Origin of the sequence: Mesorhizobium sp. M4B.F.Ca.ET.143.01.1.1, from assembly GCF_004792275.1 — a bacterium.
GTDB lineage: Bacteria > Pseudomonadota > Alphaproteobacteria > Rhizobiales > Rhizobiaceae > Mesorhizobium > Mesorhizobium abyssinicae.
Map to the genome: position 1 here is coordinate 439644 of NZ_SRSR01000002.1, position 56507 is coordinate 496150.

The 56507-nt window shown below is 65.2% G+C and carries 51 protein-coding genes and 2 pseudogenes (2 of these 53 cut by a window edge); 21 read left to right on the forward strand and 32 right to left on the reverse strand.

Annotated features, from left to right (window positions below; translation table 11 throughout):
• From EN786_RS06405 to EN786_RS06415, 3 genes are all read left to right on the forward strand, one after another.
• Positions 1 to 641, forward strand: the 3' portion of a protein-coding gene (locus EN786_RS06405) for a hypothetical protein (RefSeq protein ID WP_128274051.1). Its footprint begins 4 nt before the window's first position; the window shows 641 of its 645 coding nt (coding positions 5–645); its start codon lies beyond the left edge, outside the window; its stop codon occupies positions 639 to 641.
• A 47-nt stretch (positions 642 to 688) separates the two neighbouring features.
• The gene (locus tag EN786_RS06410; protein ID WP_135908079.1) at positions 689 to 1606 is read left to right on the forward strand and encodes a uracil-DNA glycosylase; all 918 of its coding nucleotides are present in this window, start codon (positions 689 to 691) and stop codon (positions 1604 to 1606) included.
• A 96-nt stretch (positions 1607 to 1702) separates the two neighbouring features.
• Positions 1703 to 2515: a helix-turn-helix transcriptional regulator gene (locus EN786_RS06415; RefSeq protein ID WP_127311879.1), complete on the forward strand. Its 813-nt coding sequence runs from the start codon at positions 1703 to 1705 to the stop codon at positions 2513 to 2515.
• On the opposite strand, the gene EN786_RS06420 is transcribed toward EN786_RS06415, so the two are convergent.
• The gene (locus tag EN786_RS06420) at positions 2516 to 3493 is read right to left on the reverse strand and encodes a DMT family transporter (RefSeq protein ID WP_127311880.1); all 978 of its coding nucleotides are present in this window, start codon (positions 3491 to 3493) and stop codon (positions 2516 to 2518) included.
• Entirely contained in the window at positions 3490 to 5796 is a 2307-nt protein-coding gene (locus EN786_RS06425) for a xanthine dehydrogenase family protein molybdopterin-binding subunit (RefSeq protein WP_135908081.1), read from the reverse strand. The genes EN786_RS06420 and EN786_RS06425 overlap by 4 nt, the downstream gene beginning before the upstream one ends.
• Before the next feature lie 156 nt (positions 5797 to 5952).
• Between EN786_RS06425 and pepN the strand changes: the two genes are divergently transcribed.
• Positions 5953 to 8598, forward strand: coding sequence for an aminopeptidase N (gene pepN, locus EN786_RS06430; protein ID WP_127310079.1), 2646 nt, complete (start codon positions 5953 to 5955; stop codon positions 8596 to 8598).
• A 78-nt stretch (positions 8599 to 8676) separates the two neighbouring features.
• Here the strand turns inward: pepN and EN786_RS06435 are convergent, their stop codons facing one another.
• Positions 8677 to 9048, reverse strand: coding sequence for a hypothetical protein (locus EN786_RS06435; RefSeq protein WP_127310080.1), 372 nt, complete (start codon positions 9046 to 9048; stop codon positions 8677 to 8679).
• A 229-nt stretch (positions 9049 to 9277) separates the two neighbouring features.
• Between EN786_RS06435 and EN786_RS06440 the strand changes: the two genes are divergently transcribed.
• The 3 genes from EN786_RS06440 (at position 9278) to EN786_RS06450 (ending at position 12404) form a co-directional block, all read left to right on the forward strand.
• Positions 9278 to 11599, forward strand: coding sequence for a PAS domain-containing sensor histidine kinase (locus EN786_RS06440; protein ID WP_127310081.1), 2322 nt, complete (start codon positions 9278 to 9280; stop codon positions 11597 to 11599).
• 110 nt (positions 11600 to 11709) lie between these two features.
• The gene (locus EN786_RS06445) at positions 11710 to 11970 is read left to right on the forward strand and encodes a type II toxin-antitoxin system Phd/YefM family antitoxin (RefSeq protein ID WP_127310082.1); all 261 of its coding nucleotides are present in this window, start codon (positions 11710 to 11712) and stop codon (positions 11968 to 11970) included.
• Positions 11967 to 12404, forward strand: coding sequence for a type II toxin-antitoxin system PemK/MazF family toxin (locus tag EN786_RS06450; RefSeq protein ID WP_127310083.1), 438 nt, complete (start codon positions 11967 to 11969; stop codon positions 12402 to 12404). The genes EN786_RS06445 and EN786_RS06450 overlap by 4 nt, the downstream gene beginning before the upstream one ends.
• Before the next feature lie 51 nt (positions 12405 to 12455).
• Here the strand turns inward: EN786_RS06450 and EN786_RS06455 are convergent, their stop codons facing one another.
• The 13 genes from EN786_RS06455 to EN786_RS06515 form a co-directional block, all read right to left on the reverse strand.
• Positions 12456 to 12935 (reverse strand): hypothetical protein, encoded by a 480-nt coding sequence (locus EN786_RS06455; protein WP_127310084.1) that lies wholly within the window; start codon positions 12933 to 12935, stop codon positions 12456 to 12458.
• Between the two features lie 143 nt (positions 12936 to 13078).
• Positions 13079 to 16048 carry a bifunctional [glutamine synthetase] adenylyltransferase/[glutamine synthetase]-adenylyl-L-tyrosine phosphorylase gene (locus EN786_RS06460; RefSeq protein ID WP_189340461.1) on the reverse strand — a complete coding sequence of 990 codons (2970 nt, stop codon included), beginning with the start codon at positions 16046 to 16048 and terminating at the stop codon, positions 13079 to 13081.
• Positions 16048 to 17523 carry a HAMP domain-containing sensor histidine kinase gene (locus EN786_RS06465; protein ID WP_127310086.1) on the reverse strand — a complete coding sequence of 492 codons (1476 nt, stop codon included), beginning with the start codon at positions 17521 to 17523 and terminating at the stop codon, positions 16048 to 16050. The genes EN786_RS06460 and EN786_RS06465 overlap by 1 nt, the downstream gene beginning before the upstream one ends.
• 8 nt (positions 17524 to 17531) lie before the next feature.
• Positions 17532 to 18206, reverse strand: a complete 675-nt coding sequence (locus tag EN786_RS06470) for a response regulator transcription factor (protein WP_187331196.1) — start codon at positions 18204 to 18206, stop codon at positions 17532 to 17534.
• 209 nt (positions 18207 to 18415) lie between these two features.
• Complete coding sequence (locus tag EN786_RS06475) at positions 18416 to 19966, reverse strand: Do family serine endopeptidase (RefSeq protein ID WP_127310087.1); 1551 nt, start codon at positions 19964 to 19966, stop codon at positions 18416 to 18418.
• Positions 19967 to 20085: 119 nt separating this feature from the next.
• A complete protein-coding gene (locus EN786_RS06480; RefSeq protein WP_135908083.1) occupies positions 20086 to 20550 on the reverse strand; it encodes a cytochrome c-type biogenesis protein in 465 nt (154 codons plus the stop codon).
• Positions 20547 to 22538: a heme lyase CcmF/NrfE family subunit gene (locus EN786_RS06485; RefSeq protein WP_127311861.1), complete on the reverse strand. Its 1992-nt coding sequence runs from the start codon at positions 22536 to 22538 to the stop codon at positions 20547 to 20549. Before EN786_RS06485 ends, EN786_RS06480 begins: the two co-directional genes overlap by 4 nt.
• Positions 22538 to 22981, reverse strand: a complete 444-nt coding sequence (gene ccmE, locus EN786_RS06490; protein WP_127311860.1) for a cytochrome c maturation protein CcmE — start codon at positions 22979 to 22981, stop codon at positions 22538 to 22540. Before ccmE ends, EN786_RS06485 begins: the two co-directional genes overlap by 1 nt.
• 3 nt (positions 22982 to 22984) lie before the next feature.
• Positions 22985 to 24121 (reverse strand): c-type cytochrome biogenesis protein CcmI, encoded by a 1137-nt coding sequence (ccmI, locus tag EN786_RS06495; RefSeq protein WP_127311859.1) that lies wholly within the window; start codon positions 24119 to 24121, stop codon positions 22985 to 22987.
• Positions 24122 to 24298: 177 nt separating this feature from the next.
• Positions 24299 to 24736 carry an RT0821/Lpp0805 family surface protein gene (locus EN786_RS06500; protein WP_127284047.1) on the reverse strand — a complete coding sequence of 146 codons (438 nt, stop codon included), beginning with the start codon at positions 24734 to 24736 and terminating at the stop codon, positions 24299 to 24301.
• Positions 24737 to 24911: 175 nt separating this feature from the next.
• Positions 24912 to 26333, reverse strand: a complete 1422-nt coding sequence (locus EN786_RS06505; RefSeq protein ID WP_127284048.1) for an ATP-binding protein — start codon at positions 26331 to 26333, stop codon at positions 24912 to 24914.
• A complete protein-coding gene (locus EN786_RS06510; protein ID WP_127284049.1) occupies positions 26317 to 26982 on the reverse strand; it encodes a response regulator transcription factor in 666 nt (221 codons plus the stop codon). The genes EN786_RS06505 and EN786_RS06510 overlap by 17 nt, the downstream gene beginning before the upstream one ends.
• A gap of 70 nt (positions 26983 to 27052) precedes the next feature.
• Positions 27053 to 27352, reverse strand: coding sequence for a hypothetical protein (locus EN786_RS06515; protein ID WP_127284050.1), 300 nt, complete (start codon positions 27350 to 27352; stop codon positions 27053 to 27055).
• A 225-nt stretch (positions 27353 to 27577) separates the two neighbouring features.
• Here EN786_RS06515 and EN786_RS06520 point away from each other — a divergent pair.
• Positions 27578 to 27964 (forward strand): annotated as a pseudogene (locus tag EN786_RS06520) (ester cyclase).
• 9 nt (positions 27965 to 27973) lie between these two features.
• On the opposite strand, the gene EN786_RS06525 reads toward EN786_RS06520, so the two are convergent.
• The 3 genes and pseudogenes from EN786_RS06525 to EN786_RS06535 all read right to left on the reverse strand — a co-directional run.
• Positions 27974 to 28381 carry a DUF3168 domain-containing protein gene (locus EN786_RS06525; RefSeq protein ID WP_127284052.1) on the reverse strand — a complete coding sequence of 136 codons (408 nt, stop codon included), beginning with the start codon at positions 28379 to 28381 and terminating at the stop codon, positions 27974 to 27976.
• A gap of 187 nt (positions 28382 to 28568) precedes the next feature.
• Positions 28569 to 30122: a trimethylamine methyltransferase family protein gene (locus tag EN786_RS06530; RefSeq protein WP_127284053.1), complete on the reverse strand. Its 1554-nt coding sequence runs from the start codon at positions 30120 to 30122 to the stop codon at positions 28569 to 28571.
• A gap of 118 nt (positions 30123 to 30240) precedes the next feature.
• A pseudogene (locus EN786_RS06535) lies at positions 30241 to 30603 on the reverse strand (glycine cleavage T C-terminal barrel domain-containing protein); the annotation flags it as partial.
• A gap of 124 nt (positions 30604 to 30727) precedes the next feature.
• On the opposite strand from EN786_RS06535, the gene EN786_RS06540 reads away from it, so the two are divergent.
• The 4 genes from EN786_RS06540 to EN786_RS06555 all read left to right on the forward strand — a co-directional run bounded on the left by EN786_RS06540 (position 30728) and on the right by EN786_RS06555 (position 34972).
• On the forward strand, positions 30728 to 31366 hold the full coding sequence (locus EN786_RS06540; RefSeq protein WP_127284054.1) for a TetR/AcrR family transcriptional regulator: 639 nt from the start codon (positions 30728 to 30730) through the stop codon (positions 31364 to 31366).
• A 161-nt stretch (positions 31367 to 31527) separates the two neighbouring features.
• A complete protein-coding gene (locus EN786_RS06545) occupies positions 31528 to 33684 on the forward strand; it encodes a penicillin-binding protein 1A (protein ID WP_127284055.1) in 2157 nt (718 codons plus the stop codon).
• Positions 33685 to 33846: 162 nt separating this feature from the next.
• Positions 33847 to 34431, forward strand: a complete 585-nt coding sequence (locus EN786_RS06550) for a DUF1214 domain-containing protein (protein WP_127311006.1) — start codon at positions 33847 to 33849, stop codon at positions 34429 to 34431.
• Positions 34424 to 34972 carry a DUF1254 domain-containing protein gene (locus EN786_RS06555; RefSeq protein ID WP_127283109.1) on the forward strand — a complete coding sequence of 183 codons (549 nt, stop codon included), beginning with the start codon at positions 34424 to 34426 and terminating at the stop codon, positions 34970 to 34972. The genes EN786_RS06550 and EN786_RS06555 overlap by 8 nt, the downstream gene beginning before the upstream one ends.
• Positions 34973 to 35026: 54 nt before the next feature.
• On the opposite strand, the gene EN786_RS06560 is transcribed toward EN786_RS06555, so the two are convergent.
• Positions 35027 to 35206, reverse strand: coding sequence for a hypothetical protein (locus EN786_RS06560; protein ID WP_187331197.1), 180 nt, complete (start codon positions 35204 to 35206; stop codon positions 35027 to 35029).
• A gap of 188 nt (positions 35207 to 35394) precedes the next feature.
• On the opposite strand from EN786_RS06560, the gene EN786_RS06565 reads away from it, so the two are divergent.
• Entirely contained in the window at positions 35395 to 36450 is a 1056-nt protein-coding gene (locus tag EN786_RS06565; RefSeq protein WP_127283107.1) for a DUF2336 domain-containing protein, read from the forward strand.
• Here EN786_RS06565 and EN786_RS06570 read toward each other — a convergent pair.
• From EN786_RS06570 to EN786_RS06580, 3 genes are all read right to left on the reverse strand, one after another.
• On the reverse strand, positions 36445 to 36795 hold the full coding sequence (locus EN786_RS06570) for a DUF1491 family protein (RefSeq protein ID WP_127283106.1): 351 nt from the start codon (positions 36793 to 36795) through the stop codon (positions 36445 to 36447). The genes EN786_RS06565 and EN786_RS06570 overlap by 6 nt on opposite strands.
• Positions 36796 to 36878: 83 nt before the next feature.
• A complete protein-coding gene (locus EN786_RS06575) occupies positions 36879 to 37649 on the reverse strand; it encodes a peptidoglycan-binding protein (protein WP_127283105.1) in 771 nt (256 codons plus the stop codon).
• On the reverse strand, positions 37624 to 39366 hold the full coding sequence (locus EN786_RS06580) for a HAMP domain-containing sensor histidine kinase (protein WP_127283104.1): 1743 nt from the start codon (positions 39364 to 39366) through the stop codon (positions 37624 to 37626). The genes EN786_RS06575 and EN786_RS06580 overlap by 26 nt, the downstream gene beginning before the upstream one ends.
• A 532-nt stretch (positions 39367 to 39898) precedes the next feature.
• Here EN786_RS06580 and EN786_RS06585 point away from each other — a divergent pair.
• Positions 39899 to 40267, forward strand: coding sequence for a DUF5330 domain-containing protein (locus tag EN786_RS06585; RefSeq protein WP_127283103.1), 369 nt, complete (start codon positions 39899 to 39901; stop codon positions 40265 to 40267).
• Positions 40268 to 40377: 110 nt separating this feature from the next.
• On the forward strand, positions 40378 to 40806 hold the full coding sequence (locus EN786_RS06590; RefSeq protein WP_127283112.1) for a SufE family protein: 429 nt from the start codon (positions 40378 to 40380) through the stop codon (positions 40804 to 40806).
• A 118-nt stretch (positions 40807 to 40924) separates the two neighbouring features.
• Here the strand turns inward: EN786_RS06590 and EN786_RS06595 are convergent, their stop codons facing one another.
• Entirely contained in the window at positions 40925 to 41350 is a 426-nt protein-coding gene (locus tag EN786_RS06595; protein WP_127283102.1) for a MucR family transcriptional regulator, read from the reverse strand.
• 419 nt (positions 41351 to 41769) lie between these two features.
• Entirely contained in the window at positions 41770 to 42138 is a 369-nt protein-coding gene (locus tag EN786_RS06600; RefSeq protein WP_127311007.1) for an SH3 domain-containing protein, read from the reverse strand.
• Positions 42139 to 42254: 116 nt separating this feature from the next.
• On the opposite strand from EN786_RS06600, the gene EN786_RS06605 reads away from it, so the two are divergent.
• From EN786_RS06605 to EN786_RS06615, 3 genes are all read left to right on the forward strand, one after another.
• A complete protein-coding gene (locus EN786_RS06605) occupies positions 42255 to 44381 on the forward strand; it encodes a S9 family peptidase (RefSeq protein WP_135908085.1) in 2127 nt (708 codons plus the stop codon).
• Positions 44382 to 44445: 64 nt separating this feature from the next.
• Positions 44446 to 45072 (forward strand): LysE family translocator, encoded by a 627-nt coding sequence (locus EN786_RS06610; protein WP_127283100.1) that lies wholly within the window; start codon positions 44446 to 44448, stop codon positions 45070 to 45072.
• Positions 45073 to 45321: 249 nt separating this feature from the next.
• Positions 45322 to 45711 (forward strand): SET domain-containing protein-lysine N-methyltransferase, encoded by a 390-nt coding sequence (locus EN786_RS06615; RefSeq protein WP_127283099.1) that lies wholly within the window; start codon positions 45322 to 45324, stop codon positions 45709 to 45711.
• A gap of 38 nt (positions 45712 to 45749) precedes the next feature.
• Here the strand turns inward: EN786_RS06615 and EN786_RS06620 are convergent, their stop codons facing one another.
• From EN786_RS06620 to EN786_RS06640, 5 genes are all read right to left on the reverse strand, one after another.
• On the reverse strand, positions 45750 to 48347 hold the full coding sequence (locus EN786_RS06620) for an AMP-binding protein (protein ID WP_127311542.1): 2598 nt from the start codon (positions 48345 to 48347) through the stop codon (positions 45750 to 45752).
• 123 nt (positions 48348 to 48470) lie between these two features.
• On the reverse strand, positions 48471 to 49421 hold the full coding sequence (locus EN786_RS06625) for a cytochrome c (protein WP_127392297.1): 951 nt from the start codon (positions 49419 to 49421) through the stop codon (positions 48471 to 48473).
• Between the two features lie 9 nt (positions 49422 to 49430).
• The gene (locus EN786_RS06630; RefSeq protein WP_127311596.1) at positions 49431 to 49868 is read right to left on the reverse strand and encodes a cytochrome c; all 438 of its coding nucleotides are present in this window, start codon (positions 49866 to 49868) and stop codon (positions 49431 to 49433) included.
• 148 nt (positions 49869 to 50016) lie between these two features.
• A complete protein-coding gene (locus tag EN786_RS06635; RefSeq protein ID WP_127311597.1) occupies positions 50017 to 50619 on the reverse strand; it encodes a superoxide dismutase in 603 nt (200 codons plus the stop codon).
• 171 nt (positions 50620 to 50790) lie between these two features.
• Positions 50791 to 51669: a branched-chain amino acid aminotransferase gene (locus EN786_RS06640; RefSeq protein ID WP_127283095.1), complete on the reverse strand. Its 879-nt coding sequence runs from the start codon at positions 51667 to 51669 to the stop codon at positions 50791 to 50793.
• Between the two features lie 190 nt (positions 51670 to 51859).
• Between EN786_RS06640 and EN786_RS06645 the strand changes: the two genes are divergently transcribed.
• Together EN786_RS06645 and EN786_RS06650 are read left to right on the forward strand one after the other, a co-directional pair.
• Complete coding sequence (locus EN786_RS06645; RefSeq protein WP_127311598.1) at positions 51860 to 52519, forward strand: haloacid dehalogenase type II; 660 nt, start codon at positions 51860 to 51862, stop codon at positions 52517 to 52519.
• Positions 52520 to 52765: 246 nt separating this feature from the next.
• Positions 52766 to 53590, forward strand: a complete 825-nt coding sequence (locus EN786_RS06650; protein ID WP_135908088.1) for a L,D-transpeptidase — start codon at positions 52766 to 52768, stop codon at positions 53588 to 53590.
• A gap of 12 nt (positions 53591 to 53602) precedes the next feature.
• On the opposite strand, the gene EN786_RS06655 is transcribed toward EN786_RS06650, so the two are convergent.
• Complete coding sequence (locus EN786_RS06655) at positions 53603 to 55108, reverse strand: PLP-dependent aminotransferase family protein (protein ID WP_246688719.1); 1506 nt, start codon at positions 55106 to 55108, stop codon at positions 53603 to 53605.
• Here EN786_RS06655 and EN786_RS06660 point away from each other — a divergent pair.
• Positions 55107 to 55730 (forward strand): FMN-binding negative transcriptional regulator, encoded by a 624-nt coding sequence (locus tag EN786_RS06660; protein ID WP_127312256.1) that lies wholly within the window; start codon positions 55107 to 55109, stop codon positions 55728 to 55730. The genes EN786_RS06655 and EN786_RS06660 overlap by 2 nt on opposite strands.
• A 163-nt stretch (positions 55731 to 55893) precedes the next feature.
• Here EN786_RS06660 and EN786_RS06665 read toward each other — a convergent pair whose 3' ends face one another.
• A protein-coding gene (locus EN786_RS06665; protein ID WP_127312050.1) for a helicase HerA-like C-terminal domain-containing protein crosses the window boundary here: on the reverse strand, positions 55894 to 56507 show its 3' end. The gene runs 931 nt beyond the window's last position; only the last 614 of its 1545 coding nucleotides appear in the window; the start codon falls outside the window, past its right edge; the stop codon is at positions 55894 to 55896.

Here is a 56507-nt window from a genome sequence, read left to right on the forward strand (position 1 = left end):
GCACGCCTGAGCCATCCGGCTTCTCATTGACGCGCTTCTTCTCCACGCCCGGCCAGCTTTGCCGCGCGGTTCTTCCGCTCCTCTCGCTGCTGGTCCCGACCGCGGCCGATGCCGATCCGCAAAAGGTGTGGGCGACCGGCGCCTATTCCTTTTCCGACGAGCTCGGCGGCTTCCACATCACCGGCGCTTCCGGCATCGGCACCAAGGAGGATCCGATCGTCATCACCGAAGAGCTGAATTCGGCAACGCCGGTGACGCTGACCATCCGCACCACCAAGCCGATCGAGGCGTTCGGCAAGGCCGGCGAGGTCGCCAACGGCATCATGTACATGCGCATCAAGGCCCTCAACAATAGCGGCCAGGCCTGGGTGGAATTCCAGTTCGAGCTGCAGGAGATCCTCGACCAGCCGAGCGTGTTCGGCGACGGCCTGTCCTTCGACCAGCGCAACAAGTCGCCCGACAACATCGTGTCGAGCAACTTCGCCGACTTCGACCGCGACTTCGAACCCTATGACCGGCTCCTGTTCAAGAACGGCAAGATCGACCCGCTGAAGACGGGCAGCTTCGAATTCCTGATCACCGACTACACGCCGCGCTGGACGTTCTACTTGGTGCAAGACCCGCGCATACCGACTGGCTGACGCAGCCCAACCTTGCAAATCGCCGCCGCCGGGACGATGGTGGCGCCATGATTGCCGCCTCCCCCAACACCCCCGCCGAGATCGCCGAGCTGCTCGCCTTCTATGCCAGCGCCGGCGTCGACGAGGCGCTGGAGGATGCGCCGATCAACCGCTTCGCGGAGGTTCGGCCGAAGCAAGCCGAGCGCGCGTCGGCACCGGCCGCGCGCGAAAGCACGGCTCCGGAACGGCCAGCATCGGAGCCAGGCCCCGACGCCAACAGAGCGCCGCAGCGGCCTGCGGCAGCGCCCGGGCTCGACGCAAGCAAGGTGCCGGACGCGCCGGCGCGCTCGATGCCGGCAACCGCAGCGGTGCCCGACGAAGCGCAGGCCCTGCTGGCGCGGCAGATGGCGGCGAGCGCCTCGACGCTTGACGAGCTTCGCCAGCACATGGCGGGTTTCGACGGCTGCAACCTCAAATTCACCGCCAAGAACCTGGTCTTCGCCGATGGCAACCCGAACGCGGAGCTGATGCTGGTCGGCGAGGCGCCGGGCCGCGACGAAGACCTCGAAGGCCTGCCCTTCGTCGGCCGCTCCGGCCGGCTGCTCGACCGCATGCTGGCGGCAATTGGCCTCGACAGGAATTCGGCCTACATCGCCAACGTCATCCCCTGGCGGCCGCCGGGCAACCGGACGCCGACGCCGCACGAAACCGAGATTTGCCGGCCGTTCATCGAAAGGCAGATCGAGCTGGTCAATCCGAAAGTGCTGGTCAATCTCGGCGGCCCCTCGGCCAAGACCCTGCTCAACACCACCGAGGGAATCTTGAGGCTGCGCGGCAACTGGCGCACGCATTCGACGGCGTCCGGCACCGTCATTCCGGCGATGCCGACGCTGCATCCGGCCTATCTCTTGCGGACGCCGGCGCACAAGAAGCTGGCCTGGCGGGATTTTCTCGAGGTGAAGGCGAAGCTGCGGGCGTTGGGGTGAAGCGCGCTCCCTTTTCCCACAGGGGAAGACGGGAAAGCAGCGCCATAACCTCCCAGGTAATTGAATTACTCCCCTCCCCGCCTTAGTCCTTCCCCTATGACCACATCCGAAATCTCTGCCGGCAGCCTCATCCGCGAGTGGCGCGCGCGCCGGCGCATGAGCCAGCTCGACCTTGCCATGGAGGCCGATATCTCGCAGCGGCATCTCTCCTTCGTCGAAAGCGGCCGCGCCCAGCCCTCGCGCGAGATGGTGCTGCATCTTGCCGAACAGCTTTCAATCCCGCTCCGGCAGCGCAACCAACTGCTCTTGGCGGCGGGCTTCGCGCCGAGCTTCAGCGAGAAGCAGCTCTCCGATGCCGCGCTCGCGCCGGCAATGGCGGCAGTGGAGACGGTGCTCCGGGGCCACGAGCCGTTCCCGGCGCTGGCCGTGGACCGCCACTGGAACCTCGTCTCGGCCAATGCGGCAATCGCCCCATTCCTCGCCGATGTTTCCGAGCCGTCGCTGCTTGCGCCGCCGGTCAATGTGTTGCGGCTCAGCCTGCATCCGGGCGGCGTTGCGCCGCGCATCGTCAACCTCGCCGAATGGCGGGCACATCTGCTCGAACGGCTGAAGCATCAGAACGACGCCATCGGCGACCCGGTGCTGATCGAGCTGGAACGGGAATTGCGGGCCTATCCGTCCGGGCTGAAGAGCGCACGGCCGGCCCCGGTCGAGCCGAGCGGTATCGTGCATCCGCTCCGGCTGGCGCATGGCGATCAGGTGCTGTCCTTCATCAGCACGATCACCGTCTTCGGCACGCCGCTCGATGTCACGCTGTCGGAATTGGCGATCGAATCCTTTTTCCCGGCGGACGAGCAGACGCGGTCGACGTTGGTGCGGCTGGCGAAGGAGCGGGCCGAGCGGTCTTGATCACCCCTGCGGCGGCGTCGCCCTTCTCGTTCGCGTGCGTTCAAGCCCAAGCTGGCGTTCGCGCCAGATGATGAAGATGCCGGCCGCCACGACGATCAGACCGCCGGCCAGCGTGTTGAGCGATGCCACATCGCCGAACACCAGATAGCCGACGACGACGCCGAGGATCATCGAGGTGTATTCGAAGGGCGCCACGACCGAGGCCTCGGCGTGACGGTAGGCCGAAGTCATCAGGATCTGGCCGAGCCCGCCGCAAAAGCCGGCGACAACCAGAAGGGCGGCCTGCGTCGGCGTCAACGCCTGCCAGCCGAAGGGCACCGAAAACAGCGCCATGACGCTCGCCGTCACCGAGAACCAAAGCACGATCGTCGCCGTCTTCTCGGTCTGGACGAGGTTGCGCACCAGAAGCATGGCGACGGCCGAGATCGCGGCGGCGGCGAAGGCGGCGATGACGCCCAGCAACTCCTGGTCATCGAGCGCCGCGCCCGAGCGCAGCAGCGTCAGCTCCGGCCAGGAGATGATCAGGACGCCGACCAGGCCGACAGCGACCGCGCTCCAGCGGTAGACGCGGATCGCCTCGCCGAGGAAGATCGAGGAGAACACCACCACCAGCAACGGCTGCGCGTAGTTCAGCGTGATCGCTTCGGGCAGCGGCAGCCTGGTCAGCGCGAAGAAGCCGAGCCCCATGGCGCCGACGCCGACAAGGCCGCGCGCGACGTGGTTGAACGGCCGTTTCGTGGCGAATGCCGTGGCCAGATGCCCCCTGGACGCCAGGAAGGCGATGATCGGGAAGATGGCGAAGAAGGAGCGGAAGAAAACGATCTGCCCGGCGGGCACATCGCCGGCCGCCTTGATGCAGGTCTGCATGCCGACAAAGACCGCCACCGAGACGATCTTCAGCGCGATGCCCCGCAGCGTGCTGTGGTGGCCGGCGTGTCCGCCGTCGCCTTCCGGCTCCGCTCCCGCCCCGGCGCTCACTTTGGCGATGCGTCCCGGATCGCCGCCCAGATGCGCGCCGGCGTGGCCGGCATCTCGATGTGGCGGATGCCATAGGCGCGCCAAAGCGCGTCGGTCACCGCATTGAGCGCGGCCGGCGTGGCGCCGATCGTGCCGGCCTCTCCTGCCCCCTTGATGCCCAGCGCATTGGTGGTCGAAGGCACGTTGCGGGTCTCGAAGTGGAAGAACGGGAAATTGTCGGCGCGCGGCATGGCATAATCCATGAAGCTTGCCGTCAGGAGTTGGCCGTCCTCGCTATAGACGGTGTTCTCGGTCAGGGCCTGGCCGATGCCCTGGACGACGCCGCCATGCACCTGGCCGGCAAGCAGGATCGGATTCACGGTGACGCCGAAATCGTCGACGATGGTGTAGCGCAGGATCTCGGTGGCGCCGGTGTCGGGATCGATCTCGACCTCGCAGATATGGGTGCCGTTGGGATAGGTGCACTCGTCCTGGACAAATTCGCCAAAGCCCTTGAGGTCGTCCGGGGTTTTCGCCGCCCTGGCGACGCCGGCGAAATCGATCGCGCGATCGGTGCCGACGATGCGGGCGACGCCGCCGGACAGTTCGATGTCACTGGCCGAGGCTTCGAGCTCGTCGGCTGCGATGCGCCTGATCTTGTTCGCCAGATCCTCGCCGGCGCGGGAGGCCGAAACACCGCCGAGCGGGATCGAGCGCGAGCCGCCGGTACCGCCGCCAGCCTTCAGATCGTCGGTGTCGCCCTGGCGGACATGGATCTTCTCGATCGGCAGGTCGAGCTTCTCCGACAGGAACTGCGCATAGGCCGTAGCATGGCCCTGGCCGTTGGTCTGCGTGCCGATCTTCAGCGTCACCGTTCCATCGCCGTTGAGCTCGACAAAAGCCGGCTCGGAGCCCGGGAAGGCGCAGGCCTCTATATAGGTCGCCATGCCGATGCCGCGGATCCTTCCCGCCACCTTCGACTGTTCGAGCCGCTGCGGAAACGCCTTCCACTCCGCCCGCTCGATGGCGCGGTCCATGTGGCCGGCGAACTCGCCGGTGTCGTAGAGGCGGCCGGTCTGGGTGCGATATGGGAACTGCTCGGGGCGGATGAAATTGCGGCGGCGGATCTCCTCGACCGGCAAGCCCAGATCGTGCGCGCAGGCATCGACCAGCTTCTCCAGCAGCAGCGCCGCTTCCGGGCGGCCGGCGCCGCGATAGGCATCGACCGGACAGGTGTTGGTGTAGAGCCCGGTCACCGAGACGTCGATCGCCCCTATGTCGTAGACACCTGTCGACATGGTGACTCCGACATAGGGGATGAACGGACCATATTGCGAAACATAAGCGCCGATATTGGCCAGCAGCTCGACCTTCATGCCGAGGAAGCGGCCGCCCTTGTCGAGCGCCATCTCGGCCTTGACGACATTGTCGCGCCCCTGGGCGTCGGTGAGGAAATGCTCGGTGCGATCGCCGGCCCATTTGACCGGCCGTCCGAGCCGTTTGGCGGCCTCCAGCACCAGCGGATACTCGCGATAGACGAAGGCCTTCGGGCCGAAGCCGCCGCCGACATCCGGCGTGATGATGCGCAGCTCGCTCTTCTTGATCTTGAACAGCTCGGCGATGATGTACTGCATCGAATGCACGCCCTGCGACCCAGTGGTCAGCACGAAGCGGCTTTCGGCCACGTTCCATTCGCCGATCGCCGAACGCGGCTCCATGTAGTTGCACACCAGCCGGTTGTTGATGAATTCGATGCGGGTGATGTGGGCGGCCCTGGCGAAGGCAGCCGCGGTCTTCTGCTTGTCGCCAATATGGTAGTTGAAGGCGCGGTTGGAGCCGAGTTCTGGCCAGACCAGCGGTGTGCCTTCATCCAGCGCCGTGGCGGTGCCGGAAGCGGCATCCTCGCTGTCATAGTCGACCTCGATCAGCTCGGCCGCGTCCTGCGCCAGCGCGCGGCTGTCGGCGACGACGAAAGCCACCGCATCGCCGACATAGTTGACCCTGTCGCCGCACAGGATCGGGATGTCGCGGGTCGGCGCCCTGGTGCCGTCGGGCTGGCGCTGCATGACGCCAGATTTGAGCTTGCCGAGATGGGCGATGTCCTTGCCGGTCAGCACAAGATGCACGCCCGGCGCCGCTGACGCCGCTTCGGTGGATGTGATGGTGAAGCCCGCCTTGGCGACAGGCGAGCGCAGCACATAGCCATGCAGCAGGCCGGCCGGCTTGATGTCATCGGTATAGCGGCCCTCGCCCTTGAGGAAGGCCTGGTCTTCGCGACGCAACACGGAGGCGCCCATGCCGAATTTCGGTGTGACGACGGTCATGGATGCCTCGCGATGACGGTGGGGGGATGGATGCCTGAAATAGGCATAGGCGCAGTTTTGTCGAGTGACCGTTTCGTGTAAAGAGCGCGAACCTCGAATTTTTTGGACCAGCGGGCCCGTTTGCCGCGCCGGGAACAGACAGGAAAACCCTTGGGAATGCGCACCGATACCGGCCATGTCTTCAAGCTCGAAGACTATCGCCCCAGCGACTATCTTATTTTGCAGACCAGCCTTGTTTTCCGCCTTTCCCCCGAGGCCACCTGCGTCATCGCCACGCTCACCATCGAGCGCCGCGAAGGCGTTGCCGCATCGGCGCCGCTGGTGCTCGACGGCGACGGGTTGACGCTGCTCGGTATTGCCATTGACGGCCGTGACCTCCAGCCGGGGGACTACGCGGCGACGCCGGACGAACTCGCCGTCCTGAAGCCGCCGGCCGCCTTCCGCTTCGAGCTGGTGCTGGAAACCGAAATCGCGCCGGCGCGCAACGAAGCGCTGATGGGACTCTATCGCTCCAGCAACGTCTATTGCACGCAATGCGAAGCCGAGGGTTTTCGGCGCATCACCTATTTCCTCGACCGGCCTGACATCCTCTCGGTCTACACGGTGCGCATCGAGGCCCCGCACAACGAAGCGCCGCTGCTGCTCTCCAACGGCAATCCTGTCGACAGCGGCGCGCTCGCCGATGGCTGGCACTATGCGGTCTGGCACGACCCCTTCCCCAAGCCCTCCTATCTGTTCGCGCTGGTGGCCGGCGCGCTCGGCAAGGTCGCCGACGGCTTCACCACGCTGTCCGGCCGCACGGTCGAGCTCGGCATCTATGTCGAGCCGGGCAAGGAACGGCTCGCCGGCTATGCGATGGACGCGCTGAAGCGCTCGATGAAATGGGACGAGGAAGCCTTCGGCCGCGAATACGACCTCGACGTCTTCAACATCGTCGCCGTCTCCGACTTCAACATGGGCGCGATGGAGAACAAGGGCCTCAACATCTTCAACGACAAGTATGTGCTGGCCGACGAGGAGACTGCGACCGATGCCGACTTCGCCAATATCGAGGCGATCATCGCGCATGAGTATTTCCACAATTGGACAGGCAACAGAATCACTTGCCGCGACTGGTTCCAGCTCTGCCTGAAGGAAGGGTTGACGGTTTACCGCGACCACGAATTCTCCGCCGACCAGCGCTCGCGGGCGGTCAAGCGCATCGCCGAGGTGCGCACGCTGCGCGCCCACCAGTTCCCCGAGGACCAGGGGCCGCTGGCGCATCCGGTCAGGCCGCGCCGCTACCGCGAGATCAACAACTTCTATACCGCGACCGTCTACGAGAAGGGTTCGGAAGTGGTGCGCATGATCCGCACGATCCTCGGCGCCGAAGCGTTCCGCGCCGGCATGGACCTCTATTTCGAGCGCCATGACGGAGAGGCGGCGACCATCGAGGATTTCCTGAAAGTGTTCGAGGACGCCTCGGGGCGCGACCTGTCGCAATTCGCGCTTTGGTACCATCAGGCGGGCACGCCGAACCTGACCGTCAGTTCCTCGCACAACGCACGGGCAAAGGAGTTCACGCTGGAGATCGAGCAGTCGGTGCCGCCGACGCCGTCGGAGAGCCGCAAGCGGCTGATGCACATTCCGCTCGGCTTCGGTCTGGTCGGTGCCGGCGGCAAGCCCGTCTCTTACGGTGACGTCGAGGGCGCCACCGTCGAGGACGGAGTCATTCACGTCCGCAAGCGCCGGCATGTCGTGCGCTTCACCGGCGTCGCCGAGCGCCCGGCGGTGTCGCTCAACCGCGGCTTCTCGGCACCGGTCACGCTGTCGGTCGAGCAGAAGACCGACGACCAGTTCTTCCTTGCCGGCCATGACAGCGACAGTTTCTCGCGCTGGCAGGCCTTCAACACGCTGCTCACTGATGCGCTGATCGCAGCCTTCCGCCAGGTGCTCGGCGGCAAGCCGCCGGCCTTTGCCCAGCGGCTCACCGAACTTGCCGGCAGGATCGCCGCCGACGAGACGCTGGAGCCGGCCTACCGGGCGCTGGCGCTTTCGCTTCCGGGCGAAGCCGACATCGCCCGCGACATCGGCAAGGGCATCGATCCCGACGCCATCTTGGCCGCCCGCGAGGCGCTGGCACTGGCCATTGCCAGGGCGAACCGGGAAAACTTCACCGGCCTCTACGAGCGGCTTGCCGACAAGGGGCCATTCAGCCCCGATGCGGCGAGTGCGGGCCGGCGGGCGCTGCGCAACATCCTGCTCGACTACCTGGCGCTGCTGCCGGAAGGCGCCGCGCTTGCGGCAACTCACTTCCGCTCCGCCAGCAACATGACCGACCGCGCGGCCGCGCTGACCGTGCTGGCGCACCGCCATGCCGGGTCGGCCGAAGCGCAACAGGCGCTGGCCGATTTCGAGGCCAAGTACCGCAACGATGCGCTGGTGATGGACAAATGGTTCCAGATCCAGGCCGGCGTGCCCGGCTCGAAGACCGTCGAGACGGTGCGCGCGCTGACCGGGCATCCGGCCTTCTCGATGGCCAACCCGAACCGTGTGCGCTCGCTCATCGGCACCTTCTCCAGCGCCAACCAGACCGGCTTCCACCGCGCCGACGGCGAAGGCTACCGCTTCTTCACCGAGACCGTGCTCGAGGTCGAGAAACGCAATCCGCAGGTGGCGGCCAGGCTGGCGACCGCGTTGCGCTCCTGGCGCTCGCTGGAGCCGGGGCGCCAAGCCAAGGCCAGGGAGGCGCTGCTTGCGATCGCCGCCGCTCAGAATCTGTCGGCCGACCTCAGAGACATCGTCGAGCGGACGCTGGCGTGAGGTTGTTCAAGTGACTGTGGACCGCAGTATGCTTGGCTGGCGGCTAATGCGTGCCAAGCCGCTGGGCAACTGGTATCCTTATTTTGGCTTACCGTTCCACCAAGGTGGTCCGTCGTCCCATTGCAGGCGCGGGAAATACCGTAAGATGCTAGACTCGTCCGTCTGGTTAAGTGCGTCTATCTCTTCCTGCGTCTGAACCGGTAGTAGCGTCGAATACATCTTATCGCCACCCCCACCCCAGCCGATCTCTTCATAAAATTCGTACAAATAACGCTGCCCGCACTCCCGGCATCTGAACAATGCTCGCATGAAGTGACTGCTGTCTTCATAGGTCTCGACCCTTTCGAACAGCTCCGATAAATTTCTCTGGAGATGCTCGGGATGCTCCCACAGCATACACTGGACTGGGCTGCTCAACCTGACGCTCTGCGTCGGTTCATGTTCGGTCATCACAATTCCTGCGGACATTGGACCGGCGCATCGCACGCCACGCCCCATGATGTCGCGAAAGTGGGCTCCACGAAAGCCCTGCCCCGCGAAACCCAACATTTCAATCAATTTTTAATCTTTTTTGGCCGCGCCTCTGGACAAGGCGAATCACCTTTGATTCTTTAATGACGATTCGGACGTGCGGCGTAACCGGATCATCAAGCAGAGGGAATTCGGGGAGTAGCCATTTATGGCCAAGGCGGACGCGTGGGGCGCGCCCGGAGGGAAGGCTTTTGAGCGTCGCAAGGCGCGGCGCGACGGTCTTGCCGGCAATACGCGGCTGATCGCCGAACCCGCCTATAGGCGGCTGCTGGCGGCCGAGCCTTGGCTGCGCCGCTCGATCCCTGCCCTCATCATCATCTTCCTGATCGTCATCGCCGCGCTGCGCGTCCTGTCGCTGATGAACGAGCGCGACGAGGTCGAGCGCGACGCCAAGGCAATCCTTGCGCTGGCGGTGGGCCAGATGGCGAGCGCGATCGCCGCCGACCCGAATGCGGCCACCGTCAGCGCGGCGGACCTGATGGAGAGCGCCGGCCGCCAGGGCGCCATGGGCCGCAGCCATGTGCTGGCGATCACCGACGGCAGCTTCAAGATCATCGCCGTGTCGCCGCTGTCGAGCGGCTGGCAGGGGCGTTCGCTGGACAGCCTCGTTCTCGGCGGCCAGCCGCTGTTCATGTTCGGCGAGCGCGCCGGCGTCATGGAGGTCAGCATCGGCGGGCAGGACTGGTACGCGGCGGTGAGCTTGACGGCCAGCCGCAAGAACGCCGCCGCCGCTCTGGTGCCGAAAGACGCAGTCTTCGACAGCTGGCGCAAGACGGTCTCGCTCAACGTCACCCTGTTCGTGCTGACGGCCGGCGTGCTGATTATCATCCTCTACGCCTATTTCGGCCAGGCGGCGCGCGCCCAGGCCGCCGACCGCATTTACCTCGAGGCGCATCAGCGCATCGACATGGCGCTGGTGCGCGGCCGCTGCGGCCTGTGGGACTGGGACATGGTGCGCGGCAAGATGTACTGGTCGCGCTCGATGTACGACATGCTGGGTTACGAGCCCTGCGACACGATGCTGTCCTTCGGCGAGGTCGACGAGATCATCCATCCCGAGGACGGCGACCTGTTCGAACTCGCCAACCGCATCGTCGAGCGCGAGATCGATCATATCGACCAGGTGTTCCGCATGCGGCACGCCGACGGCCAATGGGTATGGATGCGCGCGCGGGCCCAGGTGATCGACCCCGAGGCGCCGGAGATCCAATTGATCGGCATCGCCGTCGACGTCACCGAGCAGCGGCATCTCGCGCTGCGCTCGGAGGCGGCGGATCTGCGCTTGCGGACCGCCATCGAGAACATCAACGAATCCTTCGTGCTGTGGGATGCCGCCGAGCGGCTGATCATGTGCAATTCCAAATACCAGAAGGACAACGGCCTGTCGGACCGCGACGTGATGCCGGGTGCCGTGCGCGCCGTGCTGGAGGAGCGGATGCTGGCCTTCGCCTCGGAGCGCAGGCTGGCCAACGCCAACGGTCCGCAGGGCGGCTCGACATTCGAGCGCCAGCTTGCCGACGGCCGCTGGCTGCAGGTCAACGAATTGCGCACCAGGGACGGCGGCACCGTCTCGGTCGGCTCCGACATCACCCAGATCAAGCTGCACCAGGAAAAGCTGGTCGACAGCGAACGACGGCTGATGGCGACGATCCACGACCTCAGCCTCGCCCGCCGGGCGGAAGAGGAGCGCGCCAGGGAACTGGTCGAACTCAACCGCAAATACATGAAGGAAACCGAACGCGCCGAGGCGGCGAACCGGGCGAAGTCGGAATTCCTGGCCAACATGTCGCATGAGCTGCGCACGCCGCTCAACGCCATCATCGGCTTCTCCGAACTGATGGAACAAGGCCTGTTCGGGCCGCTCGGCTCGCCGCGCTACGAGGAATATGCCACCGACATCAACGGCAGCGGCAAGTACCTGCTCGGCGTCATCAACGACATACTCGACATGTCGAAGATCGAGGCCGGCCAGTTCTCGATGGACCGCGAGGAGATCGACCTCTGCCCGCTGATCAAGGAGACGGTGCGCGTCATCTCGCTGCAGGCGGCGGAGAAGTCGATCACGGTGGAGACCCGCATCGCCGATGCGATGCGGCTGTTCGCCGACCGCCGCGCGATCAAGCAGATCGCCATAAATCTGCTTTCCAACGCCGTGAAGTTCACCGGTCAGGGCGGGCACATCTCGGTGCGGGCGCGCAGCGCTTCAGGAGCGCTGGTTCTGACGATCGAGGACAATGGATGCGGCATCCCCAAGGCGGCGCTGAGCAAGCTCGGCCGGCCGTTCGAGCAGGTGCAGAACCAGTTCTCCAAGAACCATGCCGGGTCGGGCCTTGGGCTCGCCATCTCGCGCTCGCTGGCCGAGCTGCAGGGGGGCGCGTTGAAGATCCGCTCGACCGAAGGCGTCGGCACGATCGTGTCGGTGCGCATCCCGCTGAAGAAGGCGACGCCTTCGGTAAAAGCTGCGGCCTGAAGACTGCACAACCCAGCCAGACAATCCATAGGCCTGCAAACCGGCGAGCCGCCACCGTCCTTGAAAAAGTTATCTACTTTATCTATTATGGATAAAGATAGGATTTTGACATGCGAGTGACCTCAACAGAATTCCAACAGAATGTCGGGCGTTTCCAGGACGCCGCCCAGCACGCGCCGGTCGCCATAACCAAGAATGGCCGGACCCACACGGTGCTCCTCTCGGCAACAATGTTCGAAATCCTGCTCAAGGGACGCGTCGCGCGCCCGATCGAGGAGTTGGACGACGAGACACTCGAGGCCATCGCCAAAAGCGCCGTCCCTTCCCAATATGATGAGCTCGATGCGGTGCTCAAAGATTGGGCGCCGTGAGTCTACCCAAGCCTGTTCCAGGCCTGGTCGTTTCCTACTCCTACCTCTGGGCTCATGAAGACAGAAAGGGTGCTGAGGAAGGCCGCAAGAACCGGCCCTGCGCAATTGTCGCCGCCCGCCAGATGGTGGAAGGTCGCGAAGTGGTGACCGTTGTTCCCGTCACGCACTCGGCTCCGGCCGACCCTGCCGATGCGATAGAGATACCTGCCCCACTGAAAGCCCATCTCGGTCTCGATGACATGCCTTCATGGATCGTTGTGAGCGAAACCAACGATTTCCTGTGGCCCGGCCCCGATCTCAGGCCCATCGCAGCAGGCCATCCCTCCCGTTTCGACTATGGCATGCTGCCGCCTCGCTTCTACGCCTATCTGCGCGAGCGGATCTTAGAGGCCCATGCGAGGCGAAAGCTTCGCAGGATTCAGCGCACCGAATAGCTGGACCATGCGGCTCCGGCGGCTTGCGTCGCCAAAGCCGCCGGGCGCGCCTCACTGCACGCCGTCGTCGCCGTCCCCGCCGTCCCACTGCCGATGACGTCCGAAGCGGCCGCCCTTCGGCAGTTCGCCCTTTTCGATCTTGCCGTCATTGTTCCTGTCCAGCATGGCGAACAGCTTCTTCTGGCGGCTCGTGATGTCGTCTGCGGTCAGCGTGCCGTCGCCCCTGGTGTCGAAGCGCGCGATGATGCGCCTTGCCATGCGCTCGAAGCGCGCCTTCTCCAGCGCGTCGGCGAGCTCGCCGACAGTCAGCTTGCCGCCATTCTCGGCGACGAGCTTCTTCAGCCGCGAGTCCATGGCGTCGGAGAACTGGTCGAAGGTGATGGCGCCGTTGGGGCCCTTCAGCGCCTCGTCGAGGCGCTGCATCATGTCGTCACGCATTTTGGCGCTGGCATTGTTTTCGGCATAGGCCGTGGTGCCGACAGCGCCCGCGAGCGCCATGAAAGCAAGGGCAAGCTTGGTAGACTTTCTCATGGTCTTCTCCTGTTGCATCGTCACCCCCGATGCCAGGACGGCAACCTCTCAATCAGATTCAGGCCGCCATCCATCTCTTTGTTCGAGCATCGGATTTCCTCCGCATCGGGCTCGACGCTCTCGCCGTAACATTCATCCCTTCGTCATGAGTTCTTAGCACGCAGCAAGAGGTCGAAATCCTGTCTGACCTTTCGCGACGTCTCCTTGAGATGCGCTTCCAGAACAGCGAAATCCGGCAGGTCGGTCACCGCCAGAAGCAGATCCGAGAGCCCCGGCGGCACGTCGTCGCGCTGGAACTCACCGGTGAGGCAGAGCCTGATCATCTGGGTCAGCGCGAGATAGAGCGTGTAGGCATCGCACAGCTGCTGCCTGACATCGGCGCCGGCGAAATCGGGAGAAAGCCGCGCCAGGATGTCGGCCGTCGCGGTCACCCTGCGGCCGGCCTCGACGACATGGCCGGTGAGCACCGCCACCTGGGCGATGAATTCGAGATCGATCAGGCCGCCCGGGATCAGCTTGATGTCCCAGCGGTCGCGCGGCGGCTTTTCCTTCTCGATCAGCGCGCGCATCTCCGACGCCTCGGCCACCACCTTGGCGGCGTCGCGCTGCAGGGCCAGCACGGCGGCCACCTCCGTCTCCACCTCGGCGCAGAGTGCGGCGTCACCGCCTATGGCGCGCGCCCGCGCCAGCGCCATGTGCTCCCAGGTCCAGGCGTCCTGGCGCTGGTACTTCTTGAAGGCATCGACGTGGGTGGCGACCGGCCCCTTGTTGCCGGAGGGGCGCAAGCGAAGGTCCAGCTCGTAGAGCACGCCCTCGGCCGTGGGGGCCGAGACGGCCGCAATCAGGCGCTGCGTCATGCGGGTATAGTAGTGGGAGGGCGCAAGCGGCTTGTCGCCGTCGGACTCCTCCGCGTCCGGATCGTGGTCGTAGAGCAGGATCAGGTCGACATCGGAGCCCGCCGTCAGCTCGCGGCTGCCGAGCTTGCCCATGCCGAGCAGCGCCACCGTGCCGCCGGCGATGCTGCCGTGGCGCAGCGCGAATTCGGCGATGACCGCCTGCAATGCCGCCTCGATGGTGAGATCGGCAAGGTCGGAAAAGGCGCGGCCGGCGCGGGCCGGATCGATGGCGCCGGCAAGCAGCCTGACGCCGATCAGGAATTTTTGTTCCGAGGCAAAGATGCGCAAGCGATCGAGCACGTCCTCGTAGGCGCGGTCGCCCTCGATGAAAGCGGCGAGCCGCGCCGAGAGATAGGCGCGGTCGGGCAGTTCGGCGAGCAGAGCCGGATCGAGCAGGCCGTCGAAGACATGCGGCCGGCGCGTGATGATGGCGGCAAGCCTCGGGGCGGCGCCCATGATCGTCGCCATCAATTTCAGCAGCGCCGGGTTGGATTGCAGCAGCGAGAAAAGCTGGATGCCGGCGGGCAGGCCGGCAAGGAACTCGTCGAAGCGCATCACCGCCTCGTCGGCCCGCCGCGTCTGGCCGAAAGCCTTGAGCAGCGCCGGCGTCAGTTCGGTCAGCCGCTCGCGCGCCTCCGCCGACAGGGTGACGCGGTAGCGGCCGAAATGCCAGCCGCGAATGACGCGGCAGATGTCGCTCGGCCGCTGGAAGCCGAGGCGCTGCAAAGTCTGCAGCGTATCGGGATCGTCGACGTCGCCGGTGAAGACCAGGTTGCCGACGCCGGCCGAAAGTTCCGGCGCGGTCTCGAACAGCGCCGCGTAATGACGCTCGACCTGCTGCAGCGAGGCGCGGAAGGCCTCGGCGAAGCTCGGCTGGTCGACAAAGCCGAGCATGCGGGCGATGCGCTCCAGCCCCTCGTCGCTCTCGGGCAGGATATGGGTCTGCTCGTCCGCGACCATCTGGATGGCATGCTCAACGCGGCGCAGGAACCAGTATTGCCGGGCGAGGGCATCGCGCGCGTCGGCGGTGATCCAGCCGCGGGCGGCAAGCTGGCCGAGCATCGGCACCGTCTCGCGGCCGCGCAGTTCCGGGAAGCGGCCGCCGGCAATCAACTGCTGCGTCTGGACAAAGAACTCGATCTCGCGGATGCCGCCGCGGCCGAGCTTGACGTTGTGGCCCTTGACCGCGATCTCGCCATGGCCCTTATGCGCATGGATCTGGCGCTTGATCGAGTGGACGTCGGCGATTGCCGCGTAGTCCATGTATTTGCGCCAGACATAAGGCTGCAGCTCTTTCAGGAACGCAGCGCCCGCGGCGAGATCGCCGGCCACCGGACGCGCCTTGATCATGGCGGCGCGCTCCCAGTTCTGGCCGCGCCCCTCATAGTAGTGAAGCGCCGCCTCGACCGGTATCGCCAGCGGCGTCGAGCCGGGATCTGGCCGCAGCCTCAAATCGGTGCGGAAGACATAGCCATGCTCGGTGCGGTCCTGGAGGATCCGCACGAGGCGGCGTGTGAGGCGCGCAAACAATTCCGTCGCATCGAGCGGATCGACGATCGCCGGCGCGTCGGGATCGAAGAAGACGACGAGGTCGATGTCGGACGAAAAATTCAGCTCATGCGCGCCGAGCTTGCCCATGCCGAGCAGGATCCAGCCCGACTGGCGCGCCGGGTTTTCGGGGTTGGGCAATCTGAGCTTGCCCTGCCCGTGCGCGTCGCGCAGCAGGAAATCGACGGCGGCGCGGGTGCAGGCGTCGGCGAGGTCGCTGAGGCGCCGCACGGTCAGCGCTGGCTCGGCCTCGCCGGCGAGATCGGCCAAGGCGATCAGGAAATGGGCTTCCGTCTTGCACTGCCTAAGCTCCATCATCAGGCTCTGTTCGGAGACCGTCTCGGCCCGCGCCGCCTTGCCAATGGCCTCGCCGATCGCCGCCAGCCGAGCCTTCACATCGGCGTCGAACAAGACATCGAGGATTTGCGGGCGGCGGCGCGCCACATCGCGCAGGAATGGCGACAGGTCGAAGACGGCGGCCAGGAGGTCCTGGTCCACGCCCTCGGCCGCCAGGAATGTTTCCAGGCGGGCAAGGCCTTCTTCCGCGGCCGCCGAAGCGATTTCCGACAATTCGCGCCTTGCGCGATCTGCGTCCAGCGGCAAAAGCGTTGCCGCCGGTTGCAGGCGCCATTCGGTATCAATGCGTTTCGCAGCCATCCTCACCGCCATCATTGGTTCGCCCGTGCGGGAAAACTCATGATAACGGACAATCCGGGATTGGCGGGCAGAAGATCAAGCCTGCCCTTGTGGAAAGTCATGATCGCCTTGGCGAGGCTCAGGCCCAGGCCCGACCCTGGCTGCGAGCGGCTCTTCTCCAGCCGCACGAAGCGCTCGGTCACCCGGGCGCGATCGGCATCGTCGGGAATGCCCTGGCCATTGTCCGTGACCGACAGCCTGACTTCCCTGTCGATGTGCTGTAGCGCCACGCGAACGGACGGCTTCGTCGTCGAGTCGGTCGAATATTTGATGGCATTGTCGACGATGTTCGAAAGCGCCTGGCCGATCAGTTCGCGATTGCCGTTGACGGCGAAATCCTCCTCGACGGAGGTCTCGATTGTCACGCCAGCCTCTTCGGCCACCGGCTCGTAGAGCTCGACGACGTCGCGGACGGCTGCCGCAAGATCGACCGGGCTGGTGGTCTCCGAGGAATAGCCGGCCTCCAGCCTGGAGATCATCAGGATGGCGTTGAAGGTCTTTATCAGCTGGTCGGATTCGGCAATCGTGCTTTCCAGCGCCTGCCGGTAGTCGGGGGTCCTTTGCCGGCCGGCAAGCGTTGCCTCGGCGCGGTTGCGCAGCCTGGTCAGCGGCGTCTTCAGATCATGCGCGATGTTGTCGGAAACCTGCTTCAGCCCCTCGTTCAGCTTGGCGATCCTGGCCAGCATGGCGTTGAGGTTCTCGGACAGGCGATCGAACTCGTCGCCGGCGCCAGTGACCGGGAGACGACCGGTAAGGTCGCCGCCCATGATGCGGCGGCTGGCCTCGGACACACTGTCGATGCGCTTCAGCGCGGCGCGCCCGACGAAGAACCAGATCAAGAGCCCGCCAAGTCCCATCATGCCCAGCGCCAGCATCAGGGCGCGGCGGATGACGGCGCGGAAGCGCTCGGGCTCGCCGAGGTCGCGGCCGACCAGCATGATCATCTGGTTGGGAAGTCTCAGCACCAGCGCGATCGCGTTGTGGCCCTTCTCGCCCTCGGCCTGCGTCTCGCTCTCGCCGGCCGGGGGCGTGGTCTGGTCGGGAGCCTGATTGCGCTGCCGTTCGAGCTCGCCCTCGCCGAAGCGCTGGTATGAGAACGGCTCGGTCGTCCAGCCCTCGGTCTCGATCACCCCGGGCGCCAGGCTCTGCACGTTGCCGGTCAGGATCTGGCCGTTGGTGTCGGCGATGAGATAGAGATTGGCGCCGGGCTGGCGGGACCGGGCTTCGACGACGCGCACCAGCACCGGCAGCCCGCCGCGCTGATAGGCGCGGGCAAGCCCGAGCACCTCATCGTTGATGGTCTCCTGCGTCTGCGCGGTCAGCATGCGCGCCGACAGCGAGGTCATGTAGAAGACCAGCAGCACGGCGCACAGGGCGAAGAGCAGGAAATAGAGCGCCGAGAGCCGCGCTGCCGTCGTCCTCATGATGGCGGGCACGGACAATGCCATGGCAGGTGCTACCCGCCCTTCAGCATATAGCCGGCGCCGCGAACCGTGTGCAGGATCGGCTTGTCGAAACCCTTCTCGATCTTGCCGCGCAGGCGCGAGACGTGGACATCGATGACGTTGGTCTGCGGATCGAAATGATAGTCCCAGACATTCTCGAGCAGCATGGTCCGCGTCACCACCTGGCCGGCATGGCGCATCAGATATTCGAGCAGGCGGAACTCGCGCGGCTGCAGCGTGATCTCGCGCGCGGCGCGACGGACCGAATGGGAGAGCCGGTCGAGCTCGAGATCGCCGACCCGGTAGACGGTTTCGGCTTCCCTGGCGCTGGCGCGGCGGTTCAGCACCTCGACGCGGGCGAGCAGTTCCGAAAAGGCATAGGGCTTGGTCAGGTAGTCGTCGCCGCCGGCGCGCAGGCCGGTGACGCGATCGTCGACCTCGCCCAGCGCCGACAGGATCAGCACCGGCGTCGTGTTGCCCCTGGAGCGCAGGCCGGCGATCACCGACAGGCCGTCGCGGCGCGGCATCATGCGATCGACAACCATGACGTCATAGTCGCCGGCATCGGCGAGCGCGAAGCCGGTTTCGCCGTCGCCGGCGACATGGGCGGTGTGGCCGGCCTCGGCAAAGGCCTTCTGCAGATAGTCGGCGGCCTCGCGATCGTCTTCTATGACGAGAATCTTCATAGAGCCGTTATACGCGATTTCGCTCTGAGATTGAGTGGCCGGCATGAGCATCAGGGCCTTTGATGGTTGGGAGCGGCAGCGGGCGATGGGAAGCCCGCTGCCGCCGGGGTCGGAACACGGTGACTGACTAACGTATTCGGGCCCCGTGCTTTCCCCTGCGGCGGCTCGGGGGTGTTGAAACCGCCGCTTCGGGAAAAGTTGCGCGATCGTCAGCCCTTGGCGACGGGCAGCGCGACGAAGCGGTTCGCGTCGTCGCGGGTGATCTGCACCAGCACCGCCTTGCGGCCCGACTTCACGGCGTCGGCCATCGCCTTGTCGACATCTGCCGTGCCGCTCACCTCGGTCGAGTTGACCGAGGTGATGACATCGCCGGGCTGGATGCCGCGATCGGCGGCGTCGCTGTCGGGATCGACATCGGTGACCACCAGCCCCTTGCCGTTATCCGACTTGGTGACGGTGAGGCCGAGATCGGCCAGCGTATCGGCCTTTGGCGTCGCCGGCTGCTTGCTGTCATCGTTCGACGCCTGCTTGTCGCCCGCCGGCAGCTTGCCGAGGTCGACCTTGACGTTCTCGCTCTTGCCGTCGCGCCACACGGTGACATCCACCAACTTGCCTGGCGCGTAGGCGCCGATCAGACGGGCGAGCTCTTTCGGCGAAGCGACGTCCTTGCCGTCGACCTGGGTGATGACATCGCCGGCGGCAATACCTGCCTTCTTGCCGGGGCCGTCGTCCTGGGCGCTCGACACCAGCGCGCCCTTTTCGGACTTCAGTCCGAGTGACTCGGCGATGTCGGAGGTGACCGGCTGGATCTCGACGCCCAGCCAGCCGCGCTGGACGGAGCCGCTCTTCATCAGGTCCTGCACCACTTCCTTGGCGGTCGAGGCCGGGATGTCGAAGGCGATGCCGACGCTGCCGCCCGAGGGCGAGAAGATCGCGGTGTTGATGCCGACGACCTGGCCGTTGAGGTTGAAGGTCGGGCCGCCCGAATTGCCGCGATTTACCGAGGCGTCGATCTGCAGGAAGTCGTCATAGGGGCCGGCACCGATATCGCGGCCGCGGGCCGAGACGATGCCGGCGGTCACGGTGCCGCCAAGGCCGAACGGATTGCCGACGGCCACCACCCAGTCACCGACGCGAACCTTGGAATCGTCGGCGAAGTCGACATAGGTGAACTTGCCATCGCCTTCGACCTTGAGCACGGCGAGATCGGTGCGCGGATCGGTGCCGATCAGCTTGGCGTCGAGCTCCTTGCCGTCGTTCATCACCACGGTGAAAGCGGAGCCCTCTTCGACGACATGGTTGTTGGTGACGAGGTAGCCGTCATCGGAGATGAAGAAGCCGGAGCCCTGAGCGACCGGGCGCGGCTGGCCGTCATTGTGGCCGCGGTGATTGAAACGGCGCATGCCGAACTGGCCGCCCTGATCGCCGAAGCCACGGAATTCCTTGAAGAAGCGGCGCAGCTGCGGATTGTCGGGCAGGTTGTTCATGCCGTCCTGATCGTCGGACTGGTCGGAACCGTCATCGGCGGCGGGCTCGATCTTGGCCTTGACTTTGACGCTGACGACGGCCGGGGAAACGCGCTCGACGACATCGGCGAAGCTTGGAACCTGCGGCGCCTCGACACGCACTGCATCGGCCAGAACGGGGGCGGTTCCGGTGGCGAGCGCGCCGACGCCGAGCGCGCCGATGACAACCAGCGACGCAACGGTCGCGGTCAGGCGCTTGCGGGTGCCGAAATATGAATTGGGGGCAATGTTCATGGGTCTCGTATCCTCTTTCACAAGGGATGCGCTCAGGCTGGCATCCTCCGGCAAGAGGAATAGAGAGCCGCACATTACGGCGCCATTTCCAGTACATGAAAGTTTTGTAATGTTGGCGCTCAGTCGCGCAGCATCTTGTCCAGCGCCGCCTGCTCCTCGGCGGTGAGCGTGTTCGCGGGGGCCGAGCGGCGTGAGCGGGCGCTGAGCAGGATGAACAACCCGCCGGCAAGGAGAAGAACGACCGGCGTGCCCCACAGCAGCGCGTTGCGCAGGCTGAAGCGCGGCTTCAACAGCACGAACTCGCCATAGCGGGAGACGATGTAGTCCATCACCTGCTGGTCGCTGTCGCCGGCAACGAGGCGCTGGCGCACCAGGATGCGCAGGTCGCGGGCGAGGTCGGCGTCGGATTCGTCGATCGACTGGTTCTGGCAGACCATGCAGCGCAGGCCTTCCGAGAGCGCGCGCGCCCTCGCCTCCAGCGCCGGATCGGCGAGCACCTCGTCGGGCTTCACCGCGAAGGCGCTGCCGGCGAAGACCAGGCCCAGCAGCAACGCCAGCGAGGCGAGCGAAACCCTGACCTTCATGGCGCGCTCACGGCAGGCGCGGCGCCGGCCGGCTTACGGCGCCGCGACGGCGCACCGACGCGCAGGCGGCGGTCCATCAGCGACATCAAAGCGCCCGCCATCATCACCAGGGCGCCGCCCCAGATCAGCGTCACCAGCGGCTTCCACCACAGCCGAACGACGACGGAGCCGTCATTGCCCTCGTCGCCGAGCGACAGATAGAGCTGGCTGAACCCGATCGTCCTGATGCCGGACTCGGTGGTCGTCATCTGCCGCACCGGATAGAAGCGCTTGGCCGAACTGATCTCGCCGCTGGCGTTGCCGTCGGCGCCGATGACGAGGAAGCGGCCACGGTCCTCGCTGTAGTTCGGTCCTTGCGCCGGGTAGAGGCCCTCGAAGCGCAGCGTGTTACCGGAGAGCTCCACCGTTTCGCCGGCGTGCATGGTCAGGATCTTCTCGGTGCCGAATGAGACAGTGCCGACTATGCCGAGCAGGGTCAGGCCAAGGCCGAGATGCGCGAGCGCGGTGCCGAACACCGAGCGCGGCAGGCCGGTAAAGCGGCTGAGCACGACCGCCGGCGCAACATTGCCGAGCCCGGACTTGACGGCGAGATCGGTGAGCGCGCCGCAGAGCAGCCAGACGGCGAGACCGACGCCAAGGGCGGCGAACACCGAGGCGCCGTCGATGAACAGCGCCGTCACCAGCACGGCGGCAAGTGCTGCCGCGAAGGCCGCCATCAGCCGCTGGGCGGCGGCAAGGACGTCGCCGCGCTTCCAGGCAAGCAGCGGTCCGAACGGCACGATCGCCAAGAGCGGCAGCATCAGCGGACCGAAGGTGAGGTCGAAGAAGGGCGCGCCGACCGAGATCTTGCCGCCGGTGATGGCTTCGAGCGCCAGCGGATAGAGCGTGCCGACCAGCACCGTGGCCGTGGCGGTGGTGAGGAAGAGATTGTTGAGGACCAGCGCGCCCTCGCGCGAGATCGGATGGAACAGGCCGCCGGCGGTCAGCCTCGAGGCGCGCAGCGCGAACAGCGCCAGCGAACCGCCGATGAACAGCGTCAGGATGCAGAGGATGAAAACGCCGCGCGCCGGGTCAGTGGCAAAGGCATGCACCGACGTCAGCACGCCGGAGCGCACCAGGAAGGTGCCGAGCAGCGACAGCGAGAAGGTGAGGATCGCGAGCAGCAGCGTCCATATCTTCAGCGCCGAGCGTTTCTCCATCACGATCGCCGAATGGAGCAACGCCGTGCCCGCGAGCCACGGCATGAAGGAGGCGTTCTCGACCGGGTCCCAGAACCAGAAACCGCCCCAGCCGAGCTCGTAATAGGCCCAGTAGGAGCCCATGGCGATGCCGCCGGTGAGGAACATCCAGGCGACCAGCGTCCATGGCCGCACCCAGCGCGCCCAGGAGGCGTCGATGCGGCCCTCGATGAGCGCGGCGACCGAAAAGGAGAAACAGATCGAGAAGCCGACATAGCCGAGATAGAGCAGCGGCGGATGGATGGCGAGGCCGAGGTCCTGCAGGATAGGGTTCAAATCGCGGCCCTCGATCGGCGCCGGGTTGAGCCGGATAAAGGGATTGGACGTCGCCAGGATGAACAGGAAGAAGGCGGCGCCGATCGCCCCTTGCACGGCGAGCACATTGGCCCTGAGCGTCGCCGGCAGGTTTGAGCCGAAGACGGCGACAAGCGCGCCGAAAAAGGTCAGGATCAGCACCCAGAGCAGCATCGAGCCCTCGTGGTTGCCCCAGGTACCGGTGATCCTGTAGATCAGCGGCTGCAGCGAGTGCGAGTTCTCCCAGACGCTCGCCACCGAGAAATCGGAACCCGCATAGGCGCTGGCCAGCGCGGCGAAGGACAGCGCGGAGAGCGCGAAGCCGGTGACCGCCACCGGACCGCCAACCGCCATCATTTTCAGGTTGCCGACGCGCGCGCCATAAAGCGGCACCAGCATCTGCACCAATGACAGCGCAAAGGCCAGGACGAGCGCGAAATGTCCGGTTTCGACCATTATTCGCTCTTGCTTTCCTGCCAGACACCCTTGGCCTTCAGCCCGTCGGCGACTTCCTTCGGCATGTAGCGCTCGTCATGCTTGGCAAGCACGCTGTCAGCGACGAAAATGCCGTCCGCGCCAAAGCTGCCTTCTGTGATGACGCCCTGCTCCTCGCGAAACAGGTCGGGCAGGATTCCAGTATAGGTGACCTTGACCGATTTCTGCTTGTCGGTCACCGAAAAGGCGACCGTCGCGCCCTGCCCGCGCACGATCGTGCCCTTTTCGACAAGACCGCCGAGGCGGATGCGCTGGCCGGGCTCGACAGTCGCCGTGGCCAGATCGCCGGGCATGTAGAAATAGGACGCCTTCTGGCCAAGCGCGTAGAAGGTGAGACCGGTCGCGGCGGCGAGGAATGTCAGCCCGGCCACGATCACCGACAGTCGCTTCTGCTTGCGCGTCATCGTCTACTCCGTCGCCGCCAGGCCGAGCGTGGCGGCAAAGGCGGTGAATTTCTTCGCTTCCTCGCTGCCGGCGCCAAAGGCGGCAATGGCGCGGCCGAGCGCATCGCGCGCCTGGTCGGCCTTGCCGAGCACCGCATAGGAACGAATGAGCCGCATCCATCCTTCCACATCGCGCGGGTTTTGCTTGAGCTTTTCGTCGAGGCTGGCGACCATGGTCTCGATCATCGCTTGCCTGTCCTGCGGCGACATCTGCTGAGCGGCGTCCACGGCTTGCGCGTCCGGGCCGTTGGCGGGGGCGCCCGCCGCAGCGGACTTGCTTGCCGTGTCGGCCAGCGCCTGCTCGACCGCGCCGCGCCACGGAGAGTCCGGCGGCAGCGCGGCCAGCATCTTTTGCCAGGCCGCCGTCGCCTCGCCGGTACGGCCTTCCTGCGCCAGGCCCATCGCCAGATAGAAGCTCGCCTTCGCATTGGCGGGGTCCTGCTTCAGCGCCGCCTCGAAGGCAGCCTGAGCCTCGGCCGAGACGATGCCGCCGGCGGCGTTGGCGATCGCCTCGCCGAGACCGGCCTGGCGGGCCGCGCTGTCGCCGTCGAGGCGGATGGCGTTGCGGTAGGCGCTGACCGCGTCGGAATAGCGCTGCAGCCGCAGATAGACAGGCGCCAGCACGTCCCAGCCCCTGCCATCGGACGGGTTGGCGGCAAGATGCGCCTCGGCACGCGCCACCAGCTCGTCGACCGAGGAGTCGGCGGGGTTCTTGGCGAGCCTCTCCGTCAGAGGCTGCGACGGCAGGTCGGGCGAGCCGAGCTTGATATAGAGGCCCCAGCTGACCAGCGGCACCGCCAGCACGGCCGCCGTCGCGACCAGCCTGGTCGCCATGGATGACCGCCGGGCGGCCGGGCCGGACTGACCAGCAGCGCCCAGGCGCAGGATGCGACGACCGATTTCGGCGCGCGCTTCCTCAGCCTCCGCCGGCTGGATCAGGTCACGCGCCACGTCGCGGTCGAGTTCCGACAACTGGTCGCGATAGACTTCGAGGTCATGCTCGCCGGCGCTGGACGCGCCCTTGGTGCCGCCGGCCAGCGGCAGCAGCACCGCCAGGCTGGCGCCCAGCGTGAGGATCGCGGCTATGACCCAGAACAGCATGGTTCTTCCAATAACGGCAGAGCCCTGCCCTGCCAACACAGGCACGCTGCGACGCTTTGACGGCCAAGCGTCCGCCCGTCATTGATCGACGTCAACCCGACAGGCCTCTGGCCGGTTTCTTCTTGATGCATGTCGTTGTCCCAAAACCGCTTCACACTTTTGGGCGACATGCATTGGTCAGGTCAGCGGCGTCCAGCTGCCGTCGCCGTTGCGGCAGGCGGTACCGCGCGCGGTGGCGCTGGCGGTGCCGGTGAAGACGGTATGGGTGTACTGCCGGCAGTCCTGCGAACCCACCCTATACGGCTGAGCTGCGACGACTTCGCCGGAATGGCCGGTGCTGTCGCCCTTCCAGGTCACCTTCTGGCCGCTCGCCGTGTATTCGAGCGCCTTGTATTCGGCTTCCAGCGCCTTGCGCTTGTCGGTGTCGTCGAGGCCGGAGCCGATCGATCCGCCGACAAGGCCGCCGTGCATGGCCGAAATGATCGTGGTGGCCACCTTGCCGCCGGCCGGCGGCGTAGCGGCCGGCGTGACGCCGGCGTCCGGGCCGCCCCGGCTCAGCGTCGTGCAGCCGGAAACGGCCAGCAGTGCGGAAACGAGCGCGACGCGAATCTTCATGCCAACAACCGGTTTTCTCGAGCAGGATGTGCTGGGGGCGGCGCCATCGGGAAAGTTGGCGTGGCCATAGTGTTGATGTTTGTCGGAAATTTGGCCGCGGCCGCCGACATCGGGAGCAATCGACGTGGCGCATACCATGCTCCGCCCATCGATGTCGACCGGCCCGGGCAAGGCATCACTGAAGGCTCCGCAACCGCACTACCGCCTTCAAGCCGCCCATGGCGGAGCGTTCCAGCGCCAGCACGCCGCCATATTCGTTGACGAGGTCGGCGACAATGGCGAGGCCGAGCCCGGTGCCGGGCTTGGTTTCGTCGAGGCGCCGGCCCCGCTTCAGCGCCTCGCGCGCCTTGTCCTCGGGAATGCCCGGGCCGTCATCCTCGATCGATATCTCGAACAGGCTGACGCCGGGAACCGGCGCCACCGAGACGGCGACCGCACCCTTCGCCCATTTCAGGGCGTTGTCGAGGAGGTTGCCCAGCAGTTCCTCCAGATCCTCGCGCTCACCGCCGAAGATGATCTCGGCCGCCGGCAGCGACAGTGTAAGCTTGATCTCCGGCTTGAGCTTCTGCAGCACCCGCACCATGCGCTGCACCAGCGGCGTGACCGGCGTGCGGTAGACTACGCTGTCGCGCTGGGCGGCGACGCGCGCCCGCTGCAGATAGTGGTCGACCTGCTTCTGCATCGAGGCGGCCTGTTCGGCGATGAGCTGGCCCTTGGCGCCGCCGAGCGCCCGGCCCTCGTTGAGCAGCACCGCGAGCGGCGTCTTCAGCGAATGGGCGAGGTTGCCGACCTGCGTGCGCGAACGCTCGACGATGCGCTTGTTGTTCTCGATCAGCGCGTTGGTTTCGTTGGCAAGCGGCTCGATCTCGGCCGGGAAGCGGCCGTCGAGCCGCTGCGCAGTGCCCTCGCGCACCATGGCCAGCGCGTTGCGGACACGGCGCAGCGGCTGCAGGCCGATCAGGATGGCAATGGCGTTGATGGCTATCATGCCGACGCCGAACAGCGACAGATAGGTGAGCAGGCGGCGCTGGAAGGTAGCGATCTCCTGTTCCAGCTCGGTCTGATTGCCCATGACGCGGAAGCGCGCGGCGCGGTTCTTGGCGTCGAGGACGAATTCGCTCTCGAACACTTCAAGCTCCTCGCCCTTGATGCCTTCGGCCGAGTAGCTGCGCTGGAAGTTCGCGTTAAAGGGAACCTCGGCGACGGAAGGCGACAGGACCGACGTCGTCATCGAGGAGGAGTGGATCTCGCCGTGGACGCCCTCGGAGGCCGGCTCCACGGACCAGTACCAGCCGGAATTCGGTTCGGAAAAGCGCAGGTCGCCAAGATCCGGCGCGCCGGTGAGCGCCCCGTTGTCGGAAATGCCGACCGACCCGATCAGGTTGAACAGATGCGCCGACAGCAAGCTGTCGAAGCCGCGCTCGCTCGCCTGACGGTAAAGCGTTGTGATCAGGGTGAAGATGACGACCAGCGTCAGGATCGCCCAGAGGGTCGAGAACGCAATGACGCGGAAGGCCAGCGAGCGCGGCCAGAGCCGCGCCGCGAAAGGCTTCCTTGCGATTGTAGCGAGCGGTTCCGCCTTACGCCTCCGGCTCACGCATGCGGTAGCCCATGCCGCGCACGGTTTCGATCATGTCGATGCCCATCTTCTTGCGCAGCCTGCCGACGAAGACTTCGATGGTGTTGGAATCGCGATCGAAATCCTGGTCATAGAGGTGTTCGACCAGTTCGGTGCGCGATACCACCTCGCCCATATGGTGCATGAGATAGGCAAGCAAACGGAATTCGTGCGAGGTCAGCTTCAGCGGCACGCCGTCGACATCAGCTTTGGATGCCTTGGTGTCGAGGCGCAGCGGCCCGCAGGTCAGTTCCGACGAGGCATGGCCGGCGGCGCGCCGGATCAGCGCCCTGACCCGCGCCAGCACCTCCTCGATGTGGAAAGGCTTGGTGACATAGTCGTCGGCGCCGGCATCGATGCCGGCCACCTTGTCGCTCCAGCGGTCACGCGCGGTGAGGATCAGCACCGGCATCTTGCGGCCGCCGCGGCGCCAGCGCTCGACCACGCTGATGCCGTCCATCTGCGGCAGGCCGATATCGAGGACGACGGCGTCGTAAGGCTCGGTGTCGCCGAGGAAATGCCCCTCCTCGCCGTCGAAGGCGCGGTCGACGACATAGCCGGCGTCGACCAGCGCGTCCGACACCTGCCGGTTGAGATCCTTGTCATCTTCGACGACGAGCACACGCATGCCGGAGTTCAAACCTCTTGACGTTCAGGGCGGATATACAGCGATTCCAATAGTTTGGGAAACTTCGATATCAATTCAGCGGAACGACGATCTCGGTGCGGCGCGGGCGCTGCCCATCCTTGCCGGGCACCAGCACGACGATGACGCAGACCGCCTGGCCGCCACGCGTCGCCTGCGAGGCCTTGGCCAGCGTGCCGCCATTCTGCGCCGCCACCTGCTGGCCGATCGCGTAGCAGTCCGATGCGGCGACGACGAACGGCTGCGTGTCGTCAGGCGCGATGGCCGGAGCCGACATTGCCTGCGACGCGAGCAGGCCCGTCGCTGCGAGCGCCAGTGTCGCGGTTCGGAGATGGGAGCGAAACGTATTCATGGCAGGCGTTGTAACGCATCGGTGCTGAACGTGAAATGAACGGTGAACGCCCGAAAAACCATGCCCGCAACACCCCCTGAAACGCAACTGCGATCGCGCCGTTCCCCTCAGGCCCGACCCCAGACTCATAACCGGAAAACGGCGGTGGCGGCTAATGGTTTCGTTGCAGACCTTTCGCCTTGCCCCGGGTAGAGTACGAAGACCCGATGAGGAGAGTAGCAGGCGATGGGACGCGAGGAACTTGCCGAACTTTACCGTGGCTACATCGCGTGTCTCAACGCCCAGGACTGGGCCAATCTCGGCCGGTTCGTCGGCGAGGCGGTGCAGTACAATGGCGAAACGGTTGGACTGTCGGGCTATCGGCGCATGCTCGAAGGCGATTTCCAGGCCATTCCCGATCTCCGTTTCAGCATCGAACTCCTGGTTTGCGAGCCGCCGCGCGTGGCTGCCCGCCTGCATTTCGACTGCACACCCAAAGGCAGGTTGTTCGGATTGCCCGTGAACGGCAAGCGGGTCAGCTTCGCCTAGAACGTGTTTTACGAATTTCGCGACGCGCACATATGCGAGGTCTGGTCGGTCATCGACAAGGCCGAGATCGCGGCTCAGCTTTAATGCGATCCGTCAGGCGTCTTCCCGCGTGACGGCGCGGAAGCGCTGCAGTCCATGATGGACCGCAAGGTCCTCGTCGTAGCGAGCCTCGGCGAACTCCAGCGACAGGCGTGTTTGCCCGCGCGGGCCGATGGACAGCGCCGCTCCCGCAAGGCGCGCCTCGATGCGGTTCATGATGAGGCGCGTTTCAGCCTCGCCATGGGCCTTCGACCAGACATGCAGCGTGACAAGCTGGTCGGCGTCGTTGTCGGCGCCGGTGTCCTGGTCGAACGCGCTGGTGTGGCCGTACGTGACATAAGGAAAGGCGGCGTTCTCGGTTGCCCGCTCGAGCAGGCCGGCGCCGCCCAGCAGCGCCGTCAGCTTCGCGTCACTCTTCAATCTCTGGAACAAGGCCTGCAGCAAATCGTCGGGCGCCGTCATCGTCGTCTCCGCTCGCCAGTCACGCCTTGGACAATCCCTTGCGCCGCCAACAGTCTTCACATGCAGCGTAGCCGCGTCGCAAGACCCGCGCCAGACCGCATGACACTTCCTGTCCGGATATGACTGGCCTGGCGTCAGGAATGCCTTGTCGCCTTGCGGCAGTTCCGCAAGGCTGGACTGATCTCCGTCAAGACACCGGCGCAGCGCCGCCCTCCTCGGTGCGTCGGGCGATGAACTCGTCGAGCACGCCGGCCGTGGCGGCGGCCGAAGCCGGGGGCTGGAAGTCGGCGAGCAGCCGCTTCCAGATGCCGGTAGCGCGCTCGGTGGCACTCTTCGAACCGGCCTGCGTCCAGCTACCGAAGTTCGACCAGTCGGCGACCAGCGGCTCGTAGAAGGCGGTGCGGTAGCGCGCCATGGTGTGACCGGCGGAGAAGAAATGGCCGCCCGGTTGCACCTCCGCGATGGCCTCGAAGCCGATGGAATCCTCGTCGCCGGGTGTCCTCGCGCAAAGCTCGGCGACCGTCTGCAGCGCCTCGATGTCGGTGATCAGCTTCTCGTAGGAGACGCTCAGCCCCCCTTCCAGCCAGCCGGCGGCGTGGATGCAGACGGTGGCGCCGGCCAGTACCGAGCCCCACAGCGCGAACTGCGTCTCATGCGCGGCCTGAGCGTCGGAAATGTTGGCGGCGCTGCCGCCGCCGGAGCGCCAGGGCAGTCCGGTGAAGCGGGCGAGCTGGCCGGCGCCGAGCGTCGCCTTGACGTGCTCCGGCGTGCCGAAGGCCGGCGCGCCCGACTTCATGTCGACATTGGAGGAGAAGGAGCCATAGACGACCGGCGCCCCGGGTCGCACGATCTGTGCCAGCGTCAGCCCTGCCAGCGCCTCGGCATGCTGCAGCGTCAGCGCGCCGGCAACGGTGATCGGCGCCATGGCGCCGGCCAGGCAGAAGGGCGTGATGATCGACACCTGGCCGGCCCTGGCGAAATCGATGATGCCTTGCGCCATCGGGATGTCGAGCTGGCGCGGCGAGTTGGTGTTGATGACGGTGTAGCAATGAGCGCCGGCGCGGAACTCGTCCTCGGAGAGGCCGCGCGCCAGGCGGACCATCTCGAAACTGTCGTCGACCTGCGGAGTGCCGCGCGCGAAGACGAACGGGAACTTGTCCGAGAGCGTCAGCTGCGCCCGGTTGACGGCATAGTGACGGAAGCGATTGTCGACATCCTGCGGCTCGATGCTGGGACAAAGCATGTGCAGCACGTCGAAATGCTGGATGAGCTTGGTCAGTTCCTCGTAGGCGGCCAACGTGCCCGGCCGCCGGCCGCGTTCGAGATCGGTGACGTTGGGCGCGCCGGCCCCGGCGAGGAAGGTCATCGAGCCCAGTTCGAGCATCAGATCGCGATCGCGCGCGCCGCCATGGGCTTTGATCGAGCGCGGCGCCGAGGCCAGTGCCGCCTCGACCAAGTCGCGGCCGATGCGCACCATCTGGCTGTCCTCGTCGACCAGCGCGCCGGCGCCGGCCAAGACATGCCGCGCTTCCGGCAGCAGCACCTTGATGCCGAGTTCCTCCAGCACGCGCAGCGCCGTGTCGTGGATGGCCGCGACCTGGTCCTCCGAGAAGATCGGCTGCGGCAGGAACGGGTTCTTGAGCGACCGGTAGTCCGGCCGGCGGCTTGACTCGCTGCCCGCCTCGCCGGTGCGTCCACGCCGGCGTTCGCGCCTCAGATCGCGGGCGACATCTTCAACCATGTCATATCCTCCTTGGAACAGGATGACTTTTCTTCGAAGCGTCATCCCGTTCCATCTTATCCTCTTGTTTGGGCATGATCTTTTCCGAAAACCGGTTCCCACTTTTCGGGATCATGCTCTATTGCCGCATCGCCTTGCCGTCGGGGTCGTGGGGTGAGGCGGGGATGACGCGCGCCGGCCGTTCGACGCCGACAATGTGCACCGAAAGCTCCGTCCCCTCCCCGGCGAAATCGTCGTCCACCAACGCCAGCGCGACGCTCTTGCGAACCGTGTAGCCAAAGCCGCCGGAGGTGACGAAGCCGACGCGCCGACCCTTGTGCCAGACCGGCTCGAAACCGCTGGCGTCGGCATCGACGGCATCGATCTCCAGCGTCACGATCCGCCGCGAGACGCCGGCGTCACGTTCCTTCAGCGCCGCGTCACGGCCGATGAAGTCGCGCTTGGAGACGGCGATGAAACGGTCGAGGCCGGTCTGCCCCGGCGTACGACTTCACGAGCCTCTCCCTCTCGTTGGAAGCCGTGACCATATACCCACTGTACATATGTGTCTAGACACTTATGTGCAGAGCTTGCGCGAGGCAACTGGCCGTGCCACTTGTGTGTCCATGATCATGATTGCTCCGCAGGACGAGCCGGCGCCCGGCAACATCAAGGTGACGCGCCAGGACTGGATCAAGCTCGCGCTCGAAATCCTGATTTCCGACGGTATCGAGAGCGTGCGCGTGCTGTCGCTCGGCCAGAAGTTGGGCGTGTCGCGATCGAGCTTCTATTGGTATTTCGAAAGCCGGCAGGATCTGCTCGACCAGTTGCTGAAGCATTGGCATGAGACCAACACCAAGGCGATCGTCGAGCGCGCCCGGCGCCCGGCCGCAACCATCATCATGGGCGTGCTCAACGTGTTCGAATGCTGGGCCGACGAGCGCATGTTCGACCCGAGGCTCGATTTCGCCATCCGCGAATGGGCACGCCGTTCCGACGACGTGCGGCGCATGATCGACCAGGCCGACGACGATCGCCTCACCGCCATCCGCGACATGTACCAGCGACACGGCTATGACGCGGAGAATGCCTTCATCCGGGCGCGCGTTCTCTACTACATGCAGATCGGCTACTATGTGCTCGACCTGAAGGAACCGGTCGAGGCGCGCGTCAGCCATCTCGCTGCCTATCTGCGCGCCTTCACCGGCCAGGAGCCGAGCGATGCGGACGTGGCGCATTTCATGCGCTTCATCGCGGCGCGGTGATATCGCTGAGTCCGCATTATCAACCTTAGCGATCAACAAAGCTTGTGTGTGGCTTCGCTGCCCTTGTGAGCGGTGGTAAAATGGTCGAATAGTCGCGCAGGGTGCCACTCTCCGAAACTACCGATGCTGTTTCGGGCAGTGCGCTGGGGCGGAATTCTGCAATGGCAAGTCCTTTGAGACCACGCAAGAGAAGAGGCCGCATCGCCTCGGCGCTGCTTGCCGTCGACGCCTGGCTCGATTCCTCGCTCTACGAGATCGGCTTCAAGGCGCGGGAATTCTGGGAAGCGGCGACCATCTTTTCCCGACGCTTCCGCGTCAAGGGCTGGCGGCGCGGCATCATCGAGGTGCTCAGCGAAGGCTTCACCATGGGCGCCGGCGGCGTCGTCGTACTGCTTGCGCTGGCCATGCCCGCCTTCCAGATCACCGACGGAGACTGGCGCGCCCAGGGCGACTTCGCCGTCACCTTCCTCGACCGCTACGGCAACGAGATCGGCCAGCGCGGCATCATCCAGCGCGATTCCGTGCCGGTCGACGAGATGCCCGACCATGTCATCAAGGCGGTGCTGGCGACCGAGGACCGGCGTTTCTTCGACCATTACGGCATCGACGTGCTCGGCCTGTCGCGCGCCATCTTCGAGAATGTGCGCGCCAACTCGGTCGTGCAGGGCGGCTCCAGCATCACCCAGCAATTGGCCAAGAACCTGTTCCTGACCAATGAGCGCACCCTGGAGCGCAAGATCAAGGAAGCTTTCCTGTCGCTGTGGCTGGAGGCCAACCTTTCCAAGAAGGAGATCCTGCAGCTCTATCTCGACCGCGCCTATATGGGCGGCGGCACGTTCGGCATCGAGGCGGCGGCGGATTTCTATTTCGGCAAGAGCGTCAAGGATCTGAACCTCGCCGAGGCGGCGATGCTGGCCGGCCTGTTCAAGGCGCCGACCAAATATGCCCCGCACATCAACCTGCCGGCCGCCCGCGCGCGGGCCAATGTGGTTCTGTCCAACCTCGTCGATTCCGGCTTCATGACCGAGGGCCAGGTGCTGCAGGCAAGACTGCACCCGGCCGACGTCGTCGACCGCGGCGAGCAGAAAAGCCCGGATTACTTCCTCGACTGGGCCTTCGACGAGGTCAAGAAGATCGCCAAGCCCGGCCAGCATTCGCTGGTCGCCCACACCACCTTCGACGCCAACATCCAGAAGGCGGCGGAGGAATCGGTGGAATTCCATCTCCGCCAGTTCGGCAAGGAATACAACGTCACCGAAGGCGCGGTGGTGGTGATCGAGACCAACGGCGCGGTGCGCGCCATCGTCGGCGGCCGCGACTATGGCGCCAGCCAGTTCAACCGCGCCACCAAGGCGCTGCGCCAGACCGGCTCCTCGTTCAAGCCCTATGTCTATGCGACCGCGATGGAGCACGGCTTCACGCCGGACTCGGTCGTCTCCGGCGGCGCGATCAGTTGGGGCGGCTGGTCGCCGCACAACTACAATGGCGGCTCGGCCGGCAATGTGACGCTGATCACGGCGATCGCCAAGTCGATCAACACCGTGCCGGTGCGGCTGGCCAAGGACCATCTCGGCATCGGGCCGATCAAGGCGATGGCCGAATCGATGGGCGTGGAGTCGCCGCTGGAAGGGCACAAGACCATGGTGCTCGGCACGTCGGGCATGACGGTGATGGACCAGGCGACGGGCTACAGCGTCTTCGCGCAGAACGGCCTCGTCGGCTCGAGGCACGGCATCACCCAGCTCGTCACCCGCACCGGCGATGTCGTCTATGACTGGGCCAAGGACGCGCCGCCGCCGCACCGGGTGCTGTCGGAGCAGGCGCTGAAATACATGAACACGATGCTGGCGGCGGTACCGGTGATCGGCACGGCACGGCGCGCCCAGCTCCCCAACATCGTCGTCGCCGGCAAGACCGGCACGACGCAATCCTATCGCGATGCCTGGTTCGTCGGTTTCACCGGCAACTACACGGCCGCCGTCTGGCTTGGCAATGACGACTTCACGCCGACCAACAAGATGACCGGCGGCACGCTGCCGGCGATGGTGTGGCAGCGGCTGATGGTCTATGCGCACCAGAACATCGACCTGAAGCCGATCCCCGGCCTCGACCACCCGTTCGTCGATCCGGAAGTCGCGGCCAAGGCCGAGGAGGCCGCCAAGAAGAACGCCGAGGCGGCCGAAGCGCAGGCCGCGGCCGAGCGGCCGCCGGTGTTGTCCAGCCAGACCACCCAGATGCTGCGCGAGATGACCAAGGCGTTCCAGAGAGCCCCAGTGCTCGACGCGCCCAAGGCGCCGGAAACGCTGTCGGCGCTCTGAGCGCAGGTGACGGATCGCCGTCATTGCCAAGCTGGAAAACCTCTCATCTGACCGAGCTTCGCTTGTCCCCTTCTCCACTAGGGGAGAAGGGGACAACCCGCTTGCCACGAGGCCCCTGCCCGCGATATCCCCGAACGACAAGTTCTCCTGTTTTGGCTGTTCATGCTCAAGACCGCCCTCCTGACGCTGCTTTCGCTTGCCATTGCCGTCGGCGTCGGCGGCGGCAGCGTCTGGTATGCGCTGCAGGCGCAGGACGGCGTCGGCGCGATCAGGATCGGCCAATGGACGGCCTTTCCCGAGATCGGCACGCAAGGCGCCGACCCCTATTCGAAAGCGCGCGTGGCGCGCGAGGGCGTGCTGGCGCTGGGCAAGGCCGAGGGCCTGTCCTTCATCGCTGAGCGCGATGCCGGCGGCGAGCCGTTGAGGCGCGAATGCGCCTATACGATCGAAGGCGGATTCCCGACCGCCCGCTTCTGGACGCTCTATGCCGCCGACCAGTCGCTGGGCGTGGTCGACACCGGCAAGCCGAGGCTGGCCGCGCTTCAGTCCTACCAGGTGCTTCGCCAGCCCGACAATGCGGTGACGATTGCCGTCGGCAACCGCCCCGCCCCCGGCAACTGGCTGCTGACCGACGGCTTCGGCAAGATGTATTTCGTGCTCACCTTCTACGATACGCCGATCGCCAGCAGCACCGGCCTGTCCGACGTGGCGCTGCCCAGCATCGTGAAAGTGGGCTGCAATGCGTAGGCTCTTCCACGCCGTGCTGCTCGGCCTGATCGGCGCCGGCATCGTCCATATCGTGGTGCTGATGCTGGTGCCGGATTTTTCCGAGCGCGATGCCTGGTCGCGGCTGGCGATGGCCTCGGACCTCTACAGGATGACCAGGCTCGACGCCGAGGCCGGCGGCGCGCCGGTGGTGAAGTCGGTCGATCCGCTGTTCTACGCGGCCGCCTGCCGCTTCGACCTCGCCGAAGGCCTGGTGCGCATCAAGGCGCCGGGCCACGTGCCGTTCTGGTCGGTCTCGGTCTATGACCGCAACGGCCACAATTTCTATTCCTTCAACGACCACACCGCGACCGGTGGCGTGCTCGATACGGTGGTGCTGACGCCGGCGCAGATGATCGATGTGCGCCGGGAACTACCGGAGGAGCTCCAGGGCGCGATCTTCGTCGAGGCGCCGATCGAGGAAGGCATCTTCGTCATCCGCGCCTTCGTGCCGGACGACAGCTGGAAACCGATCGTGTCACGCTTCCTGGAGCAGAGCTCCTGCGAGCTGCAGGAGTACTGACCGGCCGGCCCCGCCTGCGCTATCCCCAGTGCTGGAGCGTCCTTGCCGCCTGCCCTAGTGATGCGGCACGGGCGTCGGCGGCTTGTCCGGGCCAGCCGGCCGCGTCTCGCCGGCCACTGGCGGCTGTTCGTAGCGGACGCCGGGGAAGATGATCACCGCCGCCGGCGTGCCGGTGTTCTGAACTGCTCGATTTACTGGTGCCGGTCGCGGCACGAAAGACAGTACCATGCCCATGGTTCGCGTATTCCTCTCGGTTGCACCGGAGCAGAACGCAACGCCTCCAAAGTTGATTAAGGCGGGCAGAGGGTTAACGGAGCGCTAACGGATCGCCGCTAATTTGATCTTTGTTTCTGGCGAACGCGAAACCGGCACGGTTCGGTCGAGCAAAGCCAGGCTTGTGTCGAGTATCGGGCGTATCCTCCGTGTCATCTTCGGATTTCAGGCAAATCGCTATTCGGACGGAGGCGGGAAAGGCCGAAAGGCTGTTCCGCGCATCGGTATCGGCATTCTGCTCGCTCACGCGCCCATCGCGGCGCCAGATCGGCCAACTCGAGGACCTGACGCTGCCGCTGTTCGAAGAGGTGTCGGTCGAATCGCGACGCTACGTCGCCGCCGCGCTTTCCGAATGCGAATACGCGCCAGGCGCCCTGGTCCGGCGGCTGGCTGAGGAGCCGGTCGACATCGCCGCTCCCTTGCTGACCCGCTCGCGGGCGCTGAGCGACATCGACCTCATCGCCTTGATCGGGCGACACGGCCTGCCGCATGCGCGCGCCATTGCGCGCCGCAAGGAACTGAACCCGACCATCGCTGATCTGATCAGGGCGCTCGAGAAGCCGACGCTGGTCAGGGTGCGGCCGCCACAGCCGATCGCGCAGCCAGTGTCCGCGAAAGCCGAAGCGGCGTCGGCCAAAGCCGAAGCGACACCGGCCGCGGAATCGCTCGCCATCGCCACCGACGAGGATGCGCGGCAACCGCCAGGCATGGCTGCCGAAAATGCCAGGCGCCGCCTGCGCGCGATGATGCGTCCTGAAACCGGAAGCGAGAGTGTCAATCCGTTCGTCGGCCGGGCGAGCTTTGTGAAGCTGCGCGAGACCGCGCTGACCGGCAATGCGGCGTTCTTCCAGACCGCGCTGGCGGACGCACTCGACATCGATTTCCAGACGGCGCGCTCGCTGACCGAGCAGGCCAGCTATGCCGCGCTGCTCGCCGCCTTGCGCTCGCTCGACCTCAGCGAGGATCGCGCCTTCCTGATCGCCGTCGCCGTCTACCCCCGGGAGTTTCCCCATCCGCAGGCGATCCGCCTGTTCCTCGACCGCTACCGCCTGCTGCATCGCGAGGCGGCGCTCGACAAGGTGCGCAACTGGAAGGCCGAGACCCTGTCGCGGGGGATCAGCGGCAACGCAGCCGACAGGGCGAATGACGAGGAGCGCCGGGCCTCGAACAGCGGCGACGCGGCCGCCAGCCTCAAGGCGTCATGAGTCCGTCCTGACGGACAAAAGCTCCTCGACCGGAACGGCGCCGGCCTCGATCTCGACCACCCATATATCGGGATCGAACTTCTTCTCGCGCTCCAGCCTGGCGTCGAACGGCGCGGCATCGTCGCCGGAGCCGAGCAGGCTGAAGAAGCGCTCGTCGGGCTTGGCCGAATCGTAGCTGGTCTGCGGCGCCGGCCCGAACAGGGCGACCTCGCCCAGCCGGCCGCGCGACAGCACGAAGATCGCGCCCGCCTCGGCCGCGCCGCGCGTGACCACGGCGGCAAAACCGCCAGCGGCGAACACCCGGCGCAACAGGGCCGACACCCACAGGTCAGTGGTCACGCGCATGGCAAGGTTCCGGACGACATGCGCGGCTCCTTACAGCATCAAGCCGGAAACCAAAACAGATCGCTCCAGCTATCGGCCGACGCTCAGTTGGTCAGGCCGATCTCGCGCATCTTGACGTAGACGATCTCGTCGGGCTCGCCGGTCTGCGGCAGGCCGAACAGCGACTGGAATTCCATGATCGCCGCCTTGGTTCGCGCGCCGACGACGCCGTCGAGCTGCATGTCGTCATTGCCGAAGGCCTTCAGCCCGGCCTGGATCTTGACGATGCGGGCATCGGGCGCCGGCGCGGCGGCATCGGCCGGCGCGGAGACCGGGATGGGCGCAGGCGCGACGGCGGGAGCGGCGACGCTGTCCACCGGCCTCGGCACCGGATGCGGGATGGCCGCCGTCGTCTGCCTGGCGCCGAGCTGGTCGAGCAGCACGGCGTCGATTTCGCCGGTCGCCGGCAGCCCGACCTTCTGCTGATAGGCCTGGATGGCCTTGCGCGTGTTGGGGCCGGAGATGCCGTCGACGGTGCCGGAATAGAAATCGAGATCCTTCAATATGCCCTGGACCTGCTCGACGGTGGGGTCGGTCTTGACCGGCGGCCGCACGATGTTGATCGTCGTCTCGGGCTCGTCAGCCGCGCGCGGAAAGTCCTCGATGCTTCGGGTGGCGAAGAAGGCGCCGGCGTGCGGGAACGGCTGGTACCAGAGCGCGTTGGCCGACACGTAGAACAGCGTCACCAGGAAAGCGGTCGAGCCGCCGACCAGCACCGGATTGCGCGAGATCATGCCGCCGAGCGCGAGCGCGCCCTCCTCGAAGGCGCTGCTTTGGCGCTTGACCGCCCTAGGCTGTCTTGCGGAGCGAGCCATTCCTGTCCCCTTTCGCATGCCCCTTGGTCTTCACCGCTGGTATCGCCAGCACGCCGCTATCCTTGTCCCGCGAATGGCCCTTCGGCCCGTTCACCGGCAGGCTGATCGTCACCGTGGTGCCCTCGCCCGGCATGCTTTCGATCGACATGGTGCCGTCGTGCAGCGCCACCAGGCCCTTGACCAGCGACAGGCCGAGCCCGGTTCCCTCGAAGCGGCGCGTGTAGTCATTCTGGATCTGCATGAACGGCTTGCCGAGATTGGCGAAATCCTCCTCGGCGATGCCGATGCCGGTATCGCTGACCCAGAAATGCAGCCGCGAGCCGACGCGCTTGGCGCCGACCACGACATTGCCGCCATCCGGCGTGAACTTGATGGCGTTGGAAACGAGGTTGATCAGGATCTGCTGCACGGCGCGGCGGTCGGCATTGATCTCGCCCGCATCCGGCGCGATCTGCGCGGCAAGGCCGATGTTCTTGGTCTCGGCCTGCAGCCGCATCATCGACCGGCACATATCGACCGCCTCGACGAAGCGGAACGGCTCCGGCTCGGTCGAATAGGCGCCGGCCTCAATGCGGGAGACGTCGAGGATCGAGCTGACGACGCCCAGAAGATGCTGGCCTGAGTCCCTGACCAGGCTGACATATTCCTTCTGGCGCGGATCCTTGAAGGGACCGAACATCTCATGCAGCAGCATGTCGGAGAAGCCGATGATGGCGTTGAGCGGCGTGCGAAGCTCGTGGCTGACCACGGCAAGGAAGCGCCCCTTCGCCACCTCGGCCTCGGCTGCGGTCTCGTTGGCAGCGGCGAGCTCTTCGCGCAGCGCCGCGACATCGTCGTTCTCGCTGAGCAGCAGCGTGAACGCGTCCTGCTGTTCGCCCTGCATCAGCTGAAGGCGAAACGGCTGGAAATTGTCGGCGGCTGCCGAGCCATCACGCGGCAGCCGGATGCGCAGATCGATCCGGCGCATGGCGGCGCCGTCGCGCATGTCGGCGAGCGCCGAGAGATAGCCGACGCGGTCGGCGAGGTGGATGCGCTCGAACAGGCCGGTGCCGAACAGGAGTTCCGGCTGCAGCCGCAGGATGGTGCGCGCCTTGGCCGAGGCGTCCAGCACCTCGCCATGCCGGCCGAGGCGCAGAACCACGGCATCGATGATATCCTCCAGCCGGTCGCCGGCAAGCGACGCCGGCTGGGTGCCAGCCGGGCTGCTCAGCGAATTCAGGCGCGGGATCAGCGTCGACGCCCAGGCCAGCGGCAGGAGCCAGTGCCAGGCAGCGATCTCGGCCGGGGCGAGCGGTGGCAGCGAGCCGGCGAAAGGTTGCAGCAGGACGGCGCCGAGCGCGGACAGCGCGCCCCAATAGACTGCGCGTCGCGAGCCGCCGATCCACCAGGTTTCGAATGGCAGCGCAAGCGCAAGCAGCGCGACGGGCGAAGCCAGCCCGCCCGCGGCGAAGATCGCGGTGCCGAGGGCAAGACCGCCGAGCACGAGCGCCGCCTGGCCGGCAAGCGCCATCCGACCCGATGCCGCCACCAGCAGCGCGGCGAACCAGCAGAAACCGAAGGCGGCGAAGATCGCGGCAATCGTGACGGCGGCGCCGAGGCTCGATGTGACCAGCGTTACCGCGGCGCCGGCGGCGAGGAAGGGGGCCGCCAGCATGACACCGATGAAGCGGCGCTGGCGCAGGCGCTCGCCCGCGGCGGTAATGGTCGGATGGACCATACGGTCGCAGCCGGCAGCCATCGCGCCAGGCAATTCAACGTATCTGGCCGTAATCGAACTCAACGCACTCGCACCCGATCGTGAACTGCCCTGCTTTTCGCAGATCGCTGTTGTTGTCCTGAAACTCTCATTCAGCGTTTAAGGAATGGATAAGGCGGACCCGGTCAACGCCCGGCCCGCGGCAAATATTGGGACGCCGTCACGGCGAAACCCGGCGATCTCGCGCCATGGTAAACGGAGGGTTATGCAAAACCGGTGGAGGCAAGCTGCGCAAAACCGAGCGTCAATCGCCCTCGCGTTTCAAAATACACTTTAATAACAACAAGATACATGGTTATCGTAAAGTTAATGCAAGCGATGAGATTTAAGTGAAATCGGTTGCAAAACCAATCCTTTCGAATTTGCCTAAAATTTGAGGAAAATTCTCTGTTTGCTTACAAGCCGGTCTTTGCGCGTGTGTGCCACTATGCAGCCCATAAAAGAGGTCATGCCGAAGGATGCGTGATCCGGTCACGGACGAGAGGGCATTGAGATGGGCTTTCTTATTAGAATGGTTTTCTGGTTTTCGCTGGTGCTGCTGGCCCTGCCGCTGAATGTCGGCAGCGACGAGGCCGGCCACGACAGCGTCGGGCCGATCCAGGCGCTGTTTGCGGCGCGCGAGGCGGTCGGCGACATTGCCGGCATCTGCGAGCGCAAGCCCGATGTCTGCGAGACCGGCAAATCCGCCATGCACACGATTGGCGTCCGCGCCAGGGAGACCGCGAAGATCGCCGCCGCCATGATGGACGACACCGGCGACAAGCCGGCGAACGGGCTCGACACGTCCGTCGCCACCGGCAGCGTCGACATCGTCCTGCCGGCGACCGTCAACATCCCGGCGAAGGCGCCGACGAAGAATTGAGTTTTCAGCCGCTGATTGGCGACACCGCAGGCCCGTCCGACCTCTCGACGCCTGCGGTGTTTTCTTCTTTTTCCGTGACGCGAGGACGCCGGATGACTATATCCGGCACAATGACAACGACGATCCAAACGATCCGCGACGACTTTTCCCTGCTCGACGAGTGGGAGGACCGCTATCGCTATGTGATCGAACTGGGCGAAGCGCTGCCGCCGTTTCCGGAAGCCGAGCGCACCCCCGCCAACAAGGTGCCGGGCTGCGTCAGCCAGGTGTGGCTCACCACCGAGCACGGACCGGGCGCCGATCCGGTCATCGCCTTCAGGGGCGATTCGGACGCTCATATCGTGCGCGGCCTGGTCGCCATCATGCTGGCGCTGTATTCCGGGCGGCCGGCGAGCGAGATCCAGAAGACCGACGCGGAAGCGACTCTGAAGACGCTCGGCCTCGACGAGCACCTGTCGCCGCAGCGCGCTAACGGCCTGCGCTCGATGGTCAAGCGCATCAAGCGCGACGCCGAAGCGGCGCTGACGCAGGCCGCCTGACCTGACAAATCGGATTTTTGGGAACGATTGGCGCGGCGACCGGCCGGCGCGCCGGCGAGTGCTTCAAAGCAAGACGGCGCCCGAAGGCGCCGTCCGGCATCGAAGTGACGAATTGCCTTCAGCGGCCCTTGCGCTTGCGGCCGAGGCCCATCTTCTTGGCAAGCTGCGAACGGGCGGCGGCGTAATTGGGAGCCACCATCGGGTAGCTTGCGTCGAGACCCCACTTCTCACGATATTCATCGGGCGTCAGATTGTAGTGGGTCATCAAGTGGCGCTTCAGCGACTTGAACTTCTTGCCGTCCTCAAGACAGACGATGTAGTCGTCATGGACGGAGCGCTTCGGATTGACTGCAGGCTTCTGCTTGTCGGCGGGCGGCGCTTCGGTGGCACCGCCCACGCGGCCAAGGGCTGCATGGACATCGGCGATCAGGTTCGGCAGTTCGCCGACGGGTACGGGATTGTTGCTGACATAAGCTGCGACCACATCGGCGGTCAGCTCGATCAGCGCGTCGCTGTTTCGGGAAGGTGTTTCGGCGATATCCATTGTGTTCAGGCCCCAACGAGAGTTGTTTCTAACTGCGCCCATTTTTTGGCTGGGCTTCGCGCGAATTTCATGCAGGAAAGAGCCTCTGCGATTCGCGTCGCATGATCTTAATGATCCCAATAGTCAAGTAAGTCAATTCGCCTAACGTGCTATATTCAGCGATATTAATCAAATATTCCCCGTTCAGCTTCAACCTTTCGTGCATCGCGTAACTTAGCGAGATTTTTCTGGTCAGACCAGCACCACCTGACGCGGCGTCACGTCGCAATTACATCGGCAAAAGCAGCTAAAATAAGCGAAATGCTTCGCCTATGCTTGATCCGCGACAGGTCGCAAGGTTTCCGCATCCTAATGAAATCACGGGTTGCAAGGCATTACTGCTACGCGCGGCCGGAGATAAGCGGAGGATGTCGGGCCGCTCAATAGGGCGCGATGTACTTGCCATAGACCCAGCCGGTGACAAAATGGCCGTCCCGTGCCGGGTCGTTCCAGATCTCGCACCAGCGATAGCGCACCGCCTGGCGCTGCTTCCAGTGCGGCTGGCTCGCGATGTCGAGCAGGTTTATCCCGCCGGTGCAGCGGCCGGTCATCTGCAGCACGGCACCGTTGGGATAGGCGGCCTGCTTCTGCGAACTGCCCGATGGATATTTGCGCGCGTTGAGCGTGTCGCCGTAGGGCACGCCCGACACTTGCCAAGCGGCGAAGGCGGTTGCATGAGACTGGCCGGCGGAGGCCAGAACAGTCGAAGCGACGGCAAGAGCCGCGGCGGTGCGAATACAGGAATTCATCATCTTCCCTCTCTCCGGCCTATCGTGGAGCCGTCGCAACAATGCCGGCCGGCTCTTGAACCGACACTGATCGGCGTGTTCATTTGCCATTCAAGCAATTTCCGCAGCGAGACCTAATGACCAGATCTTCCGCCTTTCCGACCGCCACCCCGCCGCAGACCGAGAAACGGTCCATCTTCGACACGCATCACGGCTTCACCCGCACAGACGACTACGCCTGGCTGCGGGCCGACAACTGGCAGGCAATGTTCAGGGATCCTTCCCTGCTCGACAGCCGGATCCGCGCGCATCTCGAAGCCGAGAATGCCTATCAGGCGGTGCTGATGGCCGACACCGCGGAACTGCGCAAGCGGCTCTTCGCCGAGATGAAGGGGCGCATCAAGGAGGACGATTCCACCGTGCCGATGAAAGACGGCCCCTATGCCTATGGCTCGTCCTACAGGCTGGGCGGCGAGCAGCCGCGCTATTTCCGCACGCCGCGCGATGGCGGCACGGACGAGATCCTGCTCGACGGCGATGCGGAAGCCGAAGGCAAGCCCTATTTCCGCCTCGGCGGCGTCGACCATTCGGCCGACCACAAGAAGCTCTTGTGGGCATTCGACGACAAGGGGTCCGAGTTCTTCACGCTCCGCGTGCGCGACCTCGGCAAGGGCCACGAACTGGCGGACAGGATCCCCGATACCGGTGGCGGCGGCGTCTGGAATGCCGGCGATGACGGGTTCTTCTATACCCGCCTCGACGACAATCATCGTCCCTCCAAGGTGCTGTTCCACGCGCTTGGCGACAGTGCCGAAAACGATCGGCTGATCTATGAGGAAACCGATCCGGGCTTTTTCATGGATGTCGGCGGGACGCGTTCCAACGAGTGGATCATGATCGGCATCAACGATCACGAGACCTCGGAATACCGGCTGATGCGCGCCGACGACCCGCTTGCCGAGCCGAAGCTGGTCGCCGTGCGCGAAACCGGCCTGCAATACGACCTCGAGGAAGGCGGCAACATCTTCTTCATCCTCACCAACGCCGACGGCGCCAAGGATTTCAAGATCATGACGGCACCGGTCGAAAATCCGGTGCGCTCAAACTGGCGCGAGCTGGTTCCGCACGAGCCCGGACGGCTGATCCTCTCGGTCCTGGGCTTCAGCAACTACCTGGTCCGCCTGGAGCGCAAGGAGGGCCTGCCGCGCATCGTCGTGCGCGATCGCGAAAGCAGCGAGGAGCACTTCATCTCCTTTGACGAGGAAGCGTTCTCGCTCGGCCTGTCTGGTTCTTACGAGTACGATACCGAGATCATGCGCTTCACCTATTCGTCGATGACGACGCCGGCGCAGGTCTTCGACTACAACATGCGCACACGCGAGCGCGTGCTGTTGAAGACCCAGGAAGTCCCTTCGGGTCACGATCCCGACCACTATGTGACGCGCCGGCTGATGGCGCCCGCCAGCGACGGCGAACTGGTGCCGATCTCGCTCATCCACCACCGCGACACGCCACTCGACGGCTCGGCACCTTGCCTGCTCTACGGCTACGGCTCCTACGGCATCACCGTGCCGGCGTCCTTCAACACCAATTGCCTGTCGCTGGTCGACCGTGGCTTCGTCTATGCCATCGCCCATGTCCGCGGCGGCAAGGACAAGGGCTACGGCTGGTACGATGACGGCAAGCGGGCGCAAAAGATGAACACATTCACCGACTTCATCGCCTGCGCGCGCCATCTGGTGACCGAGCGCTACACGGCGCATGACCGCATCGTCGCGCAAGGCGGGTCGGCCGGTGGCATGCTGATGGGGGCGATCGCCAACATGGCGCCGGAGTGTTTTGGCGGCATCGTCGCCGAAGTGCCGTTCGTCGACGTGCTGACCACGATGCTCGACGCGACCTTGCCGCTGACGCCGCCGGAATGGCCCGAGTGGGGCAATCCGATCGCCTCGGCCGACGACTACAGCACGATCGCGGCCTACTCACCCTACGACAATGTGGCGGCGCTCGACTATCCGCCGATCCTGGCGCAGGCCGGGCTCACCGATCCGCGCGTCACTTACTGGGAGCCGGCCAAATGGGTGGCGAGGCTGCGCGAGCGCAAGAGCGGCGACAACCCGGTGCTGTTCAAGATCAACATGGAGTCCGGCCATGCCGGCGCCTCTGGCCGTTTCTCCAGGCTGGAGGAGATCGCCTACACCTATGCCTTCGCGTTGAAGGTGGCGGGCAAGGCCGATTCAGTCTCGGCGGCGGCGAGCGGGTGAGAAGGCCATTGCGTCGCGAGCCACGGCGTGGCTTTGATTGGGCGAAGTCGCGGAGGACCCTGGAATGATCGACCTGGCCACATTGGCGACCTATGTCGCGGTCGTGCTCGGCTTTGTGTTCATTCCCGGCCCCGCCACGCTGCTGACCGTCGCGCGGGCGACGAGTTCGGGAACGAAAGTGGGCATCGCCACCGGCGCCGGGATCGCGGCCGGCGATATATTCCACACCGTCATGGCGATGGTCGGCATCTCGGCGATCATCGCCACATCGGCGATGCTGTTCAGCATCGTCAAATATATCGGCGCGGCCTATCTCGTTTATCTTGGCATACGTGCGATCATCGAGAAGACATCGACCGATCCAGCCGCCGGTGCGCTTGCGATCCGGGCGGGCAAGGCTTTCCGCCAGGCAGTGCTAACCGAGATGCTCAACCCCAAGACCGCGCTGTTCTTCCTCGCCTTCCTGCCGCAATTCGTGCGGCCGGAAAACGGATCGGTGATGCTTCAGCTGGCGGCATTGGGAATCATCTTCGTCCTGCTAGGCCTGTTCAGCACGGTCGTCTTCGCGGTGAGCGCGGGTGGGCTGGGTGCCTTCCTGCGCCGGAATCCCGCGGTGCTGAAATGGCAAGGCAAGGTCGTCGGCGCGATCTACTGCGCGCTCGGTGTGCGCCTGGCGTTGCAGCAGCGCTGAGCGGTGCGCACCTGCTGTTCAGAGCAGCGCAAAACGGCCGTCCAACGGCCAATAGGGGGACCTGCCGGCATCGCTCCCAAACTGATGCGTCCGGTCATAAATTTTTGATTTGCGCATGACGTTTTCAGAGGCTTCATTTCGCGCTCATGCGCGGCGATTTTGTGCTCGCAATTGCCGCTGTCGCGCGCTACCCAATGCCCGGCTTTTTTCGAGCCGCGCCTGCCAGTCACCGTCTTGCAAGGGTCCGCCATGCTGCTCGTCGACGTCTATCTCGACAAATCGCCCATCCAGGGCATCGGCGTCTTCGCCAAGAACCACATCCCCCAAGGCACGCTGATCTGGAAGCTCGACCCCAGATTCGACCGGGTGATCGAGGTCGACACCTATGAGAACGAGACCGGCCCGGTGAAATCCTATCTCGACCGCTATTCCTATCCCGACCGCCGCGATCCGGCCTACATCGTCTTCGAGGCCGATGACGCCCGCTACATGAACCATGACGACGACCCGAATTGCGACGTCTCCTCGCCGGAGGAAACCTACACGCTCCGAGATATTGCGCCTGGCGAAGAGCTGACCTGCAACTACAATCACTTCTTCGAAAGCGGCTTCGATTTCCTCGGCGACCGCCACCCGTAGCCCGAGCGGCTCAAGCACGACCGCGAACTAGGCGCGTCTCACGCAGAGAGCAATTCCGGCTGGCGTCCTACCGCCAATCTGCCGCGCAGGTTTCGGACGGCGGCCAAGGCTTTGCTGGCGATGATGCCTAAGACGACGCCGCCAGCGATCGCAAGCAATTGGAAGCCCGGAGCCGGCAACCGGCCCGCGACGGGCGCCATCAAAAGCTCCGGGACGAAGCGGTGAAACAAATAGATCGGGAAAGCCGCGACGGCGACCTGCATAACCAGCCGCCCCACCCCGGCTGGCAGGCGAAGACGCGGTAGATAAAGAAGAGCCGAAAGCGCCGCGAAAATCATCAAATACTTAACCGTCGTGCCCAGCCAGACCGACTCCCAAAAGGCCAGATACCCCAGCACAATGGCGGCAGACGCGGTCACGACGACTTTCCTGACGTGCGTGTCGGCCAACCCGGCGCACCAGCCGAAGACAGCAAGGTGGAAGACCCAGTAGATCGCGAATATCTGGCGGTTGCCTAGCTCGACGAACAACGGGACCGAAAAGCGCGCGGCAGCGGCAAACACCAAAAGGCCCAGCGAGAAGGCGAAGGGTCGAGCTCTGGCCAGCCGGCGTAGAATGGGAATGGCGAAGATGAGAGCGAAGACCAGGAGCGTCTGCGCGTAGGCCTCGATGAACCAGTAGAGATAAGGGATCATCTCGTGACGTTCCGGTTCGGCATAGCCGAAGTTGCCGGTAAGGGTCATCGAGGCCCAAGGCGCCGCCTGCCAGGCGACGGCGTAAGCGGCGACAATGAAGAAATACGGGATCAGCACGTCGATCGCAGGTTTCAGCGCGTGCCGAAGGCGCCCGGCGAGCAAATGGGCCGACTGGAAACGCGCAAGACTGTAGCCGACAAGCAGCATCATGACCCCGGAACCGCCGGGGATAGGCCACAGCGTCTCGTGATGCACGACCACCAGAAGGATCGCGATGACCCTCAACACCAGATCGACCGGCAGTTCGGTTGCCTGCGTGCGTGCGAGAGGCCGCGCCGCCGCATGACGATGTGTCAGTTCCGCGACGCTTAGCCGTTCCCAGCCGTCCGGCAGCTCCAAGCCGAGCCGTTCTAGTTCCAGAGCCAGTTGCAGGAAGCGAAGGGAATCGCCGCCGAGGGAGACAAAGCTGTCGTTGCGACCGACGCGGAGCGGGTAGAACACGCGAGCATAGGCATCGGGCACGCCGCCCCTTTCGGAACGGGCCCCCGCCCGTCCTTCCAACATCTCGCGCTGAAGGCAGCCATAGTCGATCTTGCCGGATGCAAGCCTTGGAAAGTCGCAGCGCGTCGCAACCCGAACCAGATTGGCGGGCAAGCGGCTGACTTCGGCCAGGATACGGTGTGCCTTCCCCGCCGAGCCGGCGCCGACCACATAGGCATGCAACCCTCGATCGTCGCCGAGCACCGCGGCGGCAATACCTTGCCGCTCCAGCGCCTGCTCCATGACATCGAAGCCGATCCTAAGGCCGGCAATCTTGGCAAAGCGGCTCTTGCGCCCGACGATGCGGAAGAAACCGTGCTCGTCCTGCACGGCAATGTCGCCGGTGTGCAGGGTCTCGACCTCGGCACCCCGCAGCAGATCGCAACGCTTCGCGCCGTAACCCATCATTACGTTAGGACCGCGATAGACGAGTTCTCCGGGAATGTCCGCTCGCCTGATCGGCTTTCCTTCGGCGTCGACGATGCCAAGGCTGCCGCCCGGGATAGCGACGCCGATCCGCTCCTCCCTGTCGGAAAGGCTCTCAGGCGGCACGAAAGCGATGCGCGCCGTCGCCTCGGTCTGGCCGTACATGACGAAGAAGCCGCCGCTCCGGGCGCGCATGTGATCCCTGTAGAGGCGGATAAGGTCGGGGCGGAGCTGTCCGCCCGCCACCGTCATCATCCGCAGTGTGCTGAACTCGACCTCGCGAAAACGCGCTCTTTCCAAGAGCTCGTAGGAATACGGTACGCCCGACAGATTCGTGCAGCCGCCGTCTACGATTGTCGTGAGGAAATCGCCGTCCATAATGGAGGCGCGGGGAAAGAGGACGCTGGCGCCCGCGATCAGATGCGAGTTGAGGACCGACAGCCCGTAGGAATAATGCAGCGGCAGCACGAGAGCGGCCCGGTCGTCCGAAGAGAGTTCGAGATAGGCCGCAATCGAGCGCGCATTGGCTTCGAGATTGCCATAGGACAGCCTGACGGCCTTGGCTGCGCCCGAACTGCCGGACGTCATCAGCAGCAGTGCGAGATCGGGGTGCAGCGGCTCGGCGTCCCGTGCACACCGAGCCTCCTTGACCAGACGCCATCGGCCGTCGAGTGGCCGATAGGTGAAGTCGGGCTGGAAGGCCGCCAGGAAATCATCCCAAAGTCGGTTGTCGCATGGCGGCAGCATGGCCACCGCATGGCCCGCCCGCAAGGCTCCAAGATAGGCGACGATCGCATGCTCGGAGGCTTCCGCCGCGATGGCCACCAACTGCTTTTCTGCTTGCCCCAGCCTCGCTGAGAAGCGCTGCGCAAGGCTGTCCAGCTCCGCGTAGCAGAGCGTTCGTCCATCAGCGAGGAGAAGCGCCGTGCGCTGCCCGCCAAGGCTAACTCCGGACACAAGATCGATCGAGGGCATGGCAACTTCGGTTAGCCGGAAAACTGGCCGAAGCGCCTATAATACATGAGTATTGAAGTCAACTAATATGCATCGCGAGACCAATTGCGTGGATGGTGCCACGCACGGGCGACATGCAAGCGGTCAACTCGCCGGCTTTTTGCGCGCCGGATAGCCGTTGGGATGCGGCGGCACGGCCTTGAGATAGGCGGCGATCGCGGCACGGTCGTCGGCAGTCAGTTCGGCCATGTTCTTCTGCACGTCGACCATGGCGCCGCCGACGGAATCGAAATCCGGCGTAAAGCCGGTCTCGAGATAGTTGGCGATATCGCCCTCCGACCACTCGCCGATGCCGCCCTCGCCCGCCGTGATGTTGGGCACGATGCCCGAGCCTTCGGCGGCCGTGGCGCCGGCCAGCCATTCGCTCTTCCTGGTGCCGCCGGCAAGGTCGCGCGGCGTGTGGCATTCGCCGCAATGGCCGGGGCCTTCGACGAGATAGCGACCGGCCGCGACCTTGTCCGGCGCGCCGTCGGCCACGGCGATCACCTGCTCGGGGTTGAGATAAAGCCGCTTCCACAGCCCGATGCCGCGGCGGATGTTGAAGGGGAAGGCAAGCTTGTGATCAGGCGCCTTGCCGGCGACTGCCGGCAGCGTCTTCATGAACGCGTAAAGGTCGGCGACATCGGACGGCTTCATGCGCGCGTAGGAGGCGTAGGGAAAGGCCGGGTAGAAATGCTCGCCCGCCGGCGAGACGCCCCTCAGCATGGCGTTGGCGAAGTCTTCCTCGCTCCAGGCGCCGATCCCGTCCTTGGCATCCTGCGAGATGTTGGGCGGCACGAAGGTGCCGAAAGGCGTCTTCAGTTCGAGGCCGCCCGCAAGTTCAAGGCGGACTTCGCCCTTCGCGCCGGGCCTGGCGTGGCAGGAGGTGCAGCCGCCGGCATAGAAGATGCGCTTGCCCTTGGCGGCATCGCCGGGGCCAAGCTGCGCGACGGTCGCGGCATCGAGCCTGACCGGCGCCGACAACACCCATCCGGCAACCGCGCCGACGCCGCCCAGAACGAGGGCGGCGCCGACGAGTTTCCTCAGCCAGGGCATTGACCGCGATCAGCCCTTCTTGATCCTGTAGCTCTGGTGGCAGGTGCCGCAGTCGCCGCCGATCGTGTTGAGCTGCGCCTTCAAGGCATCGACATCTCCTGGCGGAGCAGCGACCGCGGCCTTGACGTCGGCCAGGAACTTGTCCTCGGCCGCGTTGAAGCCGGCCGTATCTTCCCAGATCTTCGGCGCGGCGGTGGTGTCGCCCTTGTCGCTGCAGGCCGGAAAGAACTTCTCGGTGTCCCATTTCTCGCCATTGGCCTGCAGCGCCTGCAGCGCGGTCAGCACGGCAGCGGCGTCGAAAGCTTCCTCGCCCTTGACGACCTTCGACAATTGTCCGGCGAGCTTGCCGCGCTCCTTCATCAGGGCCTGGCGATCCTTGATCGGATCAGCAAAAGCGGCCGAACCGGCAATTGCGAGCATAGAGATGGCGAGAACAAGCTTTCTCATTCAGTGGCTCCTTGGTGAAGAGAGTTCGCGACTGGACGTTAACGGACGTCGCAGGGGAAATATTCCGTCCACTCAGCAACGATTTTCACTTTTCGTTGCCGGCAGAAAAGAAAAAGCCCCGGTGTGCCGGGGCTTTTTCTCCGATCAATCAGCCATTGGCCTTTTCATAGAGCTCAAGGACATGATCCCAGTTGATCAGGCTGTCGACGAAGGCTTCGAGGTATTTCGGGCGGGCGTTGCGGTAGTCGATGTAGTAGGAGTGCTCCCAGACGTCGACGCCGAGGATCGGCGAGGCGCCATGCACCAGCGGATTCTCGCCGTTCGGCGTCTTCGAGATCGCGAGCTTGCCGTCCTTGACCGAAATCCAGGCCCAGCCGGAACCGAACTGGGTGGTGCCGGCGGCGATGAAGTCCGCCTTGAACTTGTCATAGCCGCCGAGGTCGCTGTCGAAGGCCTTCTGCAGGGCCCCAGGGAGCTTGGAGCCGCCGCCGCCCTTCTTCATCCACTTCCAGAAGTGGATGTGGTTGTAGTGCTGAGCGGCGTTGTTGAAGAGGCCGGCGTTCTTGCCGAAGGACTGCTTCACCACCTCCTCGACCGAAAGGTCTCCCAGGCCGGCTTCCGCGGCGAGCTTGTTGCCGTTGTCGACATAGGCCTTGTGGTGCTTGTCGTGGTGATACTCCAGCGTCTCCTTCGACATGTAAGGCTGCAAGGCCTCGTAGTCGTAGGGCAAAGCGGGCAGCTCAAAAGCCATGGATGGTACTCCCTCATGGAAAATCCGGTGTCGATACCGGACTAAGATAGGTCTGGAATGGTTGGGGACAACTCCGGAATGAAGCGCCGGTTCCCTTTCTAGAGAGGTTCCGGAAGAGTGTCACATGGTTTTGCAGCAGGTGGCCGCGTGAAAGGAAAGCCCGGCCGCGGATCAGGCGGCGGACGCCGAATGCGCCCAGTCCCAGTAGAGCTCGCGCGCCTTCTTGGCGACCGGCCCGGGCTGGAGGTTGCGCTCCTCGATGCGGGTGATCGGCACGATCTTGGAGTGGTTGCCGGTGGAGAAGATCTCGTCCGCTTCGAGGAATTCGCGCACCGAGAGCGTCCTTTCGGTGGTCTTGAAGCCGTAGTCGCCGAGCAGGTTTATCGTGCGCGAACGGGTGATGCCGGACAGGAAGGTGCCGTTCGCCGCCGGCGTCAGCACATGGCCGTCCTTGACCAGGAAGATGTTCGAGGTTCCGGTCTCGGCAACGTTGCCCAGCATGTCCAGCACCAGCGCATTGTCGAAGCCGCGCATCTTGGCTTCGAGGATGGCGCGGCCGTTGTTGGGATAGAGGCAGCCGGCCTTGGCGTTGGTCGGCATGGTCTCAATGCTCGGCCGCCGGAACGGCGACAAGGTGATCGAAAAGCCAGCCGGCGAGATCATCGGCGATTCGTATAGGCAAAGGCAGAAACGGGTCGAGGCCGGATCGGCTGGCACGCCCATGTAGCCGCCATGCTCGGCCCAATACATCGGCCTGATATAGACCGCCGTCTTGCCATCGAACTTCTTCAGGCCATCCCAGGTCAGCCCGACGATCTTGTCGGTGGTCATGGTGGGTTTCAGGCCGAGCGCGATGGCCGAGGCGTTCACCCGCGCGGCGTGAAGCTCGAGGTCGGGCGCCACGCCCTCGAACCAGCGGGCGCCGTCGAAGACGCTGGTGCCGAGCCACATGGCGTGGCTGCGGGGGCCGAGAATGGCGACATTGCCTTCATGCCAGTCGCCGTCGACGAAGGTCCATGTTGCGGATTGCGCCGCTGCCGCCAGTGTCATTGCTCGGGTCCGTCCAGATGCTTTTTTGCGAAGCGCGCATAGGAAGATGCTTTGAAGGCCGCCGTCAACCGGAATCGCGGAGATTTGTTGAGACCTGCGGCTCTCGGCCTGGCGGCTATCCGCAAGCATCGATTGCCGCTGGCCGCAATCAACGCTTGCGCTCCGCCTGCCCTCGCCTCACAACTGTCGCATGCACCATGCGGCTTATGTTTTCGACGCCTACGGCACGTTGTTCGACGTGCATGCCGCCGTGCGCCGCCACGCCGGCGAGATCGGGCCGGACGGCCAGTTGCTCTCCGACATCTGGCGCGCCAAGCAGCTCGAATATTCCTGGGTCAGGACGCTGATGGGCGCCTATGCCGACTTCTGGCAATTGACCGAGCAGGCGCTGGATTTCGCCCTGCGCAAGGTGCCCTCGGTCGACAGGGGGCTGCGGGCCAAGCTGCTGGAGGCTTACTGGCGGCTCGACTGCTATCCGGAGGTGCCGGCCGTGCTCAAGGCGCTCAAGGCGTCCGGCTCTCGGCTGGCGATCCTCTCCAACGGCTCGCCCGAGATGCTCGAAGCTGCGGTCAAGTCGGCCGCGCTCGACCAGGTGCTGGACGACATCTTTTCCGTCGATCAAGTCAGGCGCTTCAAGACCGACCCCTCGACTTACGACATGGTGACCACCGGCTGGCGCCTCTATCCGGATGCGGTGTCGTTCCAGTCGTCCAACCGCTGGGACGTGGCGGGGGCCGCCAAGTTCGGCTTCCGCACGGTGTGGATCAATCGCGCCAACCAGCCTGACGAATACCGCGATTTCATGCCGGGATTGATCCTGCCGTCGCTCGAAGGCCTGCTGACCGCTTGAGGTAGGTTGGTATTCAGGGGATGCCGACTTGACTTGGATCTCAACATAGCTTGGGGTCGCCAGGCCTCATGTGGCCGTGGCGCAACAGGCCGGATGCGGTCACAGCTTTGCCTTTGTTTGTCCACCCTGAGGCCAGAATCGGAACCGCCTATCGCCGCCAACTGTTAAAGGCGAGAGTGCTCCCGTTAACAGTCCGCACCGGCGCATTTATGCTTTGTTGCGACTTGAGACCTAAAAAAGGCAACCATGTTCATATCCGATCCGTCCTCCCTTCGCCTCAGCCGCCGCGGCTTTCTCAATGCCGCGGCGCTCGGCGCCGCCTCGGTCGCCGTTTCCGCTTGCGCCACGACGAGGCCGGAACCGGTCGAGCCGCCGCCGCCGGCTTATGTCGAGCCGCCGCTGGGCGACTATGCGACGATGTACGGCCCGATCTCGGACAGCGGTTTCGAAGTGCCGGCCATACCGTTCCAGAAGATCGATCCGCAGTTCCTGCGCCAGATCGTTCCCGATCCGACCGGCCAGAAGCCGGGCACCATCGTCGTCGATACGACCGGCCATCACCTCTATCTGGTGCGTGAGGGCGGCCAGGCGATCCGCTACGGCGTCGGCCTCGGCCGTGCCGGCTTCGAATGGGCGGGCGACGCGGTGGTGCAGTGGAAGCAGAAGTGGCCAAAATGGACGCCGCCGGACGAGATGGTCGCCCGCCAGCCGGAACTGAGGGAGTACAGCGCCGACAATGGCGGCATGCCCGGCGGGCTGAAGAACCCGCTCGGCGCGCGCGCGCTCTATCTGTTCCAGGGCAATGTGGACACGCTCTACCGCCTGCACGGCTCGCCGGAATGGAACTCGATCGGCAAGTCGGTGTCGTCGGGCTGCGTTCGCCTGATCAACCAGGACATCATCGATCTCTACGATCGCGTGCCCTCGAAGACGCCGGTGATCGTTACCGCCGATGTCGGCCAGCCGATGGTGGTGAGCGCCAATCGCAAAGCCATTCCGATCGACGCCGGCGTGCCCGATGGATCGATCCTGCTTGGGCCGATCAGGCGCGATACCGACGAGCTCTTCTGAAGCCTGATCTCGTCAGCGGTGCGCGGCCAGCACAGTCGCCAGCATTGCAACACCGCGTCTCAGTGCCTCCACGTCGAGCCCGGCATAGCCGAGGATGAAGCCGGCCGTTTCAGGTCGCGGCTCGGTTGGGTCATAGAGCGGCGATACCGGATAGAGGCCGATCCCGGCGGCGCGCGCAGCCGCGATGACCGCCGGCTCGCGTTCGGCGTCGATGCCGTTCATCCAGGCGACGACATGCAGTCCGGTGTCGGCACCCGCGACGGAGACTCCTGCACCCAGATGTTCGGACAACGCCTGCAGCAGGGCCTCCCTGCGCTCGGCGTTCTTCCTGCGGATGCTGCGGACGTGACGCTCATAAGCGCCGCTCGCCAGCAGGTCGCCCAGTATGTCTTGTTCCAGCATCGGAGCATGCCGGTCGGTCAGCCGTTTCGCCTCGCTAAACGCCCGGGTGAGGCTGGCGGGAACGACGAGATAGCCGAGCCTCAGGGTCGGCGAAAGCGTCTTGGACAGCGTGCCGATATAGATGACGGAGTCAGGATCGAGGGCCTGCAGCGGCGGGATGGGGGAGATGTCGTGACGGTATTCGCCATCGTAATCGTCTTCGACAATGTAGGCGCCTGTGGCCTTGGCCCAGGCCAGGAGGGCGCGCCGGCGCGTCGCGGAAAGCACGCTGCCGAGCGGAAACTGATGCGACGGCGTCACGCAAGCAAGGCGGGCCGGCGGCAGCGCATCGGTCCTCAGCCCGTCGGCGTCGACCGCAACGGGCACGGCGATGCCGCCTGCCGCCGCGAAGGCATTGCGGGCCAGCAGATAGCCCGGGTTCTCGATCACAAACGGGTCGCCGGGGTCAAGCAGCAGCCGCGCGCAGAGGTCGAGCCCTTGCTGCGAGCCGTTGACGACGACGATCTGGTCCGGCGTGCAGCTGATGCCGCGAGCGCGCCAGAGATAGCCCTGAAGCGCGCTGCGGGCGGCAAGGGACCCCTGAGGGTCGCCATAGCGCAGACGCGCGGGGCGTCGCAAAATGGCTTTGTTCGACGCCCGCCGCCAGGCCAGCACCGGGAAGTCCGCCCCGGACAGGTCGCCATAGCGGAAATCGGCAAGCTTGGCCGGCTGCATTTCCGCCGGCGCAGGCAGGGCGACGAGGCGGCGGGCGAATGCCGACAGGTTGCGGGGCTGAGCGGCCTCGAGGGGCGTCTCCATCGACGGCGCCTCCAGCCCCGAGGCCACGATCGCGCGTGCTCCCGGCCGGATGATCAGATAGCCTTCGGCGTCGAGCTGGCTATAGGCGGCCGTCACCGTGGTGCGTGAGGCGCCCCATTCGGCGGCAAAGACCCGCGTCGACGGCAGGCGGTCGCCAGGCCGATAGGCGCCGCTGTGCACCTGCGCCTTGATCGCCGCGATGATCCGGCGCGCGACGCCATCCTTCTCCAACTGGACCACAGAGAACCTACGAAACTGGATATTTCCACCAAGCCAGACTTGCGGCATCGTCGCCTGCAACGCAAGGAGTTTCGCCATGTACATACCGCCCACCTTCCGTGATGACGACAAGGAGAGCCTGAGAGCAACGATCCGCGCCGCGCGGCTGGCGACGCTGGTCACCGCCACGACGGAAGGACCGCAGGCGACGCCGTTGCCACTTCTTCTCGACGAGAACGAGGGCGAGCACGGCGTGATCTACGGCCATGTCGCGAAGGCAAATCCGCAGTGGCGCGCACCGGCATTGGGCGACGGCCTGGCGATCTTCATGGGACCGGACGCCTATGTGACGCCGGCGTGGTATCAGGCCAAGCAGGAAACCGGGAAGGTCGTGCCGACCTGGAACTATGTCGCAGTCCATGCCTATGGACCGATTGAATTCTTCGACGATGCCGACAGGCTGCTCGACGTGGTGACGCGTCTCACCACCCTCCACGAAGACGGCCGCGCCTCGCCTTGGGCCGTATCGGATGCGCCGCCGGATTTCATCCAGGCGCAACTGAAGGGGATTGTTGGCCTGCGCATGCCGATCACGCGGCTCGAAGGCAAGCGCAAGATGAGCCAGAACCGCAACGCTGCCGATCGTGCCGGTGTCGTGTCTGGCCTCGCCGCGAGCGATCGTCCGTCGGACCGCGAGGTGGCTCCGCTCATCCCGGTGTGAGGTCGCTCCGCTCATCCCGGTGTGAATCCGTCATCGCGAATCTGAGCCAATTCGCCTGGTACTTCGCCGCGGCTTCCTGCTCGCCATACCGCAGGAAGGATTGATCACGGCAGCACTCTTTCACCCCGCTTGAAGCGACCTCCGCCCTTCTCGTGCAGACATCCTACCGCCCCCTGGCCAGGCTGCCCAGGATCCCGCGCACGATCGCGCGGCCGACGGACGAGCCGACCGAGCGCACCACCGACTTGATCGCCGCTTCGGCCACCGTCTGGCGGTTGGAGGGGCGTGGCGCCGGAGCGCGGCGGCCGCCGGACTGCGGAGCGGGATCGTCGCCGAAACCGGGAATCGTCCAGCGCGAGCGGCCGCTGTCGGCCTGTTGCGCCTGCTCTTCGGCCTCCTGTGCCTCTTTCGCCTTCTTCTGCAACAGCTCGAAGGCCGATTCGCGGTCGATCACCTGGTCGTATTGGCCCGAGACCGGGCTTTCGGCGATCAACTGGCGGCGCTCGTCAGGCGTGATCGGGCCGAGCCGCGACGATGGCGGCCGGATCAGCGTGCGCTGGACCATGGAGGGCACGCCCTTGGCCTCCAGCGTCGAGACCAGCGCCTCGCCGGTGCCGAGCTGGGTGATCGCGGTCATGCAGTCGAAATCGGGGTTGGGGCGGAACGTCTCGGCCGCCGTCCTTACCGCCTGCTGTTCGCGCGGCGTGTAGGCGCGCAGCGCGTGCTGGACGCGGTTGCCGAGCTGGGCCAGAACCTTCTCGGGGATATCCAGCGGGT

Excerpts from the sequence above, each read along its gene's own strand:
- EN786_RS06410 (WP_135908079.1), top strand. The coding sequence starts at position 689 with ATGATTGCCGCCTCCCCCAACACCCCCGCCGAGATCGCCGAGCTGCTC.
- EN786_RS06415 (WP_127311879.1), top strand. The coding sequence starts at position 1,703 with ATGACCACATCCGAAATCTCTGCCGGCAGCCTCATCCGCGAGTGGCGC.
- EN786_RS06425 (WP_135908081.1), bottom strand. The coding sequence starts at position 5,796 with ATGACCGTCGTCACACCGAAATTCGGCATGGGCGCCTCCGTGTTGCGT.
- pepN (WP_127310079.1), top strand. The coding sequence starts at position 5,953 with ATGCGCACCGATACCGGCCATGTCTTCAAGCTCGAAGACTATCGCCCC.
- EN786_RS06435 (WP_127310080.1), bottom strand. The coding sequence starts at position 9,048 with ATGACCGAACATGAACCGACGCAGAGCGTCAGGTTGAGCAGCCCAGTC.
- EN786_RS06440 (WP_127310081.1), top strand. The coding sequence starts at position 9,278 with ATGGCCAAGGCGGACGCGTGGGGCGCGCCCGGAGGGAAGGCTTTTGAG.
- EN786_RS06445 (WP_127310082.1), top strand. The coding sequence starts at position 11,710 with ATGCGAGTGACCTCAACAGAATTCCAACAGAATGTCGGGCGTTTCCAG.
- EN786_RS06455 (WP_127310084.1), bottom strand. The coding sequence starts at position 12,935 with ATGAGAAAGTCTACCAAGCTTGCCCTTGCTTTCATGGCGCTCGCGGGC.
- EN786_RS06460 (WP_189340461.1), bottom strand. The coding sequence starts at position 16,048 with ATGGCGGTGAGGATGGCTGCGAAACGCATTGATACCGAATGGCGCCTG.
- EN786_RS06465 (WP_127310086.1), bottom strand. The coding sequence starts at position 17,523 with ATGGCATTGTCCGTGCCCGCCATCATGAGGACGACGGCAGCGCGGCTC.
- EN786_RS06470 (WP_187331196.1), bottom strand. The coding sequence starts at position 18,206 with ATGAAGATTCTCGTCATAGAAGACGATCGCGAGGCCGCCGACTATCTG.
- EN786_RS06475 (WP_127310087.1), bottom strand. The coding sequence starts at position 19,966 with ATGAACATTGCCCCCAATTCATATTTCGGCACCCGCAAGCGCCTGACC.
- EN786_RS06480 (WP_135908083.1), bottom strand. The coding sequence starts at position 20,550 with ATGAAGGTCAGGGTTTCGCTCGCCTCGCTGGCGTTGCTGCTGGGCCTG.
- EN786_RS06485 (WP_127311861.1), bottom strand. The coding sequence starts at position 22,538 with ATGGTCGAAACCGGACATTTCGCGCTCGTCCTGGCCTTTGCGCTGTCA.
- ccmE (WP_127311860.1), bottom strand. The coding sequence starts at position 22,981 with ATGACGCGCAAGCAGAAGCGACTGTCGGTGATCGTGGCCGGGCTGACA.
- ccmI (WP_127311859.1), bottom strand. The coding sequence starts at position 24,121 with ATGCTGTTCTGGGTCATAGCCGCGATCCTCACGCTGGGCGCCAGCCTG.
- EN786_RS06500 (WP_127284047.1), bottom strand. The coding sequence starts at position 24,736 with ATGAAGATTCGCGTCGCGCTCGTTTCCGCACTGCTGGCCGTTTCCGGC.
- EN786_RS06510 (WP_127284049.1), bottom strand. The coding sequence starts at position 26,982 with ATGCGTGTGCTCGTCGTCGAAGATGACAAGGATCTCAACCGGCAGGTG.
- EN786_RS06515 (WP_127284050.1), bottom strand. The coding sequence starts at position 27,352 with ATGAATACGTTTCGCTCCCATCTCCGAACCGCGACACTGGCGCTCGCA.
- EN786_RS06525 (WP_127284052.1), bottom strand. The coding sequence starts at position 28,381 with ATGACGGCGCCCGACGATTTGCTGCAGGCCTTGTTCCAGAGATTGAAG.
- EN786_RS06530 (WP_127284053.1), bottom strand. The coding sequence starts at position 30,122 with ATGGTTGAAGATGTCGCCCGCGATCTGAGGCGCGAACGCCGGCGTGGA.
- EN786_RS06540 (WP_127284054.1), top strand. The coding sequence starts at position 30,728 with ATGATCATGATTGCTCCGCAGGACGAGCCGGCGCCCGGCAACATCAAG.
- EN786_RS06545 (WP_127284055.1), top strand. The coding sequence starts at position 31,528 with ATGGCAAGTCCTTTGAGACCACGCAAGAGAAGAGGCCGCATCGCCTCG.
- EN786_RS06550 (WP_127311006.1), top strand. The coding sequence starts at position 33,847 with ATGCTCAAGACCGCCCTCCTGACGCTGCTTTCGCTTGCCATTGCCGTC.
- EN786_RS06555 (WP_127283109.1), top strand. The coding sequence starts at position 34,424 with ATGCGTAGGCTCTTCCACGCCGTGCTGCTCGGCCTGATCGGCGCCGGC.
- EN786_RS06560 (WP_187331197.1), bottom strand. The coding sequence starts at position 35,206 with ATGGGCATGGTACTGTCTTTCGTGCCGCGACCGGCACCAGTAAATCGA.
- EN786_RS06570 (WP_127283106.1), bottom strand. The coding sequence starts at position 36,795 with ATGCGCGTGACCACTGACCTGTGGGTGTCGGCCCTGTTGCGCCGGGTG.
- EN786_RS06575 (WP_127283105.1), bottom strand. The coding sequence starts at position 37,649 with ATGGCTCGCTCCGCAAGACAGCCTAGGGCGGTCAAGCGCCAAAGCAGC.
- EN786_RS06580 (WP_127283104.1), bottom strand. The coding sequence starts at position 39,366 with ATGGTCCATCCGACCATTACCGCCGCGGGCGAGCGCCTGCGCCAGCGC.
- EN786_RS06585 (WP_127283103.1), top strand. The coding sequence starts at position 39,899 with ATGGGCTTTCTTATTAGAATGGTTTTCTGGTTTTCGCTGGTGCTGCTG.
- EN786_RS06590 (WP_127283112.1), top strand. The coding sequence starts at position 40,378 with ATGACAACGACGATCCAAACGATCCGCGACGACTTTTCCCTGCTCGAC.
- EN786_RS06595 (WP_127283102.1), bottom strand. The coding sequence starts at position 41,350 with ATGGATATCGCCGAAACACCTTCCCGAAACAGCGACGCGCTGATCGAG.
- EN786_RS06600 (WP_127311007.1), bottom strand. The coding sequence starts at position 42,138 with ATGAATTCCTGTATTCGCACCGCCGCGGCTCTTGCCGTCGCTTCGACT.
- EN786_RS06605 (WP_135908085.1), top strand. The coding sequence starts at position 42,255 with ATGACCAGATCTTCCGCCTTTCCGACCGCCACCCCGCCGCAGACCGAG.
- EN786_RS06610 (WP_127283100.1), top strand. The coding sequence starts at position 44,446 with ATGATCGACCTGGCCACATTGGCGACCTATGTCGCGGTCGTGCTCGGC.
- EN786_RS06615 (WP_127283099.1), top strand. The coding sequence starts at position 45,322 with ATGCTGCTCGTCGACGTCTATCTCGACAAATCGCCCATCCAGGGCATC.
- EN786_RS06620 (WP_127311542.1), bottom strand. The coding sequence starts at position 48,347 with ATGCCCTCGATCGATCTTGTGTCCGGAGTTAGCCTTGGCGGGCAGCGC.
- EN786_RS06625 (WP_127392297.1), bottom strand. The coding sequence starts at position 49,421 with ATGCCCTGGCTGAGGAAACTCGTCGGCGCCGCCCTCGTTCTGGGCGGC.
- EN786_RS06630 (WP_127311596.1), bottom strand. The coding sequence starts at position 49,868 with ATGAGAAAGCTTGTTCTCGCCATCTCTATGCTCGCAATTGCCGGTTCG.
- EN786_RS06635 (WP_127311597.1), bottom strand. The coding sequence starts at position 50,619 with ATGGCTTTTGAGCTGCCCGCTTTGCCCTACGACTACGAGGCCTTGCAG.
- EN786_RS06640 (WP_127283095.1), bottom strand. The coding sequence starts at position 51,669 with ATGACACTGGCGGCAGCGGCGCAATCCGCAACATGGACCTTCGTCGAC.
- EN786_RS06645 (WP_127311598.1), top strand. The coding sequence starts at position 51,860 with ATGCACCATGCGGCTTATGTTTTCGACGCCTACGGCACGTTGTTCGAC.
- EN786_RS06650 (WP_135908088.1), top strand. The coding sequence starts at position 52,766 with ATGTTCATATCCGATCCGTCCTCCCTTCGCCTCAGCCGCCGCGGCTTT.
- EN786_RS06660 (WP_127312256.1), top strand. The coding sequence starts at position 55,107 with ATGTACATACCGCCCACCTTCCGTGATGACGACAAGGAGAGCCTGAGA.
- EN786_RS06655 (WP_246688719.1), bottom strand. The coding sequence starts at position 55,108 with ATGGCGAAACTCCTTGCGTTGCAGGCGACGATGCCGCAAGTCTGGCTT.